The sequence below is a fragment of the Methylobacterium sp. Leaf117 genome (genome assembly GCF_001422985.1).
In the GTDB taxonomy this organism is placed as follows: Bacteria; Pseudomonadota; Alphaproteobacteria; order Rhizobiales; family Beijerinckiaceae; genus Methylobacterium.
Window position 1 is genome coordinate 618193 of the sequence record NZ_LMNL01000034.1, and the last position, 55304, is coordinate 673496.

Sequence of the window (55304 nt, forward strand, 5' to 3'; positions counted from 1 at the left end):
TGCTCGGCCGGCACGGGACTTCCGGCCCAGGGATGGGCCTCCCCAACGCCCCCATCATCCACCAGCATCAGGCGCTGTCCCTCACCATCCTCGAAATCGAGGGTGAGGCGACCGTCACGCTCCATCGGCACAGCGTGGGTCACGCCCTGCCGTGCCAAGTGCTCGCGCCACCACGCGATCGCGGCGGCGCCCGAGACTCGCAGGCCGGTGCGGCTGATACTGTTGGTGCCGCGCCGCTCCGGCGGGGCCGGCCAGTCGAAAAAGGTGACATCGGTGCCGGGCGAGGCACGGCCATCGGCATAGAACAGGTGGTAGGCCGACACGTCATCCTGGTTCACCGTCTTCTTCACCAGACGTAGGCCGAGCACCCGCGTGTAGAAGGCCAGGTTGTCTGCGGCCTGCGCGGTGATGGCGGTGAGATGGTGAATTCCGGTGAGCTGCATCGGCTGACCCTTGAGCGACGGGCGATGCCGTCAGATAGGTGCGCCGCCCACCGAACACAAAACGGCCCCCTCGCGGGGGCCGTGCGATCGGAGACGTACACGGAAGTTGGGCGTGATGCTCAGAAAGCGCCGGCCAGAAGGCCGAGGCCGGCAACGGCCAGACCAACGCCGGCGACCCGCAGGGCGGCGAGGCTGCGGGCCAGACGCCCGGCGGACAGGCCAAGACCGAGTCCGACCGCGTGCAGGAGCGCAGTCGCACCGAGGAATCCAAGTCCGTAGGCGAGGCCCGAGCCCGTCTCCGGCATCTCGGCACCATGGGCATGCCCGTGGAACACCGCGAACGCGCCAACCAGCACCATGGCGGCAGCAACAGGCAGGGCAGGCCGCAGGGCCAGCGAGGCGCCCAGCACGACCACCGAGAGGGCGATGCCGATTTCCACGAAGGGAAGTCCGATGCCCGCAGCACCCAACGCTCCGCCGACAGCCATCATGCCAAGGAAGGACAGAGGCACCAGGACGAGGGCTCGGCCGCCGATCCGCGCCGCGATGAGGCCAACCGCCACCATGGCGAGGAGATGGTCGAGGCCGCTCAAGGGGTGGAGGAAGCCCTGTGCCAACCCGCTGGCCGCCTCATGGCCCGGATGCGCCAGGGCGGGCGTCGCAGCGAGGCCCATCGCTGCCACAAGGGCAAGGCGAACCGGCAGGGAGGCAAGGCGTGAGGTCATCCGGACTGTCCCGAGCTTGAAAGCGAGCGGCGCGGCATCGCCGCCGCTCTGGCAGACACTAGCAACCGCACCCTAGCAACCGCCGTGCCCGCGTACAGTCCCAAGAACCCGGTCCGCGGCGCGGCGGTTCGTCCGCAGCGCCTGGGGAAATCGGTGCCCCGTCAGAAATCGGTGGGTCGCCCGGCGGCCACCACCAGCATCTTCCCATCCGCGAAGGTGCGGGCGCCGGCGCGGCGGATATCGGCCTGGGTCACGTTGGCGACGAGATCGTTGCGGCGGGCGATATAGTCCATGCCGAGGCCCTCGAAGGCGATCTGCACCAGCTGGTGGGCGATCTTGGTCGAGGTATCGAAGCCGAGGGCGTAGGAGCCGGTGAGATAGTCCTTCGCCTTCTGCAACTCCTCGTCGGACGGACCCTCGGTGATGAGGCGGCCGATCTCTTCGCCGATCACCGACAGGGCCTCGCCGACGCGCTCGTTCTTAGTGGCAGTGTAGCCCCAGGTCATCGACGCGGCGCGGTGGCTGACCAGCGACGTGCCCACCGAGTAAGCGAGACCGCGCTTCTCGCGCACCTCCTGGAACAGGCGGGAGGTGAAGGAGCCGCCGCCGAGGATGTGATTGAGAACGTAGGCCGGAATGAAGTCGGGGTCGCGCCAGGGCACGCCGTTCATGCCGAAGCGGATCACCGATTGCGGGACGTCGAGGTCGACGACGTGGCGCGCGCCGATGTTCTGCATTCGGGTCTGAGGCACGGCCTTGAGGGGGGCGGCCAGAGCGAGCCTGCCGAAGGCCCGTTCGAGGCTTTCCGCCAGCCGTGCGGCGTCGATGGCGCCCACCGCCGCGACCTTCAAACCGCCACGCCCGATGATCTGGCGATGCATCGTCACGAGATCGTCGCGGGTGATCGCCGCGATGCTCTCGGGCGTGCCGGACGACGGGCGGGCATAGGGATGGCCGGCATAGGCCTCGGCGAAGAAGCGGCGCGAGGCCATCACACCTGGATCGTTCTGCTGGTAGCGCAGCCCAGCCAGGGTCTGAGCCCGCACCCGCTCGATGGCGTCGGGGTCGAGGCGCGGCTTGGCAAGGGCGAGCGCGAGGAGGTCGATGGCTTCGTCCGCATGCTTGACCAGCATCTTGAGCGAGCCGCCCAGGGCGTCGGAGCCGGCATGGAACGAGAGTTCGATGGCTCGGGCCGCGAGGCGCTCCTGGAAGGCGTCCGAGGACAGGTCGCCCGCCCCTTCGTCGAGGAGGCGAGCGAGCATTTGGGCCACGCCGGCCTTGCCCTCCGGGTCCTGGGCCGCGCCGCCCTCGAAGGTGAAGGCCAGGGCGATCAGCGGCACCACCGGGGATTCGACGTGCCACGCCTCGATGCCGGGGGCGGTCGCGACGGGAACGGCCTGGGTCGGCGAGGTCGCGGAGCGGGTGGCGGACGTGTCGAGCAGGTCGGTGGTGGCCACGTTCATGGGAACCTCATGCTGTGCGTGGGGCGCGGCGGCAGGGCCGCGGCCTCTCGAAGGGGATCGGCCAGCCGCGGGGTCGGATCGGCCGCGCGGCCTGAAAGGCCTCAGGCTGCTTCGGCTTCGCGAGCCTTGGTCAGGTAACCGGTCACGGAGCGGGACGGCGTCAGGTAGCGCTCGGCCACCGCCGTGAGGCGCGCCTGCGTCACGCCCTCGATGTCGGAGGGCCAGCGCCGGACCTCCTCGATCGACTCGCCGATGGCGAGGGCCGAGCCGTAGATGCGGGCCAGCGAGGACTGGCTGTCGGAGGAATAGACCGTCTCGGCCACGAGCCGGGTCTTGGCCCGCTCGATCGCTTCCGCACTCAAGGCCTCGGAGGGAACGCGGCGGAGGACGCGGTCGACCTCCTCCTCCAGCTTCTCCAGGCTGACGCCCTCGGCCGGGATCGCGTAGACTGAGAATCGGGTGTCGTCGATGGCCGAGCCCATGTACCAGGCGCCGGCATTCACGGCGACGCCGAGTTCCATCACCAGCTTGCGGTAGAGGTAGGAGGTCGAGCCACCGCCCATGACCTCGGCGAGCAGTTCGAGCGCATGGCACTCGCCGTCTCGCGCAGTAATGCAGGACGGGGTTAGGTAGAGGCGCTGCAGGGTCGGCTGCTCGACCTTGGGATCGGCGACCGCGAGGCGGCGGAGCGCCCGCGGCTCCGGCTCCTTGGCGCGGATGCGCAGCGGCCGGGTGCCCTGCGGAGTAACGCGGCCGTAGGTGTCGTCGGCCATGCGGCGAACGTCGTCCGGGGTCACGTCGCCGGCAACCACCAGGATGGCATTCTCCGGCGTGTAGAAGCGCTTGTAATAGTCGAGAGCGTGCGTGCGGTTCAGTTCCTCGATCTCGTGCATCCAGCCGATGATCGGCGTGCCGTAGGGATGATGCACGAAGAGCGAGGCAGCCATCGCCTCGGACAGCTGCGCCGACGGGTCGGTCTCGACCCGCATGCGGCGCTCCTCCAGCACCACGTCGCGCTCGGGCGCCACAACGGCATCGTCGAGGACGAGACCGGTCATGCGGTCGGCCTCGAATTCCATCATCGTCCGCAGGTGATCGCGGGCGACGCGCTGGAAATAGGCGGTGTAATCGTAGGAGGTGAAGGCGTTCTCCTGGCCGCCGAGGCCGGAGACGGCCTTGGAGAAGGCGCCGATCGGGTGCTGCTCGGTCCCCTTGAACATCAGGTGCTCAAGGAAATGGGCGATGCCTGACTGGCCGAGCGGATCATCGGCCGAGCCGTTGCGGTACCACACCATATGCGTGACGACCGGGGCGCGGTGATCGGGAACGACGACGACATCGAGTCCATTGTCGAGGGCGAAGGCACTGACCTCGGGCCCACCTGCCTCGGAGCGTCCGAAGGGAGCGGCTTCCGCCCGACCGGCGCTGCCGTGCCGGCGCGTCGGTCCGAAGAGGGGCGTGTCCTTCCTGAACAGATGCATCGAAGCTCTTCCTTCTGCGGCTGGCAGCCTGCGAGGGCCATCCGTCATGTTGGCATTGCGCCGGCTCCACGCCACGGGGGTGCGTCGGAGGGGCAGGAAACGGGTTCTCTCGCGACGCCCGCACCCTGCGCGGCGCCGAGCCTGATCCGGAATTCAGTTCGCTGAGCGCGCACGCACATAGGCGCCCGGATCGGATTCTTCGCGCTCGCGGTAGGGATTGTTCACAGGGTCACCATTGGTCTTGGCAACCTTACGGGGCGGCTTGCGATAGCCATTGGGCGGATCGGTAAGCACGTCGCGATCGGGCTCGACCGCCGACGGCTCCGCGACTTCGGCGGAGCGCAGGCCGAAGGGGTTCGACCAGAACGAGTTCCGGTCATCGTTCTCGCCTTCGGGGCGCCCCGGCTCGGTACGGGTCTGGGCACTGGCACGGCGCCCGCCACGCATCTCGTCGATCGACAGGGTCATGTTGTTGTCGTTCATCCGGCCCTGTGCACCTCGCGCGATGGGCTTCTTAGCCTCCTCGCGTTCGCGCTCACGCTGGACGATTTCGGGATCCTTCGGCCATTGGGCCGAGGCTTCGGGCTGGCGCGGGGCCGGCAGGGCCTTGCCGTCGAGCTTGGGCGGCATCACGAGGGGGGCCCGCTCGCGATAGGTGATCGCGGGCTTCTCGGGCTCGATGAGGCCGATGTTGCTGAGGGCGTCGCGCATGAAGACGCCCTGCTGCGCCTGCGCGCTCCCGGCGGTCAGAACACCCGCCATAACCAACAGCAAACCGCGATGCCCGATCATGCTATCCCCGCTCTCCGCCCGGTTGTGGGTCCCGGTTGCCCGAGCCCGGATGGTCGCCTTGTGTACAGCGATCCTGATCCGACCCTCTCGGCCTGACCTGGGTTTCAGGCGATCGTATGGCGCCTTGACCGCAGCGCACCAGCCGCGGCCGCACAACGATTCCGACTGTGACTTACGGATCACAGGGCGACTAGAAATGCCGATCCTGTTTCAAAGGCTGGAACCCGTGCGCCGGGGTACCGGCCGCAGGCTGTCGAGGATGAGGCCAACAACGCCCGCGACGATGGCCGCATCGGCGATGTTAAAAACGTACCAGGACCAAGTGCGCCAGTGGAGGTGAACGAAGTCGAACACCGCGCCATAGGCCGCCCGGTCGATGGCGTTGCCGATGGCGCCGCCTGCTACGAGCCCGAGGGCAACGGCGAGCAGACGCGTCTCCGCTCGCCGCATCCAGAAGATCAGGCCGAGGGCCGCCAGGCAGGACACCCCCACCAAAACCCAGCGGCCGAGGCCACCCTCCTGCTGAAACATCCCGTAGGACACGCCCCGGTTCCAGACGACGAGGAACTCGGCGAAGGGGGTGAGCCGCCAGGGCTGGGTCAGCACCAGATCGGTGCCGAAATAGAGCCAAAGCTTCGAAGCCTGGTCGAAGACCAGGGTCAGGAGAAGGGCACCGAGGCCGAGGCGGAAAGGAGTTACGTGCATGGTTTGGCCCTCCCCCCTGGCTGGGGGAAGGGGTGCTGCGGACGCTGGCTCACGCGGCACTCGTGCTGGCCTGGGCGGCATCCCACTCGCGCAGGGCGCGGGCGTCGCGTGGGGTCACGTCGGGATAGTCCGGGTCGTTGCCGACCTCGGGCGTCACCCGCCAGGATCGGGCGCATTTCCGGCCCTCGGCCAGGGCCGGCACCACCGCAACGCCTCGCACATCGTCGAGGCGGAAGGCCTCCGCCGGGCCTTCCCCGTCCGTGATCCGGATGGCGGACGTGATGCAGATATCGGCGAAGTCGACGCCCTCGACGATCGCTCGCAGCGCCGAGTCCGCGATGAACACGGTAGGCGCCGCCTCGAGGCTGGCGCCGATGCGCTTGGCCGTGCGCTCGATCTCCAAGGCGCCGGTGACGACCCGGCGCACGCGGCGGATGGTCTGCCAGCGCGTCGCCAGAGCGTCGTCCCGCCAAGCGGCCGGCGTCTCCGGAAGGATCTGGAGATGGACCGAGTCGTTTTCGGATGGGTAGCGGTCGAGCCACGCCTCTTCGGCCGTGAAGGCTAGGACAGGGCTCAGCCAGATCGTAACCCGGCGGAAGGTCTCATCGATAACCTGCAGGGCGGCCCGGCGCACCGCAGACGAGGCAGGATCGCAGTAGAGCACGTCCTTGCGGACATCGAAGTAGAAAGCCGAAAGATCGCCCGTCATGAAACCGTTGAGGAGTGCCACCACCCGCTTGGTGTCGAAGGTCGCGTAGGCTTCGCGGATCTCGCCGTCGAGTTCGGAGAGGCGGTGCCGGATCAGCCGCTCCAGTTCGGGCAGGTCCGCATGGGCGATCTCGGTGCCGGGTTCGAAATGTGCCAGCGAGCCAAGCATCCATCGCAGCGAGTTACGCAACTTACGGTAGGTCTCAGCAAAGGTCTTGATGATCTCGGGCCCGATGCGTAGATCATCGGCATAGTCGGAGGCCGCAACCCACAGGCGCAGGATGTCGGCACCGGAATCCTTGATGACATTCTGTGGCGCGACGACGTTGCCCTTGGACTTCGACATCTTCAGGCCCTTGGGGTCGAGTACGAACCCGTGGGTCAGGACGATGTCGTAGGGCGCGCGTCCGCGAGTGCCTGCGGATTCCAGCAATGACGACTGGAACCAGCCGCGATGCTGGTCCGAGCCCTCAAGGTACATCACCGTGTCGGTGCCGCCATCGCGACGGCGCTTGACGCCGGAAAGACCTGGAAACTGCTCGGGATCATCAAGCACGAAGGCATGTGTCGAGCCGGAATCGAACCAGACGTCGAGGACGTCCGTGACCTTTTCATAGTCCGCCGGATCGTAGTCCGGGGCGAGAAAGCGGGCGCCATCCGCATCGGTGAACCAAGCGTCGGCGCCCTCCGCCTGGAAGGCGGCAGCGATGCGAGCATTCACGCGCTCATCGCGTAGCACCTCGTGAGTACCGCGCTTGACGAAGACCGTGATCGGCACACCCCAGGCGCGCTGGCGCGAGACCACCCAGTCTGGCCGGTTGGCGACCATCCCGTTGATGCGATTCTTGCCCTGCGGCGGTACCCACTGGGTCTCCTCGATCGCCTGGACGGCAACCTCACGCAGGGTTCGGTTGCCGAGAGAATCCACTGGGCGGTCCATCGCAATGAACCATTGCGGGGTGTTGCGGAAGATGACCGGCTTCTTCGATCGCCAGGAATGCGGGTAGCTATGCTTGAGCGTGCCACGCGCCACCAAGGTACCCGCGTCGGTGAGCGCAGCGATGACCGCCTTGTTGGCGTCGCCCTTCTCGCCCTTGTGATTCAAGACGAGTTTTCCCGTGAAACCGGGCGCCTCGTCGGTCAGCATCCCATCGGCATCCACCGTGTAGGGGATGCGGGTGTCGATGCCGCGCTCAGCCAGCATCCGGCCGTTGGCCATCCAGACCTCGAAATCCTCCCGGCCGTGGCTCGGCGCCGTGTGGACGAAGCCGGTACCGGCCTCGTCCGTGACATGTTCGCCATCGAGGAGCGGAACGGCGAAGTCGTAACCGGGCACGTGGGCGGCGAGCGGATGGCTTAGGGTCAGGCCGGCGAGTTCGGTCGGCGCGACGTCGCGCAGGCGCTCGAAGGTCTCGACGCGGGCGCTGGCGAAGACGGAAGCGGCGAGCGTGTCCGCAAGGACATAGGCGTCGCCGACCTTGGCCCAGTTGTCGTCGGCGGCTGCCGTGACCCTGTAGAGGCCATAGGCGACCTTCTTAGAATAGGCGACCGCCCGGTTGGCCGGCATGGTCCAGGGCGTGGTGGTCCAGATCACCACCCGTGCCGGTGCAAGCTCCGTCGGAGCGCCGTCAGTGATCCGGAAGGCGGCGAAGATCGCGTCGCTGACGACGTCCTCGTATTCGACTTCGGCTTCGGCCAAAGCTGTCTTCTCGACCACCGACCACATCACCGGCTTCGAGCCGCGGTAGAGCTGGCCCGTCATCGCGAAGGCCATGAGTTCGCGGGCGATGGTGGCCTCGGCGGGGAACGTCATGGTGGCGTAAGGATGATCCCAATCACCGGTGACGCCCAGGCGCTTGAACTCCTCACGCTGCACGTCGAGCCACTGCCCCGCGAAGGCCCGGCACTCCTGGCGGAATTCGAGGACCGGCACCTCGTCCTTGTTGCGGCCCTTGGCGCGGTACTGCTCCTCGATCTTCCATTCGATCGGCAGGCCGTGGCAATCCCATCCCGGCACGTAATTGGCGTCATAGTCGAGCGCGCCCTGCGCGCGGACGATAACGTCCTTCAGGATCTTGTTCAGCGCCGTGCCGATGTGAATGTTGCCGTTGGCGTAGGGCGGGCCGTCATGCAGCACGAATTTCGGCCGGCCGGCTGCCTGAGCACGAATCCGTCCATAGAGGCCAGTGGCGGCCCATCGCTCGAGAAGCAGAGGTTCGCGTACCGGCAGGCCGGCCCGCATCGGGAACTCGGTCTGAGGCAGGAACAGGGTCTTCGAATAGTCGCGGGCTGGCACGACGGGGGGGGAGGTCTGGTCGCTCATGGGATGTCTGTGAGGTCTTCGGCGCGGGTCGGTGTCGGGCGGTCGGTGGGCGATCTGCCCCCAGGGCCAGCGGAACGGAGGCGAGTGATCGCCCTCCCGGCCTTCGCATCGGGTCCGCTACGGCGGCCCTCAGGCGCAGGCCGGGCTCATAATTCGAGACCGGGTCGTCCGGTCCGGCACACCGAACCACCCGCACGGATCACCATCAACGCACATCTGGCGGCTTCTAGCAGCGGTATCGACCTGAGACTAGCGAGCTTTCCGACCTCCTGCACGTTCGGCCCGAACTTTCAATGCCACCTTTTCCAAGCTCGGCCGTTGTTTCTCACGCGCTCGGGACCTGTCCTGGTTGAAGGATGAGCCGAGACGCGGCGTCATCTGGAGACACCGTCATGAGAAAAGCTCTGCTCGCCGCCAGCCTCGTCCTGTCCGCCTTTGCCCTGTCGGGCACGGCCGAAGCACAGGGCCTGCCCGGTGGAATGCGCCGTGGAGCCGCCGAGGGGGATCGGGTCGCCGGTCCGGTGGGCGGCATCGTGGGCGGTGCGGTCGGAGGCGCGGTCGGCACGGTGAACGGGGCGCTCGGCATCGATCCCGGCCGCCGCGCCTATCGCACGCGCATGAAGTCGCGCGGCCATTCCCACCATCGCCGTCACCGCTGAGCGGAGCGCCGCTTCTGGGCCAGGAGAGTAGGGCTCGGAGCCGATGACGATGGACGCACCGATCAGTGTCCATCGGTCCGGCACGTCGCCGAAGATCAGGTAACCCAGCACCAACGACCAGAGCAGTTGGATGGACATCAAGGACGCCAGCACGTTTGCGGGCGCCCAGACGTGGGCGGACACCAGCCGCCAATGCCTCACCGTGCCGAAGAGGCCGAGCGGCAAGGCGGCGCGGAGTCGACCATTCGCCGAGTAGCGGCCTGGTGATCAGCGTGCCAATCAAGGGCGCGGCGCACTCGGTCGACAGGGTTTCGGCGAGTTGGAGCTTGCGCAGGGTCCGGGAGCTGAGGGCCGTCGATCCGAACAGCAGCAGCGCACGCAGGACCTAGGGACCGAACCGATTCGTCTGGGCCACACCGGGCGCTCACAGCGGGTTCAGGACCAACAAGACCAGGCAGACCTTCACCGCGTAGCGCATGACGGTCGAGAGCAGTGGGTCGCCTCAGGCCAGCCAGCGTCTCGGCCGACGCGTCGAGGCAGGCGAAGAAGGCCCGGTACCGCACAGCAGCGCGATGCCGACCGGGCGCCCTTTCCGGGGCGCGGCGGCCCTCGAATCGATCCCCAAGGGCTCGATCCCAATCTCGGCGCGCCGCTTGGCCAGAGCCATGGGGCCCAGCGTCAGTCCTTTGACGCGGAGCTTCAGAGCAGGGCCGCATTCCCGCATAGCCGCACCGGGTTGGACCTAGCGTCACACATGGCAGCAGGAGTCGAAAGAGAGAACCGGAAGGGATCGATCGCACGGAACTGAAACCCGATATTCACCCACATTTGAAATCGGCGCGATTTCGCGCACCACGGTCCCGAAGCCTTAAGAATGTTGGGTGCAAGCGAGAGGTACGAGTGCCGCCTTCGGAGGGCGATCCATGACGAAGGCCGTGCCGTTACTTGCCACCTTTGGGCTGGTCTGCCTGATGGTTCTCCCGGCTCCCGGGATCTGGGGCCTTGTGATCGGCCTCACCTGCACCATCACCATCCTGATCTGCGGGGTCTTATGGATGTTCGATCGCGCCGCCACCCACTTGGCGCGCCTGATCGAGCGCAACCGCAACCGCTTCCTGCGGCGCCGTCGGGCAGTTCATGCGGGGTCTGGTATGATGCGCAAAGCCAAACCCGAGGCTGTCAACGCCAAGCCGCACCTGCCGGCGTAGGGTCCCTTGCAGCCTTGACGGCCTCGGGTCGTGCAGGAGGTCGGAGAGGCTGTGCTGAGCGCACACGGCCGCTGGGTGGTACGGCGGTCTCCGACCCATAGGGCGGCCCGTCTACAGAGCTTCCGGAACCACCAGCGAATCCGACTCCTCCTCATCCATCTCGGAATCGCCCTCGACCTCGTGGCCGGTGACGCCGGACGCCTCGGCGAGGTTGCGGGCGGCCTTGCGCAGGAGCTTGCGAAGCCGACGCTTCTCCTTGCCGTCGAATCCATCGAGGAGTTCCGCCTCGACATCATCCCACAGCCGCTCGATGGCCGCAGCCTTGGCCAGCCCCGTCTCGGTGAGCCGCACGCGTACGATGCGGCCGTCGCCGGCCTCGGCCCGGCGCTCCACGAAGCCGAGGGCAGCGAGCCGCGAAATCGTCTTGGAGGCGGTGGGCGGGCGCACCCGCAGCATCGCGGCGAGATCCCCCATCGTCATGGTCCCGGCGGCGGCCAGCGCCTGCACCACCTGCTCCTGACCGGCGAAGAGGTCGAGGGCAACCAAGCGGTCACCGATACGGGACCGGTGCAGGCGCGCGGCCTGGACCAGGGCCCAACCGACGCTCTTGGCGCCCGGGGGACGGAGGCGCTTGTCGGATTTCGCCATGCTGCGTTCGCCCTCCCTGTCGGTTCCCGCTCCGGGAAGCGACGCCATCGCCGCACGGGTCAGGCCGCCCTCGCCAGGCTCGGCCGTCCCGCGCTCGTCAGCCGCCCACATCGCACGTCCTCTTCTTCGACCCTAGCGCGATGGCTCCTTGCCCGCGCCCATCATTCCGGATGCATCCACGAGCAACCGGGATGATCCTCTCAGGCCCGGGCATGACCGGCCCATGTGAAGCTGCGATGACAGGCGCCCCGGGCGAGCCCGCAAGAGACTGGAAAAGCCGGCTCATCGATCGGCCGGCCCCACGCCTGGACGAAGCCCATCCCCTCGACTAAGCCTTGCGGAAACGCCGCTCCGGCCCCCTTCCGGGCCCCGCGAAGACCGTTCAGGACCCCATGAAGGCAGTCATCCTCGCAGGCGGTCTCGGTACGCGCCTGTCTGAGGAGACAGTGACGCGGCCTAAGCCCATGCTGGAGATCGGCGGTCGTCCGATCCTCTGGCACATCATGCAGATCTTCGCCGCTCACGGGGTGCGCGAATTCATCATCTGCCTCGGCTACAAGGGCTACGTTATCAAGGAATTCTTCCTGAACTACCGACTGCACCTCTCCGACGTCACCATCGACATCGGACGCGGCGACGTCGACTTTCACCGCAGCGCTGCCGAGGACTGGCGCGTTTCGCTGATCGAGACAGGCGAAACCACCATGACGGGCGGGCGGTTGAAGCGCGTGCGCGCCTATCTGGGGGACGACGACTTCTTCATGACCTACGGCGACGGCGTTGCCGACGTGGACCTCACCGCGCTCGCTGCCTTCCACAAGGCGCAGGGCAGGCTCGCCACCCTCACGGCGGTGACACCGCCTGGCCGCTTCGGCGCGCTGGATCTCGAGGCCGGCACGGTGCGCCGCTTCCGCGAGAAGCCGGCGGGGGACGGAGCGACGATCAACGGCGGCTTCTTCGTGCTCTCGCCGCGCGTCTTCGACCGGATCGCGGGGGACGGCACGGTGTGGGAAGCAGAACCCCTGGAGGGCCTTGCCGCCGACGGGCAGCTCGCGGCCTACGTCCACACCGGGTTCTGGCAGGCAATGGATACCCTGCGCGACAAGAACCACCTCGAAGCCCTGTGGGCGAGCGAGGCGCCGCCCTGGAAGTGCTGGTAGTCTCGTCGCCCCCCTGGAGATCGATTTTCAGCGTGCAGCCTTCGCCCTTCCCCCTGCCGCGCACCCGCGACCCGAATCCCGATCCCGCGTTCTGGGCCGGCCGGCGGGTGCTCGTCACTGGTCAGACCGGCTTTAAGGGCGCTTGGCTCTGCCTATGGCTGGGGCGCCTGGGGGCCCGCGTCAGCGGGCTGGCACTTCCGCCCGAAAGCGCGCCGAACCTGTTCGAGGCGGCCCGTATCGGCGCCGGAATGGACTCGCATCTCGGCGACATCCGCGATGCGGACGCTGTGCGGGCCTGCCTCGCCGCCACCGCCCCCGAGATCGTCATCCACATGGCGGCCCAGGCGCTGGTGCGTGCCTCCTATCGCGATCCGCTCGGCACCTATGCCACCAACGTCATGGGCACCGCCCACGTGCTCGATGCGGTGCGAACGACGCCCTCCGTGCGGGCCGTCGTGGTGGTGACGAGCGACAAGGCCTACGAAAACCGCGAATGGCCCTACGGCTATCGCGAAACGGAGGCGCTGGGCGGCCACGACCCCTACAGCAGTTCCAAGGCCTGTGCCGAATTGGTGGCAGCGGCCTATCGCAACGCCTTCCTTGCCGAGCGCGACTGCCGGATCGCGACCGCGCGGGCGGGCAACGTCCTCGGGGGGGGCGACTGGTCGGAGGATCGGCTGGTGCCCGATATCGTCCGCGCCTTCGCCCGCGGCGAGTCCGTCGAGATCCGAGCACCCCACGCCACCCGGCCCTGGCAGCACGTGCTCGAACCCCTGAGCGGGTATCTCCGTCTGGCCGAATGCCTAGTGGGCGCGGACGGGCCGCGCTACGCCGAGCCCTGGAACTTCGGGCCGGCTGACGAGGATTGCCGGCCGGTGGCCCACCTCGTCGATGCACTCGCCCAGGCCTGGGGGGCGGATGCCCTGTGGCACCTCTCCCCGGCGATCCACCCGCACGAGGCCACCTTCCTCAAGGTCGATTCCGCCAAGGCCCGCACCTATCTCGGCTGGGACCGGCGCCTGCGCCTCGACGCGGCCCTGGCCTGGACCGCCGCTTGGCATCGCGCCGAGGCCGATGGCGGTTCAGCCCGCGACCTGACTCTGGCGCAGATCGAGGCCTACGAGGCGCTCAGCGGATGACGATGTCGGATATGACGGTTCCGGACATGAATGCCTCTGAAACGACCTCTGCGGGCCCGTCACGCACCTGCCGGGCGTGCGGAGCCGCCCTCCGCCGAAGCGTGGCCGATCTCGGCCTGTCACCGCTGGCCAACGCCTACGTGCCGGCTGACCGGGTGAACCGGGGTGAGGTGTTCCACCCGCTCCATGCCTATGTCTGCGATTCCTGCTGGCTCGTGCAGCTCGAGGCCTTCGAGACCCCGGAGGCGATCTTTTCCGATTATGCCTACTTCTCGGGTTTCTCGGCCGGATGGATCGCCCATGCGGAGGCCTACGTAGCAGCGATGCAGGCGCGCTTCTCGCTCTCGCCTGTCAGCAAGGTCGTGGAGGTGGCGAGCAACGACGGCTATCTGCTGCAAGCGGTCGTCGCCCGCGGCATCCCGGCTCTTGGAATCGAGCCCGCTGCCAACGTGGCGGCAGTGGCCCGTCAGCGCGGCATCCCCACCGAAGTGGCATTCTTCGGCGAGGAGACCGGCCGCCGCCTGCTGGCGGACGGTCACGCGGCCGACCTGATGGCGGCGAACAACGTGCTCGCCCATGTGCCCGACATTCACGACTTCGTCGAAGGTTTCCGGATTCTACTGAAATCCGAGGGAGTCGGTACGTTCGAGTTCCCGCACCTCCTCCGGATGATCCAGGAGCGCCAGTTCGACACCATTTATCACGAGCATTTTTCGTATCTTTCCCTCGGCGTCGTCTCGAACATCTTGGCGGCGCACGGCCTGCGGGTGTTCGATGTCGAGCAATGGCCGACGCATGGTGGCTCCCTGCGGGTGTTCTTCTGCCATGCGGCAGCGGCCCATGCGGAGACCGACGCCGTGGCACGGGTCCTGGCGGAGGAGCGGGCGGGCGGGCTGTTCGGTCCGGAAGGCTACGCCGCCTTCGCGGAGGATGTGGTCGCCATCAAGTGCGCCACCCTGACCTTCCTGGCGGATCTGCGGCTGACGCATCGGACCGTCTGCGCCTACGGAGCGGCAGCTAAGGGCAACACCTTCCTCAATTACTGCGGCATCGGCCCCGAACTAATCGGGGCCGTCGCCGATCGCTCCCCGCACAAGCAGGGCACGCGCCTTCCGGGAAGCCGCATCCCGGTGGTCTCGCCAGAGGCGCTGCTAGCGATGCGGCCAGACTACGTCCTGATCCTGCCCTGGAACCTCAAGGACGAAATCGCCAGCGAAATGGCGACGATCCGTGACTGGGGCGGGCGCTTCGTCACCGCGATCCCGCGCCTCTCGGTGTTCTGAGCGGATGCGCTTCGAGGCCCTGCCGCTGGCTGGCGCGTATCGGGTCGTCCCGGAACCCCATGCCGATGCACGCGGCTTTTTCGCCCGCACCGCCTGCACGGATGATTTCGCCGCCCAGGGTCTGATCGGCGCCTTCGCGCAATCCAGCATCTCCTACAACGCTCGGCGCGGGACCGTGCGGGGCCTGCACTTCTCTGCAGAGCCGCACGCGGAGACCAAACTGGTGCGCTGCACGGCCGGCGCGATCCACGACGTCATCGTCGACCTACGGCCGGATTCTGCGACCTACCTGCAGGCCTACGGGGTCGAGCTGAACGTCCGGAACCGCCATGCCCTCTACATCCCCACGGGCTTTGGCCATGGCTTCCAAGCCCTCAGTGACGGCACGGAAGTGCTCTATATGATCGATCGGCCCTACGTGGTCGGGAGCGCCCGAGGCCTGCGCTGGAACGATCCGGCGCTGGACGTCGCCTGGCCGGAGCCCATCACGGTGATCGCCGAGCGCGACCTGACCTACCCGGACTGGGTCCGGTGACGGGCCGTGTCCTCATCACCGGCGCCACCGGCTTCGTCGGCCGCCACGCGGTTCCGGCCCTGCAGGCCCTGGGCTTCGAGGTGCACGGTGTCGGCCGCCGTCCGCTCGGCGGCACGGCGATGCACACGGCCGACCTGCTGGTGGAGAACGAGCGCCGCGCATTGATCGCGGACCTTCGCCCAAGCCACCTGCTGCATCTCGCCTGGGACGCGGAGCCGGGTCGGTACTGGACCTCCGCCAGCAATCTCGACTGGGTCGCCGCCACCCTGGACCTCGCCAAAGCCTTCGCAGCGCAGGGCGGACGGCGCTTCGTCGGCGCCGGCACCTGTGCCGAATACGCGTGGGGCGCATTCCGATTCGACGAAGCGACGACCCCGTGCCAGCCCGCAACCCTCTATGGTGCGGCCAAGGATGGGACCCGGCGCATCCTCACGGCCTATGCGGAGAACCATGGCATCCGCCTCGCCTGGGGACGGCTCTTCTTCCTCTACGGTCCTGGCGAGCGGCGCGGACGCCTCGTCTCAGATGCGGTCCACGCACTGATGACCGGGACATCGTTCCCGACCTCGACCGGGCACCAGCGCCGCGACTTCCTGCATGTCGCGGATGCGGCCGCCGCGTTGGCCGCTCTAGTGGCGAGCGACGTTACTGGACCGGTGAATATCGGCTCTGGCACGGCCGTTCCGGTGCGCGCACTTCTCGATGGTCTCGCCGCCCGGATCGGGAATGCGGAGCACCTCGCCTACGGTGCCCGACTCCTGAACCCGACAGAACCGGCAGCCATCGAGGCGGGCACCCGGATTCTCACTGAAGCCGTCGGCTTCCGCCCGCGCTTCAGCCTGGAGCGCGGCCTCGACGACACGGTCGCGTGGTGGCGCGCGCACAGCAAACCGACGGCCTGAAGTTCAGCAACCCATCAGCAGGGCAGCAGTCCCTTGAGCTGCGAGAGAATGTCCTCGCCGGTACAGGGTCGGGCGATGAACTTGGCCCCCTTCGGCATCCGCTCGGGGTCGGGCGCGGCGCGGCCCGAGACGATCACGATGGGCAGTTGGGGACGAGCCTCGGACACGGCCGTAGCGAGCTCGAAGCCGTTGGTCTTGCCGGACAGTTCGACATCCGTGACGAGGCCGCAGATGTCGGGGCGGGCCTGGAGGATGCCGAGGGCACGTTCCGCCGAGGCGCATTGCACGGTTTCGTAGCCGCCATTCTCGAGGACGTCGCCGAGGTCCATGATCGTTAGGGCTTCGTCCTCCACCAGTAGGATCACCGGCCGATCGTCGTTCGCGTTCGTCGCCTCATCCACCACGATGCACCCTCCAGCCTGTCTGGCCGCAGGCCCTGCCCGGAACCAGGATCGTCGCGCCCCACCGGGCTTGCACGACGCGGTTCAGAAGACAGGGCCAGCGCAACGTAGTCCCAACGAGCGACGCGGGCGCGGGTTGCAAGGCGCGCCGGACCGAACCCACCGCAATCAGGCGGTGGTCTCCGTCACCACCGCCCGCATGACCGCGAGGAGTTGCGCCAGATCCTCGGACGCGATGGTAAGTGCGGGCGTGAGATAGACGATGTCGCCGAATGGGCGAACCCAGGTCCCCAGCGCGAGGAACCGGCGCTTAAGATCGGCGAGATCCGAGGCCTGCCGGAACTGGACCACGCCAATCGCCCCAAGAACGCGGATGTCGGCCACCCCGGGCAGGCACCGGAGCGGCTCCAGGCCCTCTGCCAGAGCCGCCGCGATGGCAGCGACTTTCTCCAGGCGCGGCTCGCGCTCGAACAGATCGAGGCTGGCATTGGCCGCCGCGCAGGCAAGCGGGTTGGCCATGAAGGTCGGCCCATGCATCAGGGCGGCGGCGGGGTCGTCGGACAGAAAGCTCTCGAACACCGCCCTCGTGGCGATCGTGGCGGCCAACGCCATGGTGCCCCCGGTGAGCGCCTTCGACAGGCACAGGATGTCTGGCACGATCCCGGCCTGCTCGCAGGCGAACAGGGTGCCGGTGCGTCCGAAGCCGGTGAAGATCTCGTCGGCGATGAGCGGCAGCCCATGGCGCTTCGCGAGGCGGGCGACGGTCGCCAGCACGTCCGGAGCGTGCATCCGCATACCGCCGGCGCCCTGAACCAAGGGCTCGATGATGACGGCCGCCAGGGTCTCGCGCTCGGCGGCCATGCGGGCATCTAGTGTGGCGACCTGCACCGCTGTCCTTGGTAGATCGCAAAAAACCTGGGCCGGCAGGTAGGCGCCGAAGCGCCGGTGCATGCCCTCATCGGGATCGCAGACCGACATCGCCCCGAGGGTGTCGCCGTGATAGCCCTCGCGAAACGCCAGGATGCGGGTGCGCCCGGCGATCCCCCGGTTGATCCACATCTGCACCGCCATCTTCAGCGCGACCTCGACGGCGACCGAGCCGGAATCGGTGAAGAAGACGTGATCAAGGTCGCCCGGCAACAGGTCAGCGAGGCGGGCCGCCAAACGCTCGGCCGGCGCGTGGGTGAGCCCCCCGAACATCACGTGCGGCATCGCCTCCAGCTGAGCGGCCACGGCGGCGCGGATGTGGGGATGGTTGTAGCCGTGGGCGGCGGTCCACCACGAAGCAATGCCGTCGATCAGTTCGCGTCCGTCGGCGAGGACGATGCGAGAGCCATGCGTCCGCACGGCCTCCAGCGGCGGAGCCGCCGCCTGCATCTGGGTATAGGGCCGCCAGAGATGGTGCGTGCGCGGGTTGGTCATAGCCGGACCGGGATGGGCTCGCGCAACGGAAGGGTCAAGGTCTGGAGGTGGGCCTGACAGCGGCTTGGGACCATCTGGCATTCAGCTTATTTTGCGAAACATATCTATGTTTTGAGATATAAGTCAGATTATTATAGACTAATTCCAATATATCACCGATATATTGTCAAATATAAAAGACTATCCTACGGAAGATCGAGCCTCAATCTGGAGCGATCATGCCTCATCACGTTCGCCGTCGCCGGCACAGCCGTTCCACAAGCCGCGCAGCCGCGGGAGCGACGGGGTTGCTCTCAGGCGCAGCCCTTCTGCTTCACGCGGGGTCCGCATCTGCGCAGCAGCCGGACTTCTCGGACGTCGCAATGGAAGAGATCCACATCGCCGGCGACAGTCGCGGCGTTCTCGGCTACACCCCCCGGCGAACGAGCTTCGGGGCAGGGTCGGAGACCGCTCTCCTCGATACGCCGGCCAACATCGCAGTCGTGCCGAACGCCGTCCTGCGCGACCAGCGGGTCCTGAGCCTCGACGAGGCCCTGCGCAATGTCAGCAGCGTCGTGCAGACCAACAGTCTCGGCGGCACGCAAGAGGCCGTGATCAGGCGTGGCTTCGGGTCTTCCCGCGACAGCTCGATCCTGCGCGACGGGCGCCGCACCGTCCTACAGCAGAACTTCAACCATTCTATCGAGCGGGTTGAGGTGCTCAAGGGGCCGGCCTCGCTCCTCTACGGCATCTCCGAGCCCGGCGGCCTCATCAATCTCGTCTCGAAGCGACCGGAATTCACCCCGAGCGGGTCTCTTGAGCTGACGGGGACGAGCTTCGGCGGCGGCCTCGTCCAAACCGATCTCACTGGTCCGGTCAAGGACACCAACCTAGCCTACCGCGTGATTGGTGACTTCCAAGACTATGAATACTGGCGCAACTTCGGACAGATCCGCCGACAGGTTGTGGCCCCGTCCGTGACTTGGCGCGGCGACGAGACCAGCGTGACGGTGGGCTACGAGTTCGCGCACTACACCATCCCATTCGATCGGGGCACTACCTTCGATGCGCGCACCGGCCGCCCCCTGCGGGTGCCGCGCGACCGCCGCTTCGACGAGCGCGTGAGCCGGGTCGAGGCTATGAGCCACCTCGCCACGATCGATATCGACCACCGGTTCAACGAGGATTGGAAGCTACATCTCGGCTACAGCTATTCGAACCTCGGTTACGACGACAATCAGATCCGGCCGGTTTCCTACAACGCCAATACGCGTCTTCTGACGCGCCGGGCAGATGCGACGCGCGGAGGCGACTTCAACGCGAACGTTGCGCGCCTCGACCTGATCGGACGCTTCGATACCTTCGGCTTGCGTCACGACCTCCTGGCCGGCGTGATGTATGAACGGATTGATTACTACCGGAAGACCAGTGTGCGCGGGCCGAACGTGAGCGGTTTCGACCCGTTCGATCCCCTCTACGGTCTGCTCGGCGCCTCAGACCGGATCTCGCTCGCGTCCAGCAACAACCGCGATCGTCTCAGCAACACCAGCCTGTACCTGCAAGATTCTCTTCACCTCACCGACCGGCTCATTCTGGTTGGCGGGATGAGTGCCCAGATTTACGACCAGCTCGCCTATGCGGGACGCCCGGCCGTCATCTCGACCGCGATCAACGGTGTGAAGCCGGTGCCGCGCGCCGGTCTCGTCTACAAGCTTTCGCCGAACCTTTCGCTCTATGGCAGCTACACGCAATCCTTCCGCCCGAACGTGACCGATCTCGACGTCACCGGCACGCTGCTGCCGGAAGAGGGCGAAGCCTACGAGGTCGGCGTCAAGGCGGAGGTCGCCGAGGGGCTTCTTATCACGGGCGCGATGTTCGACGCCGAGAAGAGCAACGTGCTGATCACCCAGGTGGTCAACGGCGACCGCTTCGGCTCCACCGCCGGCCGGGTCCGCTCGCGCGGCTTCGAACTCGATTTCGCGGGTCAGATCCGTCCCAACTGGGCCGTGATCGGCAGCTACGGCTTCACCCAGGCCGTCGTCACGGAGGATCCGGTTCTCGTCGGCAAGGAACTCCAGAACACGCCGCGGGTCACGGCCTCGCTGTTCCTGACCCATCAGCTCGGCGCTGTCGCGGAGGCGATGGAATTCGGCTCGACCCGCCTCGGGCCGGGCTCCCTCGAAGTCGGCTTCGGCACCCGCTACGTCGGGGCGCGGCCCGGCGACGCCGCCAATACCTTCAGCCTGCCGGACTACGTGGTCAGCGATGCCTTCCTGGCCTACCGGACCCAGGTGAACGGCCTGCCGACCACGGTCCAGCTCAACCTGAAGAACCTGTTCGACGAGACCTATTATGCCTCGTCGGGGGCGAGCAACCTGCTGGTCGCGGTGGGCGAACCGTTCCAGGCCCTGGTGACCGCACGGGTGGCCTGGTGAGGCGCCTTCGCGCGATCCTATTCCAGATCCATTGGCTGCTGGGTCTCGGCGCCGGACTGATCCTCGCGGTGGCGGGCGTGACCGGCGCCCTCCTGAGCTACGAAGATGCGATCGGCGCGTTCGTCGACGCCGACTTGATCCGGGTCGCGCCCCGGGCGGAAAACCTGCTCACGCCGGACGCGCTCCTCGCCCGGTTCCACACCCAGCACCGCGGCACGGTGGTGAACCTCACGCTGTCCGCCGAGCCCGGCACCACCGCGATGATGCGCCTCGGCCGCGACCCCGCCACCGACCAGCGTCCGCCCTCGCTCTATCTCGACCCTTATGACGGGACCGTCCTGGGCGCAGCGCGGACGGAGACGGTGTTCGCCACCATCCGGCGCCTGCACCGCTGGCTCCTTCTTCCGGGAGACGGCAAGGGCTGGGGCCGGACGCTGACGGGCTTAAGCGTGCTGGCTCTCCTCATGCTGCTCTGCACCGGCCTGTACCTGCGCTGGCCGAAGGTGATGTCCTGGCGGATCTGGCTGAAGCCGAACCTCCGCCAATGGGGTCGGCCGACCTACTGGTCGTTGCATTCGGTGGCCGGCACCTGGGTGCTGCCGATTTATCTAATCATCGCCCTGAGCGGCCTGTGGTGGTCCTTCGACGGGTATCGCAACGTGGTCACCGCCCTGCTGACGCGCGGCGAGACCATCACCCGGATGGCGGATGGCAAGCCGCAGTCTGGCATGGAAAAACCGCGGTCGGTCGGCTCTGAGAGCAAGCCGCCGCCGGGCCGGAAGGAGGAAGGCCTGGGCGCCCCCGGTGCGCCCTCCCTCGACACGGCCTGGGCGGCCTTCCGCGCGGTGCAGGACGGCCATTTCATCCGCGCCACCCTGCTCCTGCCGGCAGGCTTCACGGGTCCCGTGCGCGTCCGCTCGGAGAATCCGAACGGCTGGCGTGACGACACCCGGATCGAGGCGGCCACCGGGCGCATCCTGGTGCGCGAGATCGGTGGGGAACGGCCGCTCGGCGTGCGGATCGCCGGCAACATGCTCGACGTGCATAGCGGCCGCTTCTTCGGCCCCCTCGGACCGCCGATTTTCCTCATCGCGGCCCTGTTGATGCCGCTCTTCCTGGTGACGGGGCTGCTGCTCTATATCGGGCGGCGCAAGGCGAAGGCCCGGCGCCGGTCCTCGGCCCCGCCGATCGCCGCCGCGACCTCCGGGCTCAGGCCACGCGCTTGACCCCCTGGCCGGATTTCGACAGGTTCCGCCGCCACAGCGCCCAATCCGTCTGCTGCAACCGTCGAGATCCGATGTCGTCTGGCGACGAATCCGCCGTCCCGCCCGCCGCATCCGCGCGTGCGCGACCCTTCACAATCTGCCGCGAGGACGAGCCGGTACCGCCCGCCATCGCTGGCGCCATCGCGGCGATCGGCAATTTCGACGGGGTGCATCTCGGCCATCGCGCTCTGATCGCCGCCGTCCGCGAGACGGCGCAGGCAGCAAGTCACCCAGCGGTGGCGCTCACCTTCGAGCCGCATCCGCGCGCTTATTTTGCGCCGCACCTGCCCATGTTCCGTCTCACCGATGCGTTGGCTAAGGAGATTGTATTCGCGCATCTCGGTCTCGACGGCCTGATCGTACGCCGCTTCGACGCCACCCTGGCGGGCACCGGCGCCCGAGACTTCGTCGAGGAGCTTCTGGTGCGTGACCTCGGAGTGTCAGGGGTCGTCATCGGCCACGACTTCCATTTCGGCCGGGGCCGGGAGGGCACGCCGGCCGTGCTCGCGGACCTCTGCACGCAGGCCGGCCTGACCTGCCGTATCATTTCCCCCGTGGCCCTGAGCGCAGGCGCGGAACCGGTCTCGTCGAGCGCGATCCGGGCGGCCCTGGCCGAGGGCGCGGTGGCGCAGGCCAACGCGCTCCTCGGTTATCGCTGGTTCGTCTCCGGAGAGGTCCGCCACGGCGACAAGCGCGGGCGTACCCTGGGCTATCCCACTGCCAACGTGGCGCTGACGGATTGCGGACTCGCTCACGGCATCTACGCGGTACGGGTGCGCCTGCCGGATGGCCGGGTGACGGACGGAGTCGCCAGTTACGGCCGACGGCCGACCTTCGACGACGGCGCTCCTCTCCTCGAGGTCAATCTGTTCGACTTCTCCGGAGACCTGTACGGCCAGACGATCGCGGTGGAGTTTCTCGACTACATCCGGGGCGAGGTACGCTTCGACGGGGCCGAGGCCCTGATCGTCCAGATGCATTGCGATGCGGCGGAAGCCCGCCGGATCATCGCCAAGAACCCCGTCCCGTCGATGTTGGAGGCTTGACCCTCGATCAATCCGCCTCGTCCTCGGTGTCGGGCGTGCGGTTGGGCCAGGTCACGATCCGATCGAGCAGTTCGTCGGCGGTGAACTCCTCCTCGTTGCCGGAAACCCGGCCCCGCACGGAGATGCCGGCCTCGTGCACGCTGGCGGCGCGTCCGGAGACGAGGGGATGCCAAGCGTAGAGGTCTTGACCGTCGCGGATGAGGCGATAGGCGCAGGTCGGCGGCAGCCACGGGATCGTGCGGACCGCCTCGGGCGTCAGGCGCACGCAATCGGGCACCCGCTTCTGGCGCCTCGGATAGTCGCGGCAGCGGCAGCCATGGCCGTCGAGGAGAGTGCAGCCGACATCCGTGTGATAGACCTCAGCCGTGTCCTCGTCTTCGAGCTTGAGGAGGCAGCAGCGGCCGCAACCGTCGCACAGGCTCTCCCATTCGGTCGGGGACATCGCCTCCAGGCTCTTGGTGCGCCAGAACGGCTCGTCGACCGAGGCGGAAGGGGATTCGGGGAAGGCCTGCGGCGTCTGGGAACGCGCGGCCGAGCGGTCCCGCATGGGGAACACCTTGGGCTGGGAGCGGCGAAAATCCGGGTGATCCGTTCCTGTGCCGCAACGCCGACCTGCGGGCAAGCGTTGCCGGCGCAAGGCACGACGTCGCAGCGCGGAGTCAAGCCTCCCGATGCCACCGACCCGCCCCAATCCGACGTCAAGGTTAAGACTAGGTTATCGTCCACAACGCCGGGACTCTGCGCCTTGCCGAGGCGTTGTCAGCAACGAAGCCTCGCGGCCGGGCGCAGGTGTTGTTAGGATCGCGTGACCCGGCCTCGTGCCGGCGCCGGGTACGGAAGGACTGGAACTCAGGTGCGCCTGCCCAAAGCGACCTCGCTGACGACGCGGATCAAGCACGCCGCCCTGGCCTTTGATGCCTGGGTGAACGCGAGCCTGTACGATGGCGGCCGCTCGGCAGGCGAGACCTACGAGCGATTCCAAGAGCGTATGAACGTGTTCGCGGTGCGGGGCTGGAAGCGCGTCACCCTAGACCTGACCAGCGAGGCGGTGACCCTCGGCACCGGCGGGGCCGTGCTGATGCTGGCGCTGGCGCAGCCCGCCTTCAACCTGACCAATGACAACTGGCTCAAGGCCCAGGATCTCGCGGTGACCTTCCTCGACCGCTACGGCACCGAAGTCGGGCGGCGCGGGATCAAGCACGATGATTCGCTCAAGCTCGACGACTTTCCCGACATCATGATCAAGGCCCTGGTCTCGACGGAAGACCGGCGTTTCTACGAGCATTGGGGTATCGACCCCATCGGCACCGCCCGCGCGCTGGTGTCGAACTCGCGCGGCGGCGGCAACACCCAGGGCGGCTCGTCGATCACCCAGCAGCTCGCCAAAAACCTGTTCCTCACGAACGAGCGCTCGCTTGAGCGCAAGATCAACGAGGCCTTCCTGGCGCTCTGGCTGGAGAGCCATCTCTCCAAGAACGAGATCCTGAAGCTCTATCTCGACCGCGCCTATATGGGCGGCGGCACCTTCGGCGCCGTGGCGGCGGCGGACTATTATTTCGGCAAGCCGCTCAAGGACATCTCCCTGGCCGAAGCCGCGATGCTGGCCGGCCTGTTCAAGGCGCCGACCAAGTACGCCCCCCATGTGAACCTACCGGCGGCCCGCGCCCGTGCCGTCGATGTGCTGCACAACATGGTCGAGGCCGGCTTCCTCACCGAGGGCCAGATCCAAACGGCCTTGCGCAACCCTGCGACGCCCGTAACGCGCACCCGCGACATCACGGCGGACTATTATCTCGACTGGGCCTTCGGCGAGATCAAGCAAATGGCCGACGCTGGCCGCTTCCGCAGCGACCGGGTGCTCACCGTCAAGACGCCGCTCGATCTCACCATCCAGCGGCGGGCCGACGAGGTGGTGCAGAACACCCTGCGCCGGCTCGGCGACCAGTACGAGGTCGACGAGGCCGCGATGGTGATCCTCGACCCCGATGGCGCGCTGCGGGCGATGGTCGGCGGCGCCGATTACGGCGAGAGCCAGTTCAACCGCGCCACCGATGCGCTGCGCCAGCCTGGCTCGTCGTTCAAGCCCTATGTCTACGCGGCCGGCCTCGCCGCGGGCCTGTATCGGCCGGATACCCGCGTCGTCGATCGGCCCGTCTGCATTGGCAACTGGTGCCCGCAGAACTACGGACGCTCGTTCTCGGGCGCCACGACTCTGACTGTGGCGGTGGCCAAATCCATCAACACCATCCCGATTCAGGTCTCGATCGCGCTTGGTAAGGCGATGGGCATCTCGCACGAGGCCCGGGCGGCTGCCGCCGGGCGCAAGAAGATCATCGAGACCGCCCACGCTATGGGCATCACCACGCAACTGACCGATTCCGTCTCCCTGCCCATCGGTTCGGCCGAGGTGAACGTCATCGATCAGGCCGCCGGCTACGCGGTGTTCGCCAATGGCGGTCGCAAGGCCAAGCCCTACGCGGCGATGGAGGTGAAGAACTCGTCCGGCGAGGTGATCTATCGCCATGCCGACGAGCCGATGCGGCAGGTGCTGTCGACCCAGGTGGTCGCCGATATGAACTACATGCTCACCAAGGTGGTGGAGGAAGGCACCGGCAAGCGCGCCGCGCTGGAGGGCATCAAGGTGGCGGGCAAGTCCGGCACCACGAATGCCTACCGCGACGCCTGGTTCGTCGGCTACACCGGCAATTATGTCGGCGCCGTCTGGTTCGGCAACGACGATCACACCTCCACCAACAAGATGACCGGCGGCTCGCTGCCCGCAATGACTTGGCATGACGTCATGGAAGTCGCACACCAGGGCATCGAGCTGAAGCCGATGCCGGGCCTGAAGGATCCGGGCCGCGCGGTGGCCCAGGCCGGCCCGAGCGCGGCCCCCGTCAACGCCGCGGCGAGTGCGGCCGGCAAGCTTTCGCGACGGTCCTTCGAGGTCATTGGCAGCATGAACGGCCTGTTCCGCCAAGTGGAGCGAGCGCCCGAGAAGACCTCTGCCCTCCAGCCCGCAAGCGTACCGGGCGCAGTGGCGGAGGGAACCCGCGCTGGCGGCCGCATCGGCACCCCGTAACTGGCGATGATGCGCATGACATTGGCCGAGATGGTGGCGCGATTGCGCCCGGACCAGACCCGCCCGCCCGCTTCCCAGCCAACAAGCACAGGCACCGTTGGCCCGCTGCGGAGCGGAGTTTCCGGGCGCCTTGCCGGACTTCTGCGACGCGGCGTGCGCCGGGCCTCGACCGTGACGCTGATGCTCTACGCCCTGGCTCTTGGCGCCGGAATCGGGCTGGCCACCGCCGATTACGCCACGCGGGGCGGCTATCCGTTCGGGGGCGTCCCGGTCGGAGCCTGGACGGCCTGGCCGAAGATCGGCTCTGTGGGCGCGGACCCCTACGCCCGCGCGGTCAACGCCCGGCGGGGCGAGATCCCCCTGGCGATCGGCGAGGGTATGCTGCTGACCGCGGAGCAGGACGAGTCCGGGCAGGCCCTCGACGCCGCGTGCACTTATCAAGTGGCGGGCGTGACGCCGCCCGCTCGCGCTTGGACGGTGACGGTCGCCGGGCGCGGGCCGCGTGATTCGGAGGCAGCACCGATGCGCGAAGGCTTCACCTCCACGGAGATCCTGCGCGAGACCGACGGGCATTTTGCCATCACGCTTTCGCCCGAGGTGCAGCCGGGCAACTGGCTGCCGATGCCCCGCGCGAAGGGTCCTGTGCGCTTGGCGCTCCGTCTCTACGACACCCCCGTAGCGGCCAGTGCCGGCAACCTGGACCGCTCGGCGGTACCGGCCGTCACCCGAACCGGATGTGCCCCATGACGCCGCGCGGACGCTTTCTGGTCGCCACCCTGTCGGGGCTGGTGATCGCCGGCCTCGTGCATGTGGCCACGGTGCTGCTGATCCCGAGGCTAGCGGAGGGAGATGCCCTCTCCCGGGCACGATCGGGCGAGGGCCTCGACCATCCGATGCCGGTGAACACGGTGGCGACCGGGGACGCGCCGCCCCCCGTTGAGGCGTGGCTGCCGATCCCCGATCCTGCGGTCGCGGTCGGCCTGTGCGCGTTCGATTTGACCGAGGGACCGATGCGGGTCTCTGCTCGCACCGGTCCCCTGATGCTGTCCCTGGCGGTGCATGGGCCGCGTGGCGCCTTCTATGCGGTCACCGATCAGGCGGCCGTGCGCGGTGCCCTCGATCTGGTTGTCCTCACTCGGGCCCAGTACGACGAGGCGCTCGCCAATGCCGACGAGGACGAGGTGAGCCACGATGTCCGCATCGTCGCCACCGACGCCAAGGGCTTCGTGGTGGTGCGGATCATCGCGGCGCTTCCAAGTCAGCGCGCGACCGCGGATGCGGCTGTGCAGGCGGTCTCCTGCACGGTCGACAGCCCAGCCGATGAGAAGCCCGGGGGCTAAGGCAGCCCCAGAACCTGCTCAGTACTTGGCGACGATCGGCTTTGCCGCTGCTACCTCGACCATCACCTCGGGCAGAAGCCCGCATCGCGCCTCGGCCTCCGGGGGCACCAGGGGGTCGAGCAGGGGATTTCGGCCGTTGAGGGCCGCCAGGGCCTGTGCCACAGCCGTGAGCTCCGGACCCGGCGCCTCGATCACCAAATGCTCCAGAGCGTAGCGGTAGCGCCCGGCGCGCCGTCGGGTCTCAAGTCGAACCCAGGCGATCAGGCAGCGGTTCTCGGCCACTCGCATGGCGGCTCGGCGCACATCGCCGTCGTCAAGGCTCTTGGCGAAGGGCAGGCTGCGAAGGCGCAAGGCATCGGCCTCCTTCACTCGAACGGCCAGGGCGACGAATTGCGGAATCAGCCGCGCATCGGCACCGATATCCTCCGACAGCCGCCGGTAGCGCGAGACCGGTGAGCGGAAGGCCTCCCCCATCAGGATATCGTGGTAGGCCGCGGGATCATCGGTGCGCCAGGACGGGGGCAGCACACGGGTGCGGGTCAGGTTGGCGAGGGCGTCCGTGAAGGCCTCGTGCCCAGCCGCCGGCATCAGGAAGCGCCAGGCACGGTCGCGCAGGGTGCGCTCCTCGCCGGTGAACGGAAAGGTTGAGGCCGGCTCCTCGCGTTCCTGCGCGGCCAGGGTTCCGGTGGTCTCGATCAGACTGTTCCAGGCGCCGGCCTTGGGACGTCCGAAATCGCCCTGCTGCGCGCAACCGGTCAGAAGCACCAGGATCGCGAGGGGCGTCAGATGCTGGGAGCGCGGCCATCGCGCGAGGAAGCATCCGGTTCGGAACAAAGGCATCCTCCGGGAACGAAGCAGTTCGTGGTCAGGAACGACGACGCAGGCGCGGGGCGGACGCGTCCGGCTCGGGCATGCGCTCGTAGCGGATGCCGGTGAAGAGCAGGATGGCACCGCGCGGAGTATCCGCGTCCGCACGCCGGAAACGGCGGGCAGGTGCCGCGAAGGGCACCACCTGGGCTGTCTGGCGCTCGGGATGGCGCTCGGTGCCGCCCGTCTCGGGCGACCGTTTGACGTTCATCCGAGGCGCGTTCATCCGGGGAGAGTTCATCGGCTTGGTTCCGATTCCATTCGATCTCTGAAGCGAGCCGTCATCAGGCCTGCCCTCACCGCATCCGGGCCGTTCCGGCATCGCGGCGGTGCCGGCAGAGATCAGCATGGGGTGGTTAACGGAACCTTGCGATGCTGCCGCCAACACCGTCTTCCCCGACTGGCCATGAGGGGACCGGACCAGCGTGGCTTCCAGGCAACGGAGCCACTTCGTCCGTATGGCCCGCGACTTGCACCCCAGGGACTGCCCATGGCGGGCATTTCCTCCCTTGTACTCGGCCCTGCTCGCCCGGCGAGCGGGGCTTTTTTTGTTGGGCGGACCATGCGCGGATCTTTAGTGGCCCTGATCGATCCGGGAGCGAACGCACGGAACACGCGGCGGTCGAGGCGCTTGCTAAGGGCGGGTCGCGCCCGATATGCCGTGTCGCTTCCGATCGAACGGTCGTACTTTTCGCGAACGCCCATCACCCCAACGCCATTTCATTTCCGATTGAAGGACACCGCCGGATGCGCGTGGTTATCTCCCGACTCTCAAGCCCGAACCGGGGCCTCAAAGCGGCCCTGAGCCTGGCGCCTTTCGCGCTCCTGATGATGGCTGTCAGCCCGGCCCAGGCCCAGCGCGAGGACCAGGGGCTTCAGCTCGGATGTGCCAACGACTACTTCCGCCTCTGCGCCGGCGTCGATCCCAACAGCCAGGACGCGGAGCGCTGCATGGATCGCAACCGCTCCCGGCTGTCCCCCGAGTGCAAAGCCGCCATCGGCGACTATGACCGCCGTAGCGGTGGAAAATCCCAGAAGTAAGGTGCCGTCCGGCACGCCGCATCACGGTCGGGACGGGCATCGACGGTGTCCGTTCCCAGACAGAGGTTTGACAGCATGACCCTGACCGTCGCGGTGCAGATGGATCCGATCCAGTCGATCCGGATCGCCGGGGACACCACGTTCGCGCTCCTGCTCGAAGCCCAAGCGCGCGGGCACCGGCTCCTGCACTACACGCCGGACCGCCTGTCGATGCAGGGCAATGCCGTGACGGCGCGGGTCGAGGCCCTGACGGTACAGGACGTGGAGGGCGCACACGCGAACCTGGGCGCCCCCGAACGCATCGACCTGTCGAGTGTCGACGTGGTTCTGATGCGCCAGGATCCGCCCTTCGACATGGCCTACATCACCGCCACACACATGCTGGAGCGCATCCATCCACGCACCCTGGTGGTGAACAACCCGGCCGAGGTCCGCAACGCCCCTGAGAAGCTGTTCGTCCTCGACTTCCCCGAGTTGATGCCGCCCACCCTGATCACCCGCGATAAGGCGGAGATCGAGGCGTTCCGGGCCGAGCACGGCGCCATCGTGATGAAGCCCCTCCACGGGCATGGCGGCGCGGCGGTGTTCCGGGTCCTGCCCGAGGACGCGAATTTCGGCTCGATGTTCGACCTGTTCTCGGTCACCTTCCGCGAGCAGTGGGTGGTGCAGCGATTCCTGCCGCGCATCACCGAGGGCGACAAGCGCATCATCCTGGTCGATGGCGAGCCGATGGGTGCCATCAACCGGGTGCCCGCCCTCAACGATATCCGCTCGAACATGGTGCGGGGTGGGGCGGCGGCGGCCTCCGACCTGACCGAGCGCGAGCGTGCGATCTGCGCTACCATTGGTCCGGAACTGAAGCGCCGAGGCCTGATCCTGGTCGGGATCGACGTCATCGACGGAAACCTGACCGAAATCAATGTGACCTCGCCGACAGGTATTCGGGCGATCAAGCGCCTCGGCGGGCCGGACTTGGCGGTTTCTGTGTGGGACGCAATCGAGGGCCGCGTCGGCACGGTCCTGTCCGCCTGACGGGCGCTCACACTCGGCTGTCTTAAAACGACACGACCCGGGCAAGCCCGGGTCGTGTGCTTTGTGGTCCTCGGACTCAGACCAGTCCGAGTTTCTGGGCCAAGCCGATGCGTTGGAGCTTGCCGGTAGCACCCTTCGGGATTTCGTCCAGGATCAGGATCTTGGCCGGCACCTTGAAGGCGGCGAGGCGTTCCGAGGCGAAGCCGCGCAGTTCCTTCTCGGCGAGGTGCTGGCCCTCGCGGAGCACGATGGCGGCGCAAACGTCTTCGCCCAGTTTGTCATGTGGCATCGCGAAGGTGACGCATTGCGATACTGCCGGATGGTCCATCAGGATCTCGTCGACTTCGCGCGGGGAGATTTTCTCGCCGCCCCGGTTGATGATTTCCTTGAGGCGCCCGGTGATGGACAGGTAGCCCTCGGGCGTCAGCGATCCCTGGTCGCCGGTGCGGAACCAGCCCTGCTTGGTGAAGGCCTCGGCATTGGCCTTGTCGTTGTTCTCGTAGCCGGACATCACGTTGTCGCCGCGGATGACGATCTCACCGGTCTCGCCTGCAGGCATCGGCTCGCCGTCCTCGTCCACGATCGCGATCTCGGGGCCGGCCGCGAGGCCGACCGAGCCGGCGTAATGCGGACGCGGCGGCAGCGGATTGGAGGCCATCTGGTGGGAGGCCTCGGTCATGCCGTAGGCCTCGATCAGGGGAGCGCCGAACACCTCCTCGATTTCCTTCATCACCTGGGGCGGCATGGAGGATGAGGAGGACCGGATGAAGCGCAAGGGGTTGGCCTCGATGGCCTCCCGGTTGCGTGCGGCCCGGCTAAGGATCGCCTGATGCATGGTCGGCACGGCGGTGTACCAGGTCGGGCGAACCTCGCTCATCCACCCGAAAAACTTGAGGGCGTTGAAGCCCGGCGTGCACGACACCTGACCGCCGGCCGAGAGCGGGGCCAGGATGCCGGCGATCAGCCCGTGGATGTGGAACAGCGGCATGATGTTGAGGCCGCGATCCTCGGCCGTGAAGGCCAGGGTGGTGCGGATGTTGCGGGCCGAAGCACAGACATTCGACTGCTTCAGCGGCACGATCTTCGGGCGCGATGTGGTGCCGGAGGTGTGCAGCACGAGGCCGATATCGTCCGGGTGAGCCGGACCACCCTGCGCGGCCGGCGAAGCCCCGGCCCCCTCGAACGACAGGGTGAAGCTGCCGGCCCCTTCCTCAGGGGTCGGGCGAAGGCGCACCACTGGCACGCCGAGACGGGCAGCGACCGCGATGGCCGGGCTGTCGGAGCCGTCCGCAACCACGAGGAGCTTCGCGTTGAGATCGGAAAGGTAGAACGTGAACTCGTCGGCCTTGTAGCTCGGGTTGAGGGGAGCGGCCGTGGTCCCGGCCCCGATGGCGATGAAGGCGGCCGCCATTTCAGGTCCGTTGTCGAGGACGATGCCGACCCGGTCGTTCCGGCCGAGGCCCTGTGCATTCAGGGCCGCGATGGTCCGGTCCGTGAGGCCGCGGAGCTGGCCGAAGGTCAGGGGCACGCCGCCAGGGCTGGACAGGGCGGTCGCGTCCGCGGCGCCGGCCTGGATCAGGGCGCGCAGGGTGGTGGCGGCGGGATGTGCGTGGGAAGTCTCGGCCATGGCGAAGCGTCCTCGAATGTCTTGGGGGTCAGGCCGGCATGATGGAGAGGCGCCCCTGCGCCCGCTCCAGGCTCTGGGAGAGGAGGCGCATCAGGGCGTAGACGGTGCCGATATGCGGGGTCGGGGTGTCGGTAAGGCGCCCGAGCTCGATGATTGAGCCGACCAGGGCCTCGAGTTCGATCGGGCGTCCCGCCTCCACGTCCTGCAGCATCGAGGTCTTGTGGGCGCCAACCTTCTCAGCGCCGGCGATGCGCCGTTCGATGCCGAGCTTGAAGGTGATGCCGAGGCGGTTCGCGATCGTCTCCGCCTCGCGCATCATGTCGGCGGCGAGTGCCCGAGTCTCGGGGAACTGGCAGATGTCGACCAGGGTGGCGTGACTGAGCGCCGAGATCGGATTGAAGCTGAGGTTGCCCCAGAGCTTGAGCCAGATCTCCGCCCGGATATCGCTGGTCACCGGCGCACGGAAGCCCGCCTTGATCAGGGTCTGGGCCAGCGATTGCACACGCGGCGACATCGAGCCGTCGAGTTCGCCGAGGCCGAAGCGGTGGCCTTCGACCACCTGCACCACGCCGGGCTCGGTCAGCACGGCGGCCGGGTAGACGACGGAGCCGATGACGTGCCTGGGATCGAGATGCTTCGCGATGAGGCCGCCCGGATCGGCGGTCTCCAGGTGGGTGCCCGTCAGGTCACCGCCGTGACCTTGCGAAAAGTACCACCACGGGATGCCGTTCTGCATCGTCACCACCATCGTGTCGGGACCGATGAGGTGATGGAGGTCGGCCGCGATCGGACCGACCTGATGCGCCTTGACGGTGAGGAGCACGATGTCGTGCTTTCCCGCCTCGGCCATCGACTTCATGGCCTTGAGGTTCGTCACGTGAATCTCGGAGCCGTTCTCCTCGATCAGCCGCATCCCGTTCTGCTGGATGGCGTCGAGGTTGGCGCCTCGGGCGATGAAGGTGACGTCCTCGCCCGCATGGGCGAGGCGCACACCGAGAAATCCTCCGATGGCGCCGGCGCCGACGATCGCGATGCTCATGTGGGTATCCTTGAAGCCTGTTCGGTTCGCGTCCGGTTCGTTGGAGTCGGGTGTCTCACGAAAACCCGTTCGACAGTATGCCGATGCCGGCGATCTCAACCTCGACGGTAGCGCCCTTCGGGATCGGCCCGGCGCCCACCGAGGTCCCACAGGCGATGAGGTCGCCGGGCTCCAGGGTCATGCCCCGGGAGAGTTCGGCCACCAGCTCGGCGGGTCGGCGCATCATGTCAGCCAGCGGATAGCGCTGCCGCTCGCGCCCATTGACCCGCACTGCGACCTCAAGGGCCTCGGGATCGAGGTCGGTGGCGATCACCGGGCCGAATGGTCCGAAGCCGTCGTAGCCTTTGGACCGGGTCCAGTGGGTGAAGCTCGGATCGGCCTTCAGGGCTTCAAGAGCGGTCACGTCGTTCACGCAGGTGTAGCCGAAAATGTGAGCCGCCGCCGCCTCCGGCGTGAGGTCGCGGCCGCGCCGGCCGATCACGATTCCAAGCTCGCCCTCGAAGAGCAACCGACCGCCCCCGTCCGGCGCCGTGACGGTCTGCCCGCTGGCCAGATAACAGCTCGCCGGCTTCACGAAGTAGAGCGGCACCTCGGGCCGGGTGAGGCCCTGCTTCTCGGCCGAAGCGTGGAAGTTGTTCCACAGGGCGATGTATTTCGAGGGCCGGCACGGCAGATCGAGAGTGACCTCGGCGAGCGGCAGCGTCGCACCGGTGGGCGCCGGGTCAGCGAAGAGATCGCCCTCGTGGACGGCGATCGTTCCTCCGTCGAGGCGGCCGAAGCCGCTCTCGCCGTCGTGGATGTAGCGGAGCCATCGGGCCATCTGCATCAGCTCCGGGCAATGAACCGGGCGCGCATCGGCTTCAGCACGAAGAGTGCGAGGAAGCCGGCCAGGAACGCCATGCCGGAGGCGGCGTAGAACACATTCTGCCACGAACCGGTCTTGGCCTGGATCATGAGAAGGATCGGAAGGAGCAGCGCGGCGGTGCCCTTGGCGGTGTAGAGGAGGCCCGCATTGGCGGCCGCGTTCTTGTCGCCGTAGGTGTCGCTGCAGGTGGCGGGGAACAGGGAGTAGATCTCGCCCCAGGCGAAGAACACGAGGCCGGTGAGCAGCACGAAGGCCATCGGGATGTGCGCGAACATGCCCAGTGCCAGGATGCCGGCGCCCTCGATCATGAAGGCGATCACCATGGTGTTCTCGCGGCCGATCTTGTCGGAGACCCAGCCGAAGAACGGCCGCGTCACACCGTTGAGCACCCGATCGATGGTCAGCGCGAAGGTCAGGGCCGGGAGGGTGATGCCGATGAGCGAGACGTTGACGCCCGCAACCTTGAAGTCCTTGGCGATGGGCGCCAGGGACGCCGCCGCCATCAGGCCGCCGGCCGCCATCATGACGAACATGAGGTACAGGAGCCAGAAGACCGGCGTCCGCACCATCTCGGCGGTGGAGTACTGCCGGCGGGTGACGGTGTTCACGGTCGCGGTGCGGCCGGCGAGCATTCGGTCCTTGAAGGCGGTGCTCGGCGAGACGAGGAGCAAAGCCGCCAGCATGACGATGAGGCCCTGGCCGAGGCCGAACACGAAGAAGGTGTGCTGGTAGCCGGAATCGCGGATCATGTTGGCGATCGGGATCACCGTGAGGGCCGAGCCCGCGCCGAAACCGGCAGCGGTGAGGCCGGCAGCGAAGCCGCGCCGATCAGGAAACCATTTCAGGGCATTGCCGACGCAAGTGCCGTAGACCGCGCCCGCGCCGATGCCGCTGATGGCGGCGGCCGCGTACAGCATGGTCAGCGTGTCGGCGTAGGAGTTCATCACCCAGCCGAGCGCGCAGAGGGCGCCGCCGAAGATGGTGACGAGGCGCGGGCCATACTTGTCCACGAACCAGCCTTCGATCGGAACCAGCCAGGTTTCCATCACCACGAAGATCGTGAAAGCCCACTGGATCGCGGTGCGCTCCCAACCGAACTTCTGCTGGATCGGATCGACGAACAGCGTCCAGCCGTATTGCAGGTTGGCGATCATCGACATGCACAGCACGCCGAGGAACAGCTGTCCCCAGCGGCCCAGTGGCGGCGCATCCACCTTGGTCGATGACCCCACCCGAGCGGCGTGAGCCTCAGCGGGCGTGATCGACGTCGCTCCATGGGGAGCAGGCGCAGCACTACGCGCGGTCATAGGCGTCTTCCTCGGCTCAACTCTGGTTTATGGTGTTCGTTTTTATCGGCAATTATTTTGAATTCAAGGATCTATACCTCGCGTAACCCTCGGGCTCGCCTGCAAAATTTTTGGGTTAAGCATCCAAAAAATTTGAGATGCTGGCGGACACTGGCGCATCCTCCATTCTTCTCTTGCGGCGCATTAATTCTGTTTGCGACGCAGCAGCGGAAGCCTTTTCCATCATTGGAGAAGGGTCTTGCGTGGGCTTCGGGAAAGGCTCGAGAATCGTTGGAAACGGGATCCACGCGGAGCGCTCGCGTGCGCCAGCCCTTGGCATTCGGCCGATCCCAACGGCGGCGGTCCGGTGGATGAGGCCCCGTGGATCGGGGGTGAGATCCATGGCACCCAAGGAATATGTGGCGGGATGAGCGCCTCGCCGGGGGAATGCCAGGATGCCGATACGCCACTGGGCCGAGTTGACGACGAACGAGATCCGGAACCGCGACATGGGGCAGGCCATCGCGGTGTTGCCCGTCGCGGCGATCGAGCAGCACGGGCCGCACCTGCCGCTCGCCACCGACACCATCATCGCCGAGGGCTATCTGGCCCATCTCGCCGTGCTTCCGGCGGACAACCTCGACATCCTGCTGCTGCCGGTTCAGGCCATCGGCAAGTCCGACGAGCACGATGGCTTTGCCGGAACCCTGACCCTGGACACCGGCACCGCCCTGGAGGCCTGGATAAGTATCGGCGATGGGGTGCGGCGTGCCGGCTGCGAAAAACTCGTTCTGGTCACCTCTCACGGGGGCAACAGCGGCCTGATCGATCTGGTGGCCGGGACGTTGCGCGGGCGGCACGGCATGGTGGCGGTGACCACGGCCTGGAGCCGCTTCGGCTACCCCGACGGACTGTTTCCCGAGACGGAAATCCGCCACGGCATCCATGGCGGCGGCATTGAGACCGCCCTGATGCTGGCGCTACGGCCCGACTTGGTCCGGCGAAACCACATCGCCGATTTTACCCCGCGCACCGTGGCGATGGCTGAAACCTTCACGCATCTGCGTGCCGGTCGCCCCGCGGCCTTTGCCTGGAAGGCACAGGACCTCAACCCGGCCGGTGCCATCGGCGATGCCCGCCTCGGTACGGCGGAGGCCGGCGCTCGCGCCCTCGATCATGGAGCCCGTGCCTTCCTCGAACTCCTGCGCGACGTCGACCGCTTTCGTCTTGCCCAGTGAATCTCGGCCATGACCCGGGGCTCGCCCCTGCGGGCGGTAACCGCGCCGGCTCCCGGCGCGAAGAAGCCTGACATGAGAGGCGCGACATCCCGGATCGCGGAGTTCACCCGATGGCCGGATTTCATTCCGTGGCATTTGCAGTCCTGGCCGGACCCGATCGGCCCGATGGCTCCGCATCGCGGGCCGAGGAGAGGTTTGGCTGGACCGAAGCCCGGCGGCGCCCGGCGGAGGATCATGGAATTCCAGAGCGCATGACTCAGGATCGGACGCTCTCGGCCGCCATGGCGGCGGCGCAGGCCGGCGATGCCGAGGCCTATCGCCGCCTGCTGCACGACTGTCTGCCGGTGATCGCCGGCATGGCGCGGGCGCAGGGGGTCCGACCGGAGGCGGTGGACGACGTGGTGCAGGATGTGCTGCTGACCATCCATCGGGCTCGGGCGACCTATGATCCGGCCCGGCCCTTCCTGCCCTGGCTGCGCGCCATCACACAGCGCCGCGCCATCGACGGGATGCGTCGCGCCGGTCGGCGATCCCGCGAGATCCATGATCCGGTCGCCTACGAGGCCGAGACCGACGGCGGGCCTGCCCCCGGCCAGGGCCTGGAGGCGCGGGACCGCGCGCGCATCCTGGCCCGGGCGGTTGCGGGACTCCCGGAAGGGCAGCGGCAGGCGGTGGAGCACCTCGCCCTGAAGGAGCGAAGCCTCGACGAGACGGCGCAGCTGACGGGGCGCAGCAAGGGCGCCCTCAAGGTCAACCTGCACCGGGCCCTGAAGGCCCTGCGCCTGGCCCTCGGACCCGACTCCGCCGATCTGGGCCGACCGAAACCGGATCCCGCCGCTCGGGAGCGAGGAACACACGATGTCTGAGCGCGCCCACACCATCCCGCACGACGTCCTGGTGGACAGCCTCGCGCGAGGCCTGACCCCAGTCCGGCCCCTGCCCGCACCCGCATTCCGAGCGTTCGCTTGGTGTGCGGCGGCCCTCGCCCTCGGTCTGGCGCTGATGCCGTTCGCGGATCTCGACGCCCTTCGCACGCGCATGGCGGTTCCGGATCTGCGCTATGCTGCACTCGGCGCCGTGCTGACTGCCGTCGCGGCCGCGCTCGCCGCCTTCCAGACCAGCGTGCCGGGGCGGTCATGGGCCTGGGCGACGCTGCCGCTGGCACCGGCGGCCCTCTGGATCGGCGCGAGCGGACTGGGCTGCCTGCGCGCTTGGGTGGCCCCTGGCACGGGTGCTCCGGACCTGCCCGAAGCCAGCGGATGCCTCGTCTTCCTGCTCACCGTCTCGCTCCCGCTCTCCCTCGGGCTCGTGCTGATGCTGCGACGGGCCTGCCCGTTACGCCCCAATCTCACGGCGGCGCTGGCCGGGCTCTCGGCGGCGGCGGCGGCGGCGGCATTGCTGGTGCCGTTCCATCCCCATGACGCCACGGCGACGGACCTCGCCCTGCATCTCGTGGTCGTCGGCCTCGTCATCGGCGCCAACAGCCTCGCCGGGGGGCGCCTGCTGGCGCGGGGCTGAGCGTCAGGTCCAGGCGAGAAGCACCTCCTCGGTGGTCACGGGATGAACCTGCTGGCCGTAGCGGCGGTGATACATCGTCATCAGGGCATCGTGCGCCTCGTCGCAGGAGCTGCACAGGGCGTCGGTGACGATGAGGACCCGGTAGCCGAGGTCGACGGCGCCGAGCACGCTGGCCAGCACGCAGACCTCGGTTTCACCGCCGGTCATCACCAGGGTGTCGATGCCCCGGGCCTGGAGGCGCGCATCGAGATCGGTGCCGAGCCAGGGCGAATAGACCGCCTTGTCGAGGATTTCGGCCGGCGGGACGAGGCGCGCGAGTTCCGGCACGAGGTCGATCAGCCCCGGTGCGAGATGGTCCCGGGTCATCGAGGCCCAGCGCTGCGAGTACCCGGCCCAGGTTCCTCGCCCTTCGCCGGGGTGCCGCGCCGGGATGAAGCGGGTGAGGAGGGTCCGATCCGGATGCGCCTTCACGAGGCGCTCCACCCGCGGCAGCACCCGGACCATCCAGGGGGTGTGCCAGTCCGTTGTCTCCAGGAACATGCGTTGCATGTCGACGCACAGATGCAGGCAGGTCCGCCCCAATGCGCCGGGGCGCGCACGCCATTCGCTCACGATGTCCTCCCCGGCTCCAGCGCCGACACGATTCTGCCCTCTCGGACAACCGTGGCATTCCAGGTCGGTTCGACGAATTTCTCCTGTCCCTCAGGCTAAATCCATCGCGTTGTGCAACAAAATGCACGCGCGAGAAAACTGAACACCTGGTGAATTTTCCGGTTCTTGGGGTATCCGGCGGCCAATGCCTCCGTATGAACCTGCTTCGCATCGCCGTCATCATGACGTGCGAGCTCTCTTTGTTCGAGCATGGCGAGATTACCGCATGTTATACTATGATAAGCGCCTTCAATATCCGGTGAAGGTCGACAGCCCGGACCCGATCTTCGCGCGCATGCTCCAGCAGGCGATCGGCGGCATCGAGGGCGAGATCCGCGTCTGCATGCAGTACTTCTTCCAGGGCTGGGGTGCGCGCGGACCGACGACCAAGTACCGGGACATGCTGCTGAATACCGCCACCGAGGAGATCGGCCACATCGAGATGCTGGCCACCGCCGTGGCGATGAATCTCGAGACCGCACCGACCACGCTGCAGGAGGAGGGCGCGGCCGACGGCGTCGTCGGTGCCGTGATGGGCGGCGGCAACCCCCGTCATACCATCGAGGGCATGCTGCATCGGCACGTGCTGTCGACCGGCATGGCCGCCTACCCGGCCAATTGCGACGGCGTGCCCTTCGACATGAGCCATGTCTACGCCAGCGGAAACCTTGCGGCCGACATGTATTGCAACGTCGCCGCCGAGACGACAGGCCGGGTTCTGGCGGTGCGCCTCTTCAATGCAGCGCATGATGCCGGCATGAAGGACATGCTGCACTTCCTCATCGCACGCGACACCATGCACCAGCAGCAGTGGCTCGCAGTCATCGAGGAACTCGGCGGCGCCGAAGGCAACCTGCCGATCCCGAACAGCTTTCCGCAGAGCAAGGAGCACGAGAAGTTCAACTACAACTTCTTCGCCACCACCCGCGACGGCTCGCCGCCGCCGGCGGGGCGCTGGACGAGTGGTCCCTCGCTCGACGGCAAGGGCGAGTTCACCGTGGTCCAGAACGAGCCCATGGGCGAAGTGCCGAATCTCGGTCCGGCCCGGCCCGACAGCGGCGCCCAGACCCAGCAGATGTGAGCCCCCGACGGCCTTGGTATACGAGGGCGATCCAGGCCCTGGTATACGGTGAGGGTCGTGTCACGGTCGCGCGGTTTCGGCTCCGCGTCGCGTCAGGCGGCGCGGATCGCGGCCGCGACCTCGCCCGGATACTCCTCGTGCGGGCTGAGCGCGCCCGGCACCGAGGCCCGGGCGACCCGGCCGGTGGCGATGAGCGCGTCCATCTCGGCGCCGGAGCGGCGCGGCGCCCGCTCCGGCCGCAGCACCAGGATCGGCGGCAGGCCGGGGGCCTCGAACAGGTCGAGAAAGTCCCGTCGGGACTCGAACGGGTCGAGCCCGCCGGTGACGAAGGCGGCGGTTCCGAAGCGGCCGCCGTTCTGGCGGGTGATGACATGCTTGTCGGCGATGATGCCCGGGGTGACGTGGGCCGGGTCGGCATAGACATGGGCCCGCATCATCCGGCCGATCACGGGCCGGCTGATGTTGATGCGGTAGAGGGCGTCGCCCAGCAGCGGCAGCTCCACCGCCCGGCGCAGGCCGGCGAACAGGCCCTTGCGCTCCGGTCCCATGGCGGTGGGCAGCGGCCCGCGCCAGGTCGGGGCGACGAGGACGAGGCGTTCGAAGCGGTGCGGATGGCGCCGAGCGGCGGCCACGAGGTAACCGGCCGCATGACCGGCGCCGATGCCGAGGGCGTAGGGACCGGGCGCGGCCTCCAGCAGGGCGTCGAGGAAGGCGTGCATCGTGTCCGGGTTCATCGGCACCCGGGCGCGGACATGGTCGCCGAAGCCCGGCCAGTCCGGCACGAGGCAGCGGTGGCTGTGCCCGAGGTCCTTGGCCAGCGCCCGCATCTCGACCCGGGCCGAGATCGACGACAGGGCCGGCAGCAACAGGGCGTCGGGACCGTTGCCGACCACGTCGTAGGGCGTCGGCACGCGGCGCCCGGCGAAGTTCAGCGCGAAGCTGCGGGCGGAATGGGCCGGGTCGATCATCGTACGCCTCTTCCTCGCATGCGGGACGATATCACCGGCCCCAGATGGGGCCTCGCCGACCGCGCCGGCACGCGACCGGGTGACGCCCCGGACCGCGCACCGCGCCGGATCAGGTGCGCAGCAGCTCGTTGATGGCGGTCTTCGAGCGGGTGCCGGCGTCGACGCGCTTGACGATGACGGCGCAGTACAGGCCGGGGCCGGGGCTGCCGTCCGGCAGGTCCTTGCCGGGCGTGGTGCCGGAGACCACCACCGAATAGGGCGGCACCCGGCCGTACATGACCTCGCCGGTGGTGCGATCGATGATCTTGGTCGAGGCGCCGATATAGACGCCCATGGAGAGGACACTGCCCTCGCCGACGATCACGCCCTCGGCCACCTCGGCGCGGGCGCCGATGAAGCAATTGTCCTCGATGATGACCGGATTGGCCTGGAGCGGCTCGAGCACGCCCGCGATGCCGGCGCCGCCGGAGATGTGGCAGTTCTTGCCGACCTGCGCGCAGGACCCGATGGTGACCCAGGTGTCGACCATGGTGCCCTCGCCCACATGGGCGCCGAGGTTGATGAAGCTCGGCATCAGCACCGCGCCGGGGGCGATGTAGGAGCCGCGACGCACGACGCAGCCGGGCACGGCCCGGAAGCCGGCCTCGCGAAAGTGCTTCTTCTTCCAGCCCTCGAACTTCGAGGGCACCTTGTCCCACCAGGTGGCGCCGTCGGGGCCGCCGTGGATGATCTCCATGTCGTTGAGGCGGAAGGACAGCAGCACCGCCTTCTTGAGCCACTGGTTGACCTGCCAGTCGTCGCCGACCTTCTCGGCGACCCGGGCCTTGCCGGCATCGAGCAGGTTCAGGGCCTCCTCGACGGCCTCGCGCACGGCGCCCTTGGTGCCGGTGTCGATGGTGGCGCGCTCCTCCCAGGCGGTCTCAATGGTGGCGGCGAGGTCGGTGGGGGACGCGGCGTGCGACATGGGGCGGTCTTCCGGGAAGCGGCGGTCGGGACGGGTCCCGTGCTTACAAAAGCCCGTCCGGCCTGTCACCTTCCTGTCGCCGTCCAAGAACGGCGTGTCGCCGTCCAAGAACGGCGTGGCCTCATACCCCCGTCGTCATCCCCCCCGTCGTCATCCCGCCGTCATGGGCTTGGAACTGGCATGGCCGCAGGCGTCGTAGCGGCGCTCGATGAAGAAGTAGTCCTGCATGGTGGTGTTGAAGTACCGGGCCGAGACCGAGACCTCGCGCTTGACCGGCCGCCCCTCGATCAGGGCACTGGGCACCCGCTCGATGGTGCAGCACGCGGTCTTGTCCTCCAGATAGGCGAGCTTGCTGGCATAGGACCGGCCGCCGTGATCGCCGTTCTTGACGATGTCACGGATCATGATGTCGACGTAGGCGTCGTCCGACAGGGTGGCGTTGGTCTCGTAGCAGACCAGCAGGCGGGTGGACTGCTCGTAGATCAGGTAGCCCGCGCCGAGCACCGCCGTGGTGAAGAAGGCGATGCCCGCCGCCCGCGTTCCCCGCCCCATCGGTCGTTCGTCCTGGCGCTCCGCCATCGCCTGTTCCCTTCGCCCGGCGCGGACCCGGGCTCCGACCGAGCACCGGGTCAGGGCGCGCCGTCCTGGGCTGAGGCCGGGGACTCACGCGCGCCGAATCTACGCCGCGCGAGCCTGGACCGGATTCGATGACAAATGGTTTCCGACCCGCGAAATGTCGGCCTGCCCTCCGGATCACAGGAGCTTCTCGGGGTTTCGGAAGCTTCTCGGGGTCTCAGGTGCTTCTTGAGGTCTCAGGTGCTTCTTGGGCGATTGCGGCGTGAGAGCGATGCGGGTTTCGCACGCCGGGTTGTTCGAGCGGGTCGGCCCGACGATCGCCGCCCGGTCGATTGGCGTACGCCCACGCGAAAAATCCCGGCGCGGTCCGAACCACGGGATCGGACGATCCGCGGCGTCGTTCCGGTCCGGCAACCGCGATCGCGGTTGCCGGCAGAGGCAGGTCCGGGGCGTGCGGATCGGGGGCCTCTGTCAGACCGGCGATCCGGCACCGCCCGCCTTCTCAGTCTCCGAAAGCGCGCTCGATGCGGGCGGCGCGATCGGCGCGATGCGCCAGCCGGGCATCGCGGTCGGATTGGACCTGGCGGACATCGGCCGCATGCGCGTATGCTCGGGCGGCGCCAAAATCACCGTTGATCGCAGCAACGTTGGCCGCATGCTGGTCTCTGCGCGCCTGAATCGCCCGGACATTGGAGGAATGAGAGGCATCGCGCGCGAAGAGAGAAGACTGAAGGCTCTCTTGCGCCTGCGCGGGCACCACAAGCCAGAGCGAACCACTGGCAACAAGACCCATTACGGCTGCTTTTACGACGTTCATGACAGCGAATCCTCAACTTGATTGATGATCACCAATGAAACAACAGACTTTTAAGACACGCGACACAGGCCATCAAGCCTTTTATCGGACCTGGATTTGACAACGATCCTCCTTTGAGCGGAGATATAGCCTGACGACCGCTTTCGGTTCCGGGCGCAGCGAATTTTTGGTGTCCGCCGGTGTGCCGGAGCACGCGTGCCTCGGCGGCCCCGCACCCGGATCGGACGATGGGTCCGCCTTGCGGGAGAAACGCAGCGGGCTTCCGCGAACGGGGCATCCGCGAGCCTACGGCCGGCCGCGAACCCCTCGGCCGGATGCATGACCGGGAGAGAGGGAGAGAGAGGGGGTCAGGGCGTGATGGGGTCGAACCGGTCGCCGAGCCCGACCAGATCGGTCGTGAAGGCCGCGAGATCCTGGCTCAGATCGGCGTGGATGGCCCGGGCCGCGTCGGGAAATTCCTCCAGCACGCGGCGCATCAGCGTGGGGGTGATGCGGATCACTTCGGCGTCACGCGTCGCGTCGGCGTCGCAGGGGCGCTCGCCGCGCTGGAACAGGGCGAGACGCCCGATCAGGCTCGACCGCCCCATGGTGACCGGCTCGGCGCGGGCGCCCCGGGGGGTGAGCGTCAGCGTGCCCGACATCACCACGAAGCCGCCATCGGCGCGCTCGCCCTGGGCGAACAGGCGCTCGCCCGCGCCGAGGCTGCGGCGCTCGGCGGCGAAGGAGAGCAGGCGCAGCGCGTCCCGGGCCATGAATCCGAACAGGGGTGCGGCACTCAGGATCGCGATGTCGTCGTCGAGCCCCACCGGATGTCCCTGCTGTTCTGCGTGGCCGCGCCACGGGATTGCGGGTGGAGCTTAACCGAGACGCCGGCCCGACGATATGGCGCCCGCGCCGCGCCGCCGCCCGGTGTTTCACGGGAAACATCGGACGCCGGCCGCTCCTGCGCGCCGAACCGGAGCAGGCGGTCACTGCGTCGCCGGGGAGCGCCACCGTGCCCCGCCGCTCCCCGACAGGGTCGCGGATGCCGGTCCGGCCTTGGGTCCGCCGCCCGGGGCGGGAAGAGATTCTCACGCCGGTTCGCGATCGGGGTTAGGTGAATGCGTCGCGGGGGCGCATAGTCGATGCGTCACAGGATGCCCCATGCCCATCATCGAACTCAGAACCGTGTCGGGATTATCGGCCGCGAAGGCCGCCGTCATCGGGGCGACCCGCGCCCTGGAATCGGCCTTTCCGCTCCTCACCGAGGCGGCGATGCAGGACCGTCTCAGCAAGGCGGTGGCGGCCCTGATCCAGGTCGAGGCCGCGGCGGACCTTCAGGGAACGTCCACGGCCGCCTGAGCCGGACGGCGCCGGCCTGATGGAAAACCCGGACGCGACGCTCCCGACACGCGACACTCCCGACACGCGGACCACGGAACCAGGAATCGGCCATGATCGAGTTTTTTGACCGGGCCGGGCAGGAGGCGGCGTTCTGCCATGACGGGCATGCGCTCTACCTGTGGAATGGGAAGCCGGCGGCCTTCCTCCACGACGACAAGGTCTACGCCTATGACGGGCGCTTCATCGGCTGGGCCGACAGGGGCTGGATCTCGGACGAGACCGGCGCCTGTCTCCTGTTCGAGCACGATGCGGTCGGAGGGCCGGACAAACCCAGGCGCCAGACGAAGACGACGCCGGGACCCCGAGGGGCCAAGCCGGCACGCGGGGAACCCGGGCCGACGCCGCCCGGGCGGTTCGCCGCCGCCACGTGGTCGGACCGTGTCTTCGCCGACCTGATCTGAGGGTCCGGCAATCCGCGCCCGCGCCTCAGTCCCAGTCTTGGCTGTCCAGCGTGCAGGCTCCCTGGGCGAGGTCCGCGATGGCGGACATCGCGGCGTCGAGGGAGGGATGCTCGCGCTTCACGCCCTTCAAAAGGCCGGACGCCTCCGGCCGGATCTGAAATCCAATCGCGCCCGGCGACGTCGCGACGGTGCCGAGACGTCGCCCCAGGCGATCCGCCAGGACCCAGGCACTTCCCGAAGAGCCCGTCGGCGTGAGGACCACGTCCATGGCAGCCTGACCTTCCGTGAGGATCGCACCTTGCGTGCGAAACCCTTCCTAGCACGGTTCCGGCCGGGGCGCGGGGCGAAGCGCAGATGCCGCCCCCCTCGCCAGATCGCCGCGGGCGCCGTGGTGGGCCTGGCTCGGCGGCTGCCTCAGCGTGCTGCTGATCCTGGCCCAGCTCTACGCCTCGCCCGCCATCGGGGCGGGTCTGCGACGCGGGCCGGACCGCTCAGCCGTAATCGGCCTCCGGGATCACCGCGCTGAACGGCACCGTGAGCACGAGACGGGCCTCCACATCCTCGATCTCGAAGACGCAGACCGACCAGTCGCGGATAAAATCCGTCCGCGTCCGGGTGATCATGTCGTGGGCGATCGCCAGGGCGCGCGCCCGCACGGCGGCGAGATCCGGCCAGTCCTCGCCCTCTGGGTCGACGGCCAGACCTTGCGGCCCCGGGCGGTGACGCAGGTTGAAGTAGTAATGCGGCATGGTCTCAGGCCTCCTCGATGAGGCGCGCGTACTCGGCTTCCGTGATGCCGTAGCCGTCGTCGGCGAGGGCGACGAGCCCGTCCCGGTCCAGCACGCGGATGCGCCCGCGCTGGGCCTTGATGAGGCGGTTGCCCTCCAGCGTCTGCACCGCCAGCGTCGCGCCCGGACGCTGGACGCCGAGCATCAGCGCCAGGAACTCGTGGGTGATCGGAATCTCGTCGCCGTCCACGCGGTCGTGCCCCATCAGCAGCCAGCGGGCGAGGCGCACGTCGAGGGTATAGGCGGCGTTGGCGTAGGCGATCTGACGGGCCTGGGTCAGCGCGGTGTGGAGGTAGCGCAGCAGAAGCCGGCGCAGGGTCGGACTGTCCGCGACGGCCGCGCTGAACGGGGCCCGCGCGATGGCCAGCACCATGCCGGGACCCTGCACGAACTCGTGGTAGGACGCCCAACCGCCGTCGAGCAGCACCTGGGGCGCGCCCACCAGCCCTTCGCGCCCGGTCATCCCGACCTCGATGCGATTGCCGGCGACGTCGGCCATGACGGAGACGTAGCCGGTCTCGGGAAAGTAGAGTTCGGTGACCGGCTCGTTCGGGTGGATCAGGCTCTGGCGCAGGGTGGTCGGCATCGGCCGGAGATGCGGCTGGAGCCGGGCGAAATCGTCTGCCGACAGGCGCTGCAGCAGACGGTTGCGGATCGTGGCGTGTTGGGGCGGCGACATCGAGGGGCTTGGCATCCATGCGGCGGGACCGGGGCAGGCGAGAGCCTGCGCGGGCTCCTGGAGCGCCTGCGCACCATTATGCGGCAGACGATGGACAGAGTATCGATAGGTTCCGTCCCGACCACAACCCGGATTGTCGCTGTGTTCACTACCCGACATAGGAGAAGTGTCGGGTACAACACGATAATATCTTCAGGAGCAACATTGCTCTGCTGGGCAGGTTAGACTTTTGTCTAATGCCTGTTCATTGCCGGCCTGCTGAAGAGCCGCTGGCCTGTCGGGAGCCAGCCTCGATGCCTGCCCTTCGCCAGAGCGACGCCGCACCTGCAATCCCGAACCTGCCTATCCCGGATCTGGACCAACGGTCGGGGCGCAACGCCCTGGTGCGCCGGCTCCAGGGCCTGGCCGCGCTGACCGCCTCCGACGTCGCGGCCCTGGAGCGGATCGGCGCCCAGCCGCGCCTGCTCGGGCCGCAGGTCGATCTCCGGTCCGACGATGTCGTGCCGGAGGCCGCCTTCGTGGTGCTGGAGGGTTTCGCCTGCCGCTACACGCAGCGCGCCGGCGGGCGGCGGCAGATTATGGCCTACCTCCTGCCCGGCGACCTCTGCGACGTGGATGCGCCCGATCTCGGCTCCAGGACTTCAGGCCCCATGAACCACGCGGTGGGCACCCTGGCGACCTCCCGGGTGGCGCGCATCCCGCGCCCGGCGCTGACGGACCTGATCCGGCGTCATCCCACCCTCGGGCAGGCCCTACGCGCGGCCAGGCTGTCCGAACAGGCCATCACCCGCGAGTGGATCGTCAATCTCGGCTGCCGCTCGGCCCTGGAGCGGATGGCCCACCTGTTCTGCGAAGTGATGGCCCGCTTCGAGGCGGTGGGTTTGGTGCAGGACGGCGCCTGCCCCCTGCCCCTCACCCAGTCGGATCTGGGCGACACCCTGGGCCTCTCGAACGTGCACGTGAACCGGACCCTGCAGGACTTGCGGCGGCAGGGCCTGGTGGAACTCCGGGGCCGGAGCCTGCGGCTGCTCAAGCCCCGGCAGCTCCGGGAGATCGCCGAATTCAGCCCGGGCTACCTCCTGGCTGCCACCGGGACGGACGGGCCGCGCCTCAGCGCAGACCGCCGCTGGCGGTGATCTCCTCGCCGGTCACCCAGCGGGCGTCGTCGGAGGCCAGGAAGGCGACGATGTCGGCGATGTCGTCCGGCCGGCCCGCCCGGCCGAGCGGGGTCTGGGCGACGAAGCCGGCCTCCATCTCCGAGCCGACGATGCCGGCGGTGTGGGTGCCCTCGGTCACCACGTAGCCGGGGCTGACCACGTTGACCCGGATCCGGCGCGGGGCCAGCTCGTTGGCCAGCACGTGCGAGATCGCGTTCACCGCGCCCTTGGTGCCGGTATAGACCGCCGTGGTCGGCGTGTGCACGCTGGTCACCGCCGACGAGATGGTGACGATGCTGCCGCCCTCCCCGAGATGCGCCGCCGCCGCCTGGCTCGCCAGCAGGACGCCGAGCACGTTGACGTCGAAGACGCGGCGGTACTGGGCCTCGGTCACCTCGCCGATCGGGGCGAATTCGTAGATCCCCGAATTGTTGACCAGCACGTCGAGCCGTCCGAATTCCCGGATCGCCGCCGCGATCAGGGCGTAGGCCTGCTCGGTCTTCGACACGTCGGCCTGCACCGCCACCGCCCGGCCGCCATCGGCCACGATCGCCGCCACCACCGCGTCGGCATCCGCCCGGCTCGAAGCGTAGTTGACCACCACGGCCGCGCCGTTCCGCGCCAGCGCCTTGGCGATCCCGGCCCCGATGCCCTTCGACGCGCCGGTCACCACCGCGACCTTGCCATCCAGCTTCGACATCTGTGCTAACCTTCGACCTGGGCCGGCGCCGGATTGGCGCCTGAACTCCCATAGTTCGGAATTTCGGTACTAATGGTGCGACAATCAAGCCTCCAGTCGGTTGAAAGATGAGGCCCCTGGTGCATCCGGCGATGGCGGACGTGCGGCCGGAGGCGATCCTCCACGCCCTGTCGGACCCGGTCCGCGCCGCGATCTTCGCCCGCATCCTGCGGACCGGTTGCGTCGAGGCCTGTTCGGCGGTCTCGGCCTTGGGCGACCGGGTCATCCCGAAATCGTCCCTGTCCAGCCACTTCAAGGTGCTGCGCGAGGCCGGTCTGATCCGCAGCGAACGTCACGGCGTGGAGATGCGCAACCACTCGCGCTGGGACGAGGTGCAGGCACGCTTTCCCGGCCTGCTGCCGGCGATCATCAATGCCTATGCGGCGGAGAGCGGGACGGAGGCCGGGACGGCAACCGGACCGTAGCTCTCGACCACGAAGCAGAGGGTCCGCCTGCAAGCAGAACCGGCCGCCGGCCGCCTGCCTCTGACCTCAGGTCGTTAACAATCCTAATTGCACAGTATTCGCGCAGTCCCTAGCATCCCTGCAAAATCAGGGAGGCCCATCATGGCAGTCGGTAGCAATCTCGCGCCTGTAACGCAGGACGATGTCCTCAGTGTTCGCCCCGACTACGACGATTTTCAGGATGGGTACTTTGGCTACCGGGACCTCATCGGGAACGACAGTGATCCCGAAGGCGGTCCGCTGACGCTTCTGTCGATCGAACCAAAGCCAGGCACCGGTACGGGAAACTGGGCTTATCTAAGCGACCCGTGGATCGATGCGATCTATTTCACCGTCAGCGATTATTCCATTCACGGTGAGGGCGTGGCAACATTCCTCTACACGGTTGCTGATCAGGAAGGTCTCACCAGCACGGGAACGGTGCAAATCCTCTACGGGCAGCCTGACTATGAACCACGGGCTGTGACGGTGGCAGAAGACACGCGGGTCTTCATCACTGAAAACTACCACGCCAACGGCGGAACGTTCTTCTACGATCAGCCAAATCACGGTGTGGTCTACTCGGAGCGTGACCCTGCGGACGCGCGCAATCAGTTGGTGTACTATCAGCCGAATGCAAACTTCCACGGCACCGACACCTTCGATATCATCGCCGGGCCGAACGGCGGTCATCTTCCTCACGCCCCCATCGTTCTCACGGTCACGCCCGTGGCGGACGCGCCCGAAGCCAGCGACGACAGCGGCGCTACCGGCGCCGGCCAGCCCCTGCTCATCCCGGTGGCGCAGCTTCTGAGCAACGACACCGACGCCGATGGCGACACGCTCACCCTCACGGCGGTCGGCGACGCCACCAACGGCTCGGTGAGCCTCGGCAACGGCCAGGTCGTCTTCACGCCGAAGGCCGGCTTCACGGGTCAGGCCAGCTTCACCTACCAGGTCGAGGACGGGACCGGGCTCAGCGATACGGCCACCGTGAGCGTCCTCGTCGGGCAAANGAAGGCCGGCTTCACGGGTCAGGCCAGCTTCACCTACCAGGTCGAGGACGGGACCGGGCTCAGCGATACGGCCACCGTGAGCGTCCTCGTCGGGCAAACCGCGACCGGCAGCTATGTGCGCGGCACGGCCGGCGCCAATACGCTGGACTACGCCTCCGCCACCACGCGCGTGCAGATCGCGGGTCTGGAGGGCGACGACACCCTTCGGGGTGGTGCCGGCAACGACGCGCTCAACGGCGGCGCGGGCAACGACATCGTCACGGGCGGCGCCGGCAACGACAGCCTCACGGGCGGCCTCGGTGCCGACCGCCTGGGTGGCGGTGCGGGCAACGACACCTTCCACATCGCCCGTGGCGATCTTTCCCTGACGGGTGCCACCGACCTGATCGTGGACTTCCAGGGCGCGGGCCAGGCCGGGGGCGACGTGATCCGCTTCACGGGCTTTGCCGCGGGCTCGACGCTGGAGCTGGTCGGTATTTCAGGCAATGCGCGGGTGTACGAGGTGCAGGACGATGCGGGCCTGTCGGAGGGGCAGATCCTGGTCAGCGCGGGCGGTGCGCCGGGTCAGGTGCTGACGACCAGCGACTACGCCTTCGCCTGACCCTCGGAGGAGGGACCCGGCTTGGTCCGGGCCCCTGGGCGCAGGCGCTTGGGAGCCTGCGTGCGCTCTTGCCCACGCAGGAAAAGACTGCCCACGCAGGAAAAGACTGCCCACGCAGGAAAAGACCTATGGCCCCGCCCCATCACGCCGATGTCCGCAACCGCCTCTTGCACCGTCTATCCGGGCACGATTTCGCGCTGCTCCAGCCGCATCTCAGGCTCATGCCGACCGAGTTGCGGCAGACCCTGATCGCTCCGCACGAGCCGGTCGCGCAAGTGTTCTTCCCCGAGGTCGGCTACACCTCCGTCCTGGCCGATGTCGCCGGCAATCGCATCGCGGTCGGGATCATCGGGCGCGAAGGTTTGGTCAGCGCCTCGCCGGTGCTGCTCGACAGCGGCCGCACGCCCTCTTCACCCTCCGCTACCGTCCTGGCGCCGACGGATGGGCGGTCGATCCCGAGGGCGACGCATTGCCGGATCTCGACGCGGCGCGAGACCATGCCCTGAGGGAAGCACGCGACCCGATGGCCAGGGTCCGCACCCACCTCGTCCAGGATCGGACGGTCTGCGCCTTCGAGAGCGAGGATGCGGATGCCCAACGCGTCCTCGCTCTCGAAGGCGCAGGCCGTTCAGCGAGGCCGTCCCGGACGAGGCCGTCCCGGACGCGGATGATGGCCGAGCCGGTGAGTCGGCGAGCGGAGGGGTCGCATGGGACGGCTCGGCACGGTCGGCCACCCCACAGAACCGCAGGGCGCGCCCCGAAATTGTCATGTGAGAGAAGGGCAGGCAGGAGTGGCGTATGGCCCGGTACTTCTTTGATTTCTTCGATGGAACGGTGATGCGGGACTCCGTCGGCCACGAGTGCGCCGGCTCTGACGAGATCCGTCACGAAGCGATGAAGGCGTTGCCGGAGATCGCCAAGGGCGTGATCCCGCAGGACGGGGACAAACAGGCTTTCACGGTGTCCGTTCGCAACGCGGGCAACCTCACCGTCTACACGGCGACCTTGACGTTTGCCGGGGTCTGGATGGGGGAGGATGTCCCGCCACCCGAGGAGCCGATGGACTGAACCGATCTCCGCCGGGCCAAGCCCATCCTCCGGGAAGCGGCCGGGCGACGGGCCTCCCTCCTCGGACGTTTCCCGCGCGCGGCCCGGGCTGGAGGAGCGCTCCTACGGCAGGAGCTTGTAGCCGCCGCCCTCGGTGACGAGAATCGCCGCGAGGGCCGGGTTCGGCTCGATCTTCTGGCGCAGGCGGTAGATGTGCGTCTCGAGGGTGTGGGTGGTGACCTGGGCGTTGTAGCCCCAGACCTCGGCCAGCAGCGTGTCGCGGCCCACCACCTCGCGCCCGGCCCGATACAGGAAGCGCAGGATCGCGGTCTCCTTCTCGGTGAGCTTCAGCTTGGAGCCGCGCTCGCCCACCAGCAGCTTGGCGCCGGGCCGGAAGGTGTAGGGGCCGATCTGGAAGACCGCGTCCTCGCTGGCCTCGTGGCTGCGCAGATGGGCGCGGATGCGGGCGAGCAGCACCGCGAACTTGAACGGCTTCGTGACGTAGTCGTTGGCGCCCGCTTCCAGGCCCTCGACGGTGTCGTCCTCGGAATCCTGCGCCGTCAGCATGATGACCGGGCCGCGATAGCCGCCGCGGCGCATGGCCCGCACGCCCTCGCGCCCGTCCATGTCGGGCAGCGCGACGTCCATCACCACGAGATCGATGCGGTCGTCGGTGACGCGGGCGATGGCGCTCTGGGCGTCCACCGCCGTCAGCACGGTGAACTCGTCGTAGAGATCGAGCTGTTCCATCAGCGTCTCGCGCAGCGAGGCGTCGTCGTCACAGATCAGAAGGCGATGGGTGTTCGGCATCGACCGAAGGACTTTCAGGCAGTTTCGCGGGGTTCGTCTGCGGTTGTCGGGCTGCAGACGAACGATGACGCCGAGGCTTCGGCACACAAGCACATTCCAAGGCAACGATGATGACACGGTGGCATCGGCATGCCTTATGTAAATCACACCGTGCACACTTAGCCCACAATCTCAACTGCGCACAATACGGTTGTGCGCAGTCTATCCGGCCCCTACGGCGCGGCGCAGCCGAAAGTTTCAGGGCCGGGCCGGCGCGTTTCGCGCTCCCGATCAGGGAGCTGCCCGGCCGGCCGCTCAACCCCGGCCAAAAACCCCGGCGAAAAACTCGATTGGCAGCCGGCGGGCGGGCACGCGATAAGCGGCCGATGAAGCGCCCTCCGAAGCGAACGACCCAGCGCGTCGCCCTGCCACACCTGCGCGTGCGCGCCCTCGTCACGGACCGGAGCCGGGGCCAGCTCCTGGCGGGCGGGGCGATCGTCCCCTGCGCCCTCGGGCGGGCCGGCATCACCCAGACCAAGCGCGAGGGCGACGGCGCCTCCCCGCGCGGCCGCTTCCGCCTGCGCGGCGGTGTCTACCGGCCGGATCACTTCGCGAGCCGCCCGGCGAGCCCCCTCCCCTTGGCGCCGAGCGCGCCGGGGGACGGCTGGTGCGACGATGCGCGCGACCGGCGCTACAACCGGCCGATCGCCCTGCCGGCACCGGGGGTGGGGCACGAGCGGCTGTGGCGGGAGGACGGACTCTACGACCTCGTGGTCGACCTCGATTACAACCGGGGGCCGATCCGACGCGGGCGCGGCTCGGCGATCTTCCTGCACGTGGCGCGGCCCGGCTTCCTGCCGACCGAGGGCTGCGTCGCCCTCCGGCGCGCCGATCTGGTCCGGCTGCTGCGCCGGATCGGCCCGCGCACGCACCTGTGGATCGGTTGATCCTGGCGGATCAAGTGAACCCCGCACCTCGGGCGGCGCGGGCCTGCAGGGCGGCGAGGCTGCTGCGCACGGCGATGGCGAGGGGCGTGTGCGGCTCCTCCCCCAGAAGGGCGACGAGGCGGGCATTGTCGAGTTCGAGGCTCGTCGACCACAGATAGCGCATCTCGATCACCTCGCGCAGGAAGGTGACGAAGGGCGCCCCGGCATAGACCGGCAGCCACCGGAACGGCCGGACCGGCGGGCGCGCGCCATGCGCCCGGCCCGCCGCTTCAGCCACCGCATCGGCCACCGCATCGGCCACCGCCTCGGCCATGCCGCACCCGTGCAGGTGATGGCCGCGGAAGTGCAGGCTCAGGCAGCGCGGCAGGTCGGCCTCCCGGTCGGCGAGGCGCGCGAAGGTCTCGGCGAGATCGGGCAGGTAGGCCCAGGCATGGCCGGCGCCCGGCACCTCGGGGGTGACCACCCGGCGCACGGGTCGGCCCTCCCGCATCAGCACGGTGGTGACCCAGGAACTCGGGGCGCGCGGGCCGAAGAAGTCGCCGGCGCGGACCACCAGCGAGGCGAGGCCGGCCTCCGCCGCCGCCGCGAGCATCGCCTCCATCTCGACCCGCACGGCCCCCTTGCGGGTGCGGGGATGGCGGGGCGCGTCCTCGCCGAGGCGGGCGCCGCCCTTCGGGGTGAACACATCCGGGCCGTAGACGTAGAGGCTTCCCGGCAGCAGCAGCCGCGCCCCCGCGCCCTGTGCCGCCGTGATCGCGTGGGCCAGCATCGGCATCGCGAGGCCGCGCCAGTGGCGGTAGCCGGGCGGGTTGGCCCCGTGGAACAGCACGCGGGCGCCGGCGGCGGCCCGCACCAGGTCGGCCTCCCGCAGGGCGTCGCCCGCAACCCAGTCGAGGCCCGCCGGCCCGCTCCGTCTGGCCCTTTCGGGGTCGCGGGCGAGGCCGCGCACCCGCCAGCCGTGCCGCAGCAGCGCCTCCGCCACCGCCCCGCCGATGCCCCCTGTCGCCCCCGTGACCAGGGCCAGTCGCTCCGTCATCGCCTTCACTCCTCTGTCGAAATCCACGCGAGGATGCGGGCGGCGAGGTTCTACGCCCATTGCCGAAAGGCGGTGACCTGCCATACGAAAATGCATGGATGGTCCTATGGAACACCGAAACGCCGATCCGGACTGGCACCTGTGGCGGGCCTTTCTCGGCGTGGTCCAGGCGGGCAGCCTGTCGGGCGCGGCCCGCGCGCTGAGCCTGACCCAGCCGACCCTGGGCCGGCAGATCGCGGCCCTGGAGCGAAGCCTGGGCCTGACCCTGTTCACCCGATCGAGCGACGGCCTGCGGCCCACCGACCGCGCCCTCGACCTCCTGCCCCAGGCCGAGGCGATGGCGGCGGCCGCAGCCGCGCTGATGCGGCGGGCCTCGGGCGCCCCCGACGCGATGCGGGGCCGCATCCGCCTGACCGCCAGCACCTTCCTGGGCGGGGCCGTGCTGCCGGCCCTGCTGGCAGGCTTCCACGACGCCCATCCGGGGGTCGACCTCGAACTGTCCTTGAGCGACCGGACCGAGGATCTGCTGCGCCGCGATGCCGATCTGGCCGTGCGCAACGTCGCCCCGACGCAGAGCGCCCTCGTGGCCCGGCGCATCGGCACGGCGCCGATCCGGTTCTACGCCCACCGCGCCTACGTCGCCCGGCGCGGCGTCCCGGCCTCGGCGGCGGATCTCGGCCGGCACAGCCTGATCGGGCGCGCGGCCCATGCCGAGCGGGTTCGCCCGACCCTCGGCCACGACCTGACCTTCGCGTTCTCCTGCGCCGACGATCTCGGCCTGCTGGCGGCGCTGCGCGCCGGCTTCGGCATCGGCTACTGCCAGGACGGCATCGGGCGGCGCGACCCGGATCTGGTGCCGGTCCTGCCCGAGATCGTCCTGGCCGAGGTCGGAATCTGGCTCGTCATGCACGAGGACCTGCGCACGACGCGCCGCATCCGCGCCCTGTTCGATCATCTGGCCGGGGGGCTGAAGGCGTATCTGGACGGCCCGGAGCGGGATGTTTCGAGACGGTCGCCGAGGTCCTGATCGAGGCGCCCTCCGCGTGTTCGCCACACCCTTGCCGACGGACCGCGTCCCCCTCCCCTGTGTGGGGAGAGGGAGCGGCGCTGTCCTGCCGAAGACCCCGGCTGCCGGATGCCCGGTCAGCCCGCCACGGCGGCGGAGACCGCCGTCAGGGCCGTCATGTTGACGATGCCCCGTACGGTGGCGGTGGGGGTGAGGATGTGGACCGGCTTTGCCGCGCCGAGCAGGATCGGGCCGACGGAGACGCTCTGGCCGGCCACCACCTTGAGGGCGTTGAAGGTGATGTTGGCCGCCTCCAGGTTCGGCATGACGAGGAGGTTGGCCTCGGCGGTGAGGGCCGAATCCGGCCGCAAGCGACCCAGGATCGTCCGGCTGAGCGCCGTGTCGGCCGACATCTCGCCGTCGATCTCGAGATCCGGCGCCCGGGTGCGGATGAGCGCCAGGGCCTCCCGCATCTTGCGCGACACCGGATCGTCGATGCTGCCGAAATTCGACGCCGCGACCAGGGCGACGCGCGGCGTCTGGCCGAAGCGGCGCATC

The 55304-nt window shown here is 68.2% G+C and carries 57 protein-coding genes and 1 pseudogene (2 of these 58 only partly in view); 28 read left to right on the plus strand and 30 right to left on the minus strand.

The genetic code is table 11. From position 1 onward, the window contains the following. The 7 genes from ASF57_RS17480 to ileS form a co-directional block, all read right to left on the minus strand. Nucleotides 1-443, minus strand: partial view of a ring-cleaving dioxygenase gene (locus tag ASF57_RS17480; protein WP_056182519.1) — the beginning only. The gene continues 493 nt to the left of window position 1, outside the view; 443 of the gene's 936 nt are visible here — the first part of the coding sequence; the start codon lies at nt 441-443; its stop codon lies off the left edge, out of view. Nucleotides 444-562: 119 nt separating this feature from the next. Beyond that, nucleotides 563-1168 (minus strand): HupE/UreJ family protein, encoded by a 606-nt coding sequence (locus tag ASF57_RS17485; protein ID WP_056485439.1) that lies wholly within the window; start codon nt 1166-1168, stop codon nt 563-565. A 161-nt stretch (nt 1169-1329) separates the two neighbouring features. After that, nucleotides 1330-2631, minus strand: coding sequence for a pitrilysin family protein (locus ASF57_RS17490; RefSeq protein ID WP_056485441.1), 1302 nt, complete (start codon nt 2629-2631; stop codon nt 1330-1332). Between the two features lie 101 nt (nt 2632-2732). Then, nucleotides 2733-4112 carry a pitrilysin family protein gene (locus ASF57_RS17495; RefSeq protein WP_056485443.1) on the minus strand — a complete coding sequence of 460 codons (1380 nt, stop codon included), beginning with the start codon at nt 4110-4112 and terminating at the stop codon, nt 2733-2735. A 153-nt stretch (nt 4113-4265) separates the two neighbouring features. After that, nucleotides 4266-4904 (minus strand): hypothetical protein, encoded by a 639-nt coding sequence (locus tag ASF57_RS17500; RefSeq protein ID WP_056485446.1) that lies wholly within the window; start codon nt 4902-4904, stop codon nt 4266-4268. A 210-nt stretch (nt 4905-5114) separates the two neighbouring features. Then, nucleotides 5115-5609: a signal peptidase II gene (gene lspA / locus ASF57_RS17505; protein ID WP_056485448.1), complete on the minus strand. Its 495-nt coding sequence runs from the start codon at nt 5607-5609 to the stop codon at nt 5115-5117. Between the two features lie 49 nt (nt 5610-5658). Beyond that, complete coding sequence (gene ileS / locus ASF57_RS17510; RefSeq protein ID WP_056485450.1) at nt 5659-8640, minus strand: isoleucine--tRNA ligase; 2982 nt, start codon at nt 8638-8640, stop codon at nt 5659-5661. Between the two features lie 392 nt (nt 8641-9032). Between ileS and ASF57_RS17515 the strand changes: the two genes are divergently transcribed. Continuing rightward, a complete protein-coding gene (locus tag ASF57_RS17515) occupies nt 9033-9299 on the plus strand; it encodes a hypothetical protein (protein WP_056485452.1) in 267 nt (88 codons plus the stop codon). Between the two features lie 923 nt (nt 9300-10222). Continuing rightward, entirely contained in the window at nt 10223-10507 is a 285-nt protein-coding gene (locus ASF57_RS17520) for a hypothetical protein (RefSeq protein ID WP_056485454.1), read from the plus strand. A 111-nt stretch (nt 10508-10618) separates the two neighbouring features. Here the strand turns inward: ASF57_RS17520 and ASF57_RS17525 are convergent, their stop codons facing one another. Further along, nucleotides 10619-11203, minus strand: coding sequence for a MarR family winged helix-turn-helix transcriptional regulator (locus tag ASF57_RS17525; RefSeq protein ID WP_056486097.1), 585 nt, complete (start codon nt 11201-11203; stop codon nt 10619-10621). A 344-nt stretch (nt 11204-11547) separates the two neighbouring features. On the opposite strand from ASF57_RS17525, the gene rfbF reads away from it, so the two are divergent. Genes rfbF through ASF57_RS17550 form a run of 5 tightly spaced genes read left to right on the plus strand, consistent with a single transcriptional unit; the run spans nt 11548 to nt 16174 of the window. Then, the gene (gene rfbF / locus ASF57_RS17530; protein WP_056182549.1) at nt 11548-12315 is read left to right on the plus strand and encodes a glucose-1-phosphate cytidylyltransferase; all 768 of its coding nucleotides are present in this window, start codon (nt 11548-11550) and stop codon (nt 12313-12315) included. Between the two features lie 32 nt (nt 12316-12347). After that, the gene (gene rfbG, locus ASF57_RS17535; protein ID WP_244476990.1) at nt 12348-13454 is read left to right on the plus strand and encodes a CDP-glucose 4,6-dehydratase; all 1107 of its coding nucleotides are present in this window, start codon (nt 12348-12350) and stop codon (nt 13452-13454) included. Between the two features lie 26 nt (nt 13455-13480). Continuing rightward, nucleotides 13481-14737, plus strand: coding sequence for a class I SAM-dependent methyltransferase (locus ASF57_RS17540; protein WP_056486105.1), 1257 nt, complete (start codon nt 13481-13483; stop codon nt 14735-14737). 4 nt (nt 14738-14741) lie between these two features. Continuing rightward, nucleotides 14742-15272, plus strand: a complete 531-nt coding sequence (locus tag ASF57_RS17545) for a dTDP-4-dehydrorhamnose 3,5-epimerase family protein (RefSeq protein WP_056485456.1) — start codon at nt 14742-14744, stop codon at nt 15270-15272. Further along, nucleotides 15269-16174, plus strand: coding sequence for an NAD(P)-dependent oxidoreductase (locus tag ASF57_RS17550; protein WP_056485458.1), 906 nt, complete (start codon nt 15269-15271; stop codon nt 16172-16174). Before ASF57_RS17545 ends, ASF57_RS17550 begins: the two co-directional genes overlap by 4 nt. 14 nt (nt 16175-16188) lie before the next feature. Here the strand turns inward: ASF57_RS17550 and ASF57_RS17555 are convergent, their stop codons facing one another. Both ASF57_RS17555 and ASF57_RS17560 read right to left on the minus strand, forming a co-directional pair. Continuing rightward, nucleotides 16189-16578: a response regulator gene (locus ASF57_RS17555; RefSeq protein WP_244476991.1), complete on the minus strand. Its 390-nt coding sequence runs from the start codon at nt 16576-16578 to the stop codon at nt 16189-16191. Nucleotides 16579-16743: 165 nt separating this feature from the next. Then, nucleotides 16744-17997 (minus strand): adenosylmethionine--8-amino-7-oxononanoate transaminase, encoded by a 1254-nt coding sequence (locus tag ASF57_RS17560; RefSeq protein WP_056485460.1) that lies wholly within the window; start codon nt 17995-17997, stop codon nt 16744-16746. 362 nt (nt 17998-18359) lie between these two features. Here ASF57_RS17560 and ASF57_RS17565 point away from each other — a divergent pair, with 362 nt between their 5' ends. The 3 genes from ASF57_RS17565 to ASF57_RS17575 all read left to right on the plus strand — a co-directional run bounded on the left by ASF57_RS17565 (nt 18360) and on the right by ASF57_RS17575 (nt 22722). After that, nucleotides 18360-20411 carry a TonB-dependent siderophore receptor gene (locus ASF57_RS17565; protein WP_244476992.1) on the plus strand — a complete coding sequence of 684 codons (2052 nt, stop codon included), beginning with the start codon at nt 18360-18362 and terminating at the stop codon, nt 20409-20411. Then, a complete protein-coding gene (locus tag ASF57_RS17570) occupies nt 20408-21637 on the plus strand; it encodes a PepSY-associated TM helix domain-containing protein (protein ID WP_056485465.1) in 1230 nt (409 codons plus the stop codon). The genes ASF57_RS17565 and ASF57_RS17570 overlap by 4 nt, the downstream gene beginning before the upstream one ends. 71 nt (nt 21638-21708) lie before the next feature. Beyond that, entirely contained in the window at nt 21709-22722 is a 1014-nt protein-coding gene (locus ASF57_RS17575; RefSeq protein WP_056485467.1) for a bifunctional riboflavin kinase/FAD synthetase, read from the plus strand. A 7-nt stretch (nt 22723-22729) separates the two neighbouring features. On the opposite strand, the gene ASF57_RS17580 is transcribed toward ASF57_RS17575, so the two are convergent. Next, nucleotides 22730-23269, minus strand: a complete 540-nt coding sequence (locus ASF57_RS17580; RefSeq protein ID WP_082504095.1) for a YcgN family cysteine cluster protein — start codon at nt 23267-23269, stop codon at nt 22730-22732. A 306-nt stretch (nt 23270-23575) separates the two neighbouring features. Between ASF57_RS17580 and ASF57_RS17585 the strand changes: the two genes are divergently transcribed. Genes ASF57_RS17585 through ASF57_RS17595 form a run of 3 tightly spaced genes read left to right on the plus strand, consistent with a single transcriptional unit; the run spans nt 23576 to nt 27144 of the window. Then, nucleotides 23576-25804, plus strand: a complete 2229-nt coding sequence (locus tag ASF57_RS17585) for a PBP1A family penicillin-binding protein (RefSeq protein WP_056182574.1) — start codon at nt 23576-23578, stop codon at nt 25802-25804. A 15-nt stretch (nt 25805-25819) separates the two neighbouring features. Further along, nucleotides 25820-26551, plus strand: coding sequence for a DUF1214 domain-containing protein (locus ASF57_RS17590; protein ID WP_156376212.1), 732 nt, complete (start codon nt 25820-25822; stop codon nt 26549-26551). Continuing rightward, nucleotides 26548-27144, plus strand: coding sequence for a hypothetical protein (locus ASF57_RS17595; RefSeq protein WP_056485469.1), 597 nt, complete (start codon nt 26548-26550; stop codon nt 27142-27144). Before ASF57_RS17590 ends, ASF57_RS17595 begins: the two co-directional genes overlap by 4 nt. An 18-nt stretch (nt 27145-27162) precedes the next feature. Here ASF57_RS17595 and ASF57_RS17600 read toward each other — a convergent pair whose 3' ends face one another. Both ASF57_RS17600 and ASF57_RS17605 read right to left on the minus strand, forming a co-directional pair. After that, entirely contained in the window at nt 27163-27930 is a 768-nt protein-coding gene (locus tag ASF57_RS17600) for a hypothetical protein (RefSeq protein ID WP_056486112.1), read from the minus strand. 79 nt (nt 27931-28009) lie between these two features. Continuing rightward, the gene (locus ASF57_RS17605; RefSeq protein WP_056485471.1) at nt 28010-28222 is read right to left on the minus strand and encodes a hypothetical protein; all 213 of its coding nucleotides are present in this window, start codon (nt 28220-28222) and stop codon (nt 28010-28012) included. A 536-nt stretch (nt 28223-28758) separates the two neighbouring features. On the opposite strand from ASF57_RS17605, the gene ASF57_RS17610 reads away from it, so the two are divergent. Then, nucleotides 28759-29052 carry a hypothetical protein gene (locus ASF57_RS17610; RefSeq protein ID WP_056182581.1) on the plus strand — a complete coding sequence of 98 codons (294 nt, stop codon included), beginning with the start codon at nt 28759-28761 and terminating at the stop codon, nt 29050-29052. A gap of 75 nt (nt 29053-29127) precedes the next feature. Further along, complete coding sequence (gene gshB / locus ASF57_RS17615) at nt 29128-30084, plus strand: glutathione synthase (protein ID WP_056182585.1); 957 nt, start codon at nt 29128-29130, stop codon at nt 30082-30084. A gap of 76 nt (nt 30085-30160) precedes the next feature. Here the strand turns inward: gshB and ASF57_RS17620 are convergent, their stop codons facing one another. Genes ASF57_RS17620 through oxlT form a run of 4 tightly spaced genes read right to left on the minus strand, consistent with a single transcriptional unit; the run spans nt 30161 to nt 34922 of the window. Beyond that, complete coding sequence (locus ASF57_RS17620; protein ID WP_056485473.1) at nt 30161-31711, minus strand: acyl--CoA ligase; 1551 nt, start codon at nt 31709-31711, stop codon at nt 30161-30163. 28 nt (nt 31712-31739) lie between these two features. After that, complete coding sequence (locus ASF57_RS17625) at nt 31740-32750, minus strand: 2-dehydropantoate 2-reductase (RefSeq protein WP_056485475.1); 1011 nt, start codon at nt 32748-32750, stop codon at nt 31740-31742. Nucleotides 32751-32805: 55 nt separating this feature from the next. Continuing rightward, entirely contained in the window at nt 32806-33570 is a 765-nt protein-coding gene (locus ASF57_RS17630) for a fumarylacetoacetate hydrolase family protein (protein ID WP_056486115.1), read from the minus strand. A gap of 5 nt (nt 33571-33575) precedes the next feature. Next, on the minus strand, nt 33576-34922 hold the full coding sequence (gene oxlT, locus ASF57_RS17635; RefSeq protein WP_082504097.1) for an oxalate/formate MFS antiporter: 1347 nt from the start codon (nt 34920-34922) through the stop codon (nt 33576-33578). A 434-nt stretch (nt 34923-35356) separates the two neighbouring features. Here oxlT and ASF57_RS17640 point away from each other — a divergent pair, with 434 nt between their 5' ends. The 3 genes from ASF57_RS17640 to ASF57_RS17650 all read left to right on the plus strand — a co-directional run bounded on the left by ASF57_RS17640 (nt 35357) and on the right by ASF57_RS17650 (nt 37657). Then, nucleotides 35357-36139 (plus strand): creatininase family protein, encoded by a 783-nt coding sequence (locus ASF57_RS17640; RefSeq protein ID WP_056485476.1) that lies wholly within the window; start codon nt 35357-35359, stop codon nt 36137-36139. A gap of 251 nt (nt 36140-36390) precedes the next feature. Then, nucleotides 36391-37005, plus strand: coding sequence for a sigma-70 family RNA polymerase sigma factor (locus tag ASF57_RS17645; protein WP_056485477.1), 615 nt, complete (start codon nt 36391-36393; stop codon nt 37003-37005). Beyond that, nucleotides 36998-37657, plus strand: coding sequence for an NrsF family protein (locus ASF57_RS17650; protein WP_056485479.1), 660 nt, complete (start codon nt 36998-37000; stop codon nt 37655-37657). The genes ASF57_RS17645 and ASF57_RS17650 overlap by 8 nt, the downstream gene beginning before the upstream one ends. Nucleotides 37658-37660: 3 nt before the next feature. Here the strand turns inward: ASF57_RS17650 and ASF57_RS17655 are convergent, their stop codons facing one another. Beyond that, nucleotides 37661-38239: an isochorismatase family cysteine hydrolase gene (locus ASF57_RS17655; protein WP_282103682.1), complete on the minus strand. Its 579-nt coding sequence runs from the start codon at nt 38237-38239 to the stop codon at nt 37661-37663. Nucleotides 38240-38534: 295 nt separating this feature from the next. Between ASF57_RS17655 and ASF57_RS17660 the strand changes: the two genes are divergently transcribed. After that, nucleotides 38535-39389 (plus strand): manganese catalase family protein, encoded by an 855-nt coding sequence (locus ASF57_RS17660; protein WP_056485481.1) that lies wholly within the window; start codon nt 38535-38537, stop codon nt 39387-39389. Nucleotides 39390-39481: 92 nt separating this feature from the next. Here the strand turns inward: ASF57_RS17660 and ASF57_RS17665 are convergent, their stop codons facing one another. From ASF57_RS17665 to ASF57_RS17685, 5 genes are all read right to left on the minus strand, one after another. Continuing rightward, entirely contained in the window at nt 39482-40357 is an 876-nt protein-coding gene (locus ASF57_RS17665) for an alpha/beta hydrolase (RefSeq protein ID WP_082504099.1), read from the minus strand. Between the two features lie 109 nt (nt 40358-40466). After that, nucleotides 40467-41321 (minus strand): 2,3,4,5-tetrahydropyridine-2,6-dicarboxylate N-succinyltransferase, encoded by an 855-nt coding sequence (gene dapD, locus ASF57_RS17670; protein WP_056182614.1) that lies wholly within the window; start codon nt 41319-41321, stop codon nt 40467-40469. A 150-nt stretch (nt 41322-41471) separates the two neighbouring features. Continuing rightward, nucleotides 41472-41900, minus strand: a complete 429-nt coding sequence (locus ASF57_RS17675) for a hypothetical protein (protein WP_156376213.1) — start codon at nt 41898-41900, stop codon at nt 41472-41474. Between the two features lie 499 nt (nt 41901-42399). Beyond that, on the minus strand, nt 42400-42714 hold the full coding sequence (locus ASF57_RS25945; protein WP_156376214.1) for a hypothetical protein: 315 nt from the start codon (nt 42712-42714) through the stop codon (nt 42400-42402). 347 nt (nt 42715-43061) lie between these two features. Then, nucleotides 43062-43520: a Crp/Fnr family transcriptional regulator gene (locus ASF57_RS17685; RefSeq protein WP_056182625.1), complete on the minus strand. Its 459-nt coding sequence runs from the start codon at nt 43518-43520 to the stop codon at nt 43062-43064. A 337-nt stretch (nt 43521-43857) separates the two neighbouring features. Here ASF57_RS17685 and ASF57_RS17690 point away from each other — a divergent pair, with 337 nt between their 5' ends. Further along, complete coding sequence (locus ASF57_RS17690) at nt 43858-44055, plus strand: hypothetical protein (protein WP_056485487.1); 198 nt, start codon at nt 43858-43860, stop codon at nt 44053-44055. A gap of 92 nt (nt 44056-44147) precedes the next feature. Next, nucleotides 44148-44498 carry a 4-fold beta flower protein gene (locus tag ASF57_RS17695; protein WP_056485489.1) on the plus strand — a complete coding sequence of 117 codons (351 nt, stop codon included), beginning with the start codon at nt 44148-44150 and terminating at the stop codon, nt 44496-44498. A 25-nt stretch (nt 44499-44523) separates the two neighbouring features. Here the strand turns inward: ASF57_RS17695 and ASF57_RS17700 are convergent, their stop codons facing one another. Next, nucleotides 44524-44766, minus strand: a complete 243-nt coding sequence (locus ASF57_RS17700; protein WP_056485491.1) for a hypothetical protein — start codon at nt 44764-44766, stop codon at nt 44524-44526. A gap of 106 nt (nt 44767-44872) precedes the next feature. Between ASF57_RS17700 and ASF57_RS27305 the strand changes: the two are divergent. After that, nucleotides 44873-44965, plus strand: a pseudogene (locus tag ASF57_RS27305) (DMT family transporter); the annotation flags it as partial. A 24-nt stretch (nt 44966-44989) separates the two neighbouring features. Here ASF57_RS27305 and ASF57_RS17705 read toward each other — a convergent pair. Beyond that, entirely contained in the window at nt 44990-45247 is a 258-nt protein-coding gene (locus tag ASF57_RS17705; protein ID WP_056182636.1) for a hypothetical protein, read from the minus strand. Nucleotides 45248-45251: 4 nt separating this feature from the next. Next, nucleotides 45252-45965 carry a Crp/Fnr family transcriptional regulator gene (locus ASF57_RS17710; protein ID WP_056485493.1) on the minus strand — a complete coding sequence of 238 codons (714 nt, stop codon included), beginning with the start codon at nt 45963-45965 and terminating at the stop codon, nt 45252-45254. Nucleotides 45966-46258: 293 nt separating this feature from the next. On the opposite strand from ASF57_RS17710, the gene ASF57_RS17715 reads away from it, so the two are divergent. Then, on the plus strand, nt 46259-47101 hold the full coding sequence (locus tag ASF57_RS17715; RefSeq protein WP_082504101.1) for a Crp/Fnr family transcriptional regulator: 843 nt from the start codon (nt 46259-46261) through the stop codon (nt 47099-47101). Here the strand turns inward: ASF57_RS17715 and ASF57_RS17720 are convergent. After that, nucleotides 47076-47822, minus strand: a complete 747-nt coding sequence (locus tag ASF57_RS17720; RefSeq protein ID WP_056485498.1) for a glucose 1-dehydrogenase — start codon at nt 47820-47822, stop codon at nt 47076-47078. The genes ASF57_RS17715 and ASF57_RS17720 overlap by 26 nt on opposite strands. A gap of 107 nt (nt 47823-47929) precedes the next feature. On the opposite strand from ASF57_RS17720, the gene ASF57_RS17725 reads away from it, so the two are divergent. The 3 genes from ASF57_RS17725 to ASF57_RS17740 all read left to right on the plus strand — a co-directional run bounded on the left by ASF57_RS17725 (nt 47930) and on the right by ASF57_RS17740 (nt 50989). Next, nucleotides 47930-48286 (plus strand): helix-turn-helix domain-containing protein, encoded by a 357-nt coding sequence (locus ASF57_RS17725; RefSeq protein ID WP_056485500.1) that lies wholly within the window; start codon nt 47930-47932, stop codon nt 48284-48286. 1763 nt (nt 48287-50049) lie between these two features. Then, complete coding sequence (locus ASF57_RS17735) at nt 50050-50427, plus strand: hypothetical protein (protein WP_056485506.1); 378 nt, start codon at nt 50050-50052, stop codon at nt 50425-50427. A gap of 292 nt (nt 50428-50719) precedes the next feature. Beyond that, nucleotides 50720-50989, plus strand: coding sequence for a hypothetical protein (locus ASF57_RS17740; RefSeq protein ID WP_056485510.1), 270 nt, complete (start codon nt 50720-50722; stop codon nt 50987-50989). 102 nt (nt 50990-51091) lie between these two features. On the opposite strand, the gene ASF57_RS17745 is transcribed toward ASF57_RS17740, so the two are convergent. Next, on the minus strand, nt 51092-51778 hold the full coding sequence (locus ASF57_RS17745) for a response regulator transcription factor (protein ID WP_056187383.1): 687 nt from the start codon (nt 51776-51778) through the stop codon (nt 51092-51094). A gap of 365 nt (nt 51779-52143) precedes the next feature. Here ASF57_RS17745 and ASF57_RS17750 point away from each other — a divergent pair, with 365 nt between their 5' ends. Then, complete coding sequence (locus ASF57_RS17750) at nt 52144-52704, plus strand: L,D-transpeptidase family protein (RefSeq protein ID WP_056187385.1); 561 nt, start codon at nt 52144-52146, stop codon at nt 52702-52704. A gap of 10 nt (nt 52705-52714) precedes the next feature. On the opposite strand, the gene ASF57_RS17755 is transcribed toward ASF57_RS17750, so the two are convergent. After that, a complete protein-coding gene (locus ASF57_RS17755) occupies nt 52715-53740 on the minus strand; it encodes an NAD-dependent epimerase/dehydratase family protein (RefSeq protein ID WP_056486124.1) in 1026 nt (341 codons plus the stop codon). A 106-nt stretch (nt 53741-53846) separates the two neighbouring features. On the opposite strand from ASF57_RS17755, the gene ASF57_RS17760 reads away from it, so the two are divergent. Continuing rightward, nucleotides 53847-54767: a LysR family transcriptional regulator gene (locus ASF57_RS17760; RefSeq protein WP_056485513.1), complete on the plus strand. Its 921-nt coding sequence runs from the start codon at nt 53847-53849 to the stop codon at nt 54765-54767. Nucleotides 54768-54883: 116 nt separating this feature from the next. On the opposite strand, the gene ASF57_RS17765 is transcribed toward ASF57_RS17760, so the two are convergent. After that, nucleotides 54884-55304, minus strand: partial view of an NADP-dependent malic enzyme gene (locus ASF57_RS17765; RefSeq protein WP_082504103.1) — the 3' portion only. 1850 nt of this gene lie beyond the right edge of the window; 421 of the gene's 2271 nt are visible here — the last part of the coding sequence; its start codon lies beyond the right edge, outside the window — the gene reads right to left on this strand; its stop codon occupies nt 54884-54886.

Coding starts and splice junctions, on each gene's coding strand:
- ASF57_RS17485 (WP_056485439.1), bottom strand. CDS start 1,168: ATGACCTCACGCCTTGCCTCCCTGCCGGTTCGCCTTGCCCTTGTGGCA.
- ASF57_RS17490 (WP_056485441.1), bottom strand. CDS start 2,631: ATGAACGTGGCCACCACCGACCTGCTCGACACGTCCGCCACCCGCTCC.
- ASF57_RS17495 (WP_056485443.1), bottom strand. CDS start 4,112: ATGCATCTGTTCAGGAAGGACACGCCCCTCTTCGGACCGACGCGCCGG.
- ASF57_RS17500 (WP_056485446.1), bottom strand. CDS start 4,904: ATGATCGGGCATCGCGGTTTGCTGTTGGTTATGGCGGGTGTTCTGACC.
- lspA (WP_056485448.1), bottom strand. CDS start 5,609: ATGCACGTAACTCCTTTCCGCCTCGGCCTCGGTGCCCTTCTCCTGACC.
- ileS (WP_056485450.1), bottom strand. CDS start 8,640: ATGAGCGACCAGACCTCCCCCCCCGTCGTGCCAGCCCGCGACTATTCG.
- ASF57_RS17515 (WP_056485452.1), top strand. CDS start 9,033: ATGAGAAAAGCTCTGCTCGCCGCCAGCCTCGTCCTGTCCGCCTTTGCC.
- ASF57_RS17520 (WP_056485454.1), top strand. CDS start 10,223: ATGACGAAGGCCGTGCCGTTACTTGCCACCTTTGGGCTGGTCTGCCTG.
- ASF57_RS17525 (WP_056486097.1), bottom strand. CDS start 11,203: ATGGCGTCGCTTCCCGGAGCGGGAACCGACAGGGAGGGCGAACGCAGC.
- rfbF (WP_056182549.1), top strand. CDS start 11,548: ATGAAGGCAGTCATCCTCGCAGGCGGTCTCGGTACGCGCCTGTCTGAG.
- ASF57_RS17540 (WP_056486105.1), top strand. CDS start 13,481: ATGAATGCCTCTGAAACGACCTCTGCGGGCCCGTCACGCACCTGCCGG.
- ASF57_RS17545 (WP_056485456.1), top strand. CDS start 14,742: ATGCGCTTCGAGGCCCTGCCGCTGGCTGGCGCGTATCGGGTCGTCCCG.
- ASF57_RS17560 (WP_056485460.1), bottom strand. CDS start 17,997: ATGACCAACCCGCGCACGCACCATCTCTGGCGGCCCTATACCCAGATG.
- ASF57_RS17565 (WP_244476992.1), top strand. CDS start 18,360: ATGGAAGAGATCCACATCGCCGGCGACAGTCGCGGCGTTCTCGGCTAC.
- ASF57_RS17575 (WP_056485467.1), top strand. CDS start 21,709: ATGTCGTCTGGCGACGAATCCGCCGTCCCGCCCGCCGCATCCGCGCGT.
- ASF57_RS17580 (WP_082504095.1), bottom strand. CDS start 23,269: ATGCGGGACCGCTCGGCCGCGCGTTCCCAGACGCCGCAGGCCTTCCCC.
- ASF57_RS17590 (WP_156376212.1), top strand. CDS start 25,820: ATGACATTGGCCGAGATGGTGGCGCGATTGCGCCCGGACCAGACCCGC.
- ASF57_RS17595 (WP_056485469.1), top strand. CDS start 26,548: ATGACGCCGCGCGGACGCTTTCTGGTCGCCACCCTGTCGGGGCTGGTG.
- ASF57_RS17605 (WP_056485471.1), bottom strand. CDS start 28,222: ATGAACGTCAAACGGTCGCCCGAGACGGGCGGCACCGAGCGCCATCCC.
- ASF57_RS17610 (WP_056182581.1), top strand. CDS start 28,759: ATGCGCGTGGTTATCTCCCGACTCTCAAGCCCGAACCGGGGCCTCAAA.
- gshB (WP_056182585.1), top strand. CDS start 29,128: ATGACCCTGACCGTCGCGGTGCAGATGGATCCGATCCAGTCGATCCGG.
- ASF57_RS17620 (WP_056485473.1), bottom strand. CDS start 31,711: ATGGCCGAGACTTCCCACGCACATCCCGCCGCCACCACCCTGCGCGCC.
- ASF57_RS17625 (WP_056485475.1), bottom strand. CDS start 32,750: ATGAGCATCGCGATCGTCGGCGCCGGCGCCATCGGAGGATTTCTCGGT.
- ASF57_RS17630 (WP_056486115.1), bottom strand. CDS start 33,570: ATGGCCCGATGGCTCCGCTACATCCACGACGGCGAGAGCGGCTTCGGC.
- oxlT (WP_082504097.1), bottom strand. CDS start 34,922: ATGACCGCGCGTAGTGCTGCGCCTGCTCCCCATGGAGCGACGTCGATC.
- ASF57_RS17640 (WP_056485476.1), top strand. CDS start 35,357: ATGCCGATACGCCACTGGGCCGAGTTGACGACGAACGAGATCCGGAAC.
- ASF57_RS17645 (WP_056485477.1), top strand. CDS start 36,391: ATGACTCAGGATCGGACGCTCTCGGCCGCCATGGCGGCGGCGCAGGCC.
- ASF57_RS17650 (WP_056485479.1), top strand. CDS start 36,998: ATGTCTGAGCGCGCCCACACCATCCCGCACGACGTCCTGGTGGACAGC.
- ASF57_RS17660 (WP_056485481.1), top strand. CDS start 38,535: ATGTTATACTATGATAAGCGCCTTCAATATCCGGTGAAGGTCGACAGC.
- ASF57_RS17665 (WP_082504099.1), bottom strand. CDS start 40,357: ATGATCGACCCGGCCCATTCCGCCCGCAGCTTCGCGCTGAACTTCGCC.
- dapD (WP_056182614.1), bottom strand. CDS start 41,321: ATGTCGCACGCCGCGTCCCCCACCGACCTCGCCGCCACCATTGAGACC.
- ASF57_RS17675 (WP_156376213.1), bottom strand. CDS start 41,900: ATGGCGGAGCGCCAGGACGAACGACCGATGGGGCGGGGAACGCGGGCG.
- ASF57_RS25945 (WP_156376214.1), bottom strand. CDS start 42,714: ATGAACGTCGTAAAAGCAGCCGTAATGGGTCTTGTTGCCAGTGGTTCG.
- ASF57_RS17690 (WP_056485487.1), top strand. CDS start 43,858: ATGCCCATCATCGAACTCAGAACCGTGTCGGGATTATCGGCCGCGAAG.
- ASF57_RS17695 (WP_056485489.1), top strand. CDS start 44,148: ATGATCGAGTTTTTTGACCGGGCCGGGCAGGAGGCGGCGTTCTGCCAT.
- ASF57_RS17700 (WP_056485491.1), bottom strand. CDS start 44,766: ATGGACGTGGTCCTCACGCCGACGGGCTCTTCGGGAAGTGCCTGGGTC.
- ASF57_RS17705 (WP_056182636.1), bottom strand. CDS start 45,247: ATGCCGCATTACTACTTCAACCTGCGTCACCGCCCGGGGCCGCAAGGT.
- ASF57_RS17710 (WP_056485493.1), bottom strand. CDS start 45,965: ATGTCGCCGCCCCAACACGCCACGATCCGCAACCGTCTGCTGCAGCGC.
- ASF57_RS17715 (WP_082504101.1), top strand. CDS start 46,259: ATGCCTGCCCTTCGCCAGAGCGACGCCGCACCTGCAATCCCGAACCTG.
- ASF57_RS17720 (WP_056485498.1), bottom strand. CDS start 47,822: ATGTCGAAGCTGGATGGCAAGGTCGCGGTGGTGACCGGCGCGTCGAAG.
- ASF57_RS17725 (WP_056485500.1), top strand. CDS start 47,930: ATGAGGCCCCTGGTGCATCCGGCGATGGCGGACGTGCGGCCGGAGGCG.
- ASF57_RS17735 (WP_056485506.1), top strand. CDS start 50,050: ATGGCCCCGCCCCATCACGCCGATGTCCGCAACCGCCTCTTGCACCGT.
- ASF57_RS17740 (WP_056485510.1), top strand. CDS start 50,720: ATGGCCCGGTACTTCTTTGATTTCTTCGATGGAACGGTGATGCGGGAC.
- ASF57_RS17745 (WP_056187383.1), bottom strand. CDS start 51,778: ATGCCGAACACCCATCGCCTTCTGATCTGTGACGACGACGCCTCGCTG.
- ASF57_RS17750 (WP_056187385.1), top strand. CDS start 52,144: ATGAAGCGCCCTCCGAAGCGAACGACCCAGCGCGTCGCCCTGCCACAC.
- ASF57_RS17755 (WP_056486124.1), bottom strand. CDS start 53,740: ATGACGGAGCGACTGGCCCTGGTCACGGGGGCGACAGGGGGCATCGGC.
- ASF57_RS17760 (WP_056485513.1), top strand. CDS start 53,847: ATGGAACACCGAAACGCCGATCCGGACTGGCACCTGTGGCGGGCCTTT.